This window comes from Geodermatophilus sp. SYSU D00698 (assembly GCF_054050335.1).
Genome location: NZ_JBJGZD010000007.1, coordinates 1 through 55,968 on the forward strand (window position 1 = coordinate 1; position 55,968 = coordinate 55,968).

The 55,968-nt window shown below is 76.9% G+C and carries 56 protein-coding genes and 1 pseudogene (1 of these 57 only partly in view); 31 read left to right on the forward strand and 26 right to left on the reverse strand.

The features are described from left to right. Positions 1-191 precede the first annotated feature (191 nt). The 3 genes from ACI8AB_RS08285 to ACI8AB_RS08295 all read left to right on the forward strand — a co-directional run bounded on the left by ACI8AB_RS08285 (position 192) and on the right by ACI8AB_RS08295 (position 2,960). The gene (locus ACI8AB_RS08285) at positions 192-1,334 is read left to right on the forward strand and encodes a thiolase family protein (RefSeq protein WP_456949719.1); all 1,143 of its coding nucleotides are present in this window, start codon (positions 192-194) and stop codon (positions 1,332-1,334) included. Positions 1,335-1,458: 124 nt separating this feature from the next. Beyond that, complete coding sequence (locus tag ACI8AB_RS08290; RefSeq protein ID WP_456949720.1) at positions 1,459-2,268, forward strand: acyl-CoA thioesterase; 810 nt, start codon at positions 1,459-1,461, stop codon at positions 2,266-2,268. A gap of 92 nt (positions 2,269-2,360) precedes the next feature. Then, on the forward strand, positions 2,361-2,960 hold the full coding sequence (locus ACI8AB_RS08295) for a YceI family protein (protein ID WP_387993194.1): 600 nt from the start codon (positions 2,361-2,363) through the stop codon (positions 2,958-2,960). Positions 2,961-3,213: 253 nt separating this feature from the next. On the opposite strand, the gene ACI8AB_RS08300 is transcribed toward ACI8AB_RS08295, so the two are convergent. Genes ACI8AB_RS08300 through ACI8AB_RS08310 form a run of 3 tightly spaced genes read right to left on the reverse strand, consistent with a single transcriptional unit; the run spans position 3,214 to position 5,346 of the window. Continuing rightward, on the reverse strand, positions 3,214-3,762 hold the full coding sequence (locus tag ACI8AB_RS08300) for a dihydrofolate reductase family protein (protein WP_456949721.1): 549 nt from the start codon (positions 3,760-3,762) through the stop codon (positions 3,214-3,216). Next, on the reverse strand, positions 3,759-4,682 hold the full coding sequence (locus ACI8AB_RS08305) for a helix-turn-helix domain-containing protein (RefSeq protein ID WP_456949722.1): 924 nt from the start codon (positions 4,680-4,682) through the stop codon (positions 3,759-3,761). The genes ACI8AB_RS08300 and ACI8AB_RS08305 overlap by 4 nt, the downstream gene beginning before the upstream one ends. Before the next feature lie 52 nt (positions 4,683-4,734). Further along, positions 4,735-5,346: a TetR/AcrR family transcriptional regulator gene (locus ACI8AB_RS08310; protein ID WP_456949723.1), complete on the reverse strand. Its 612-nt coding sequence runs from the start codon at positions 5,344-5,346 to the stop codon at positions 4,735-4,737. Positions 5,347-5,405: 59 nt separating this feature from the next. On the opposite strand from ACI8AB_RS08310, the gene ACI8AB_RS08315 reads away from it, so the two are divergent. From ACI8AB_RS08315 to ACI8AB_RS08325, 3 genes are all read left to right on the forward strand, one after another. Next, positions 5,406-5,813 carry a RidA family protein gene (locus tag ACI8AB_RS08315; protein WP_456949724.1) on the forward strand — a complete coding sequence of 136 codons (408 nt, stop codon included), beginning with the start codon at positions 5,406-5,408 and terminating at the stop codon, positions 5,811-5,813. Between the two features lie 115 nt (positions 5,814-5,928). Beyond that, positions 5,929-7,485: an MFS transporter gene (locus tag ACI8AB_RS08320; protein WP_456949725.1), complete on the forward strand. Its 1,557-nt coding sequence runs from the start codon at positions 5,929-5,931 to the stop codon at positions 7,483-7,485. Positions 7,486-7,524: 39 nt separating this feature from the next. After that, on the forward strand, positions 7,525-8,550 hold the full coding sequence (locus tag ACI8AB_RS08325; protein ID WP_456949726.1) for an NAD(P)-dependent oxidoreductase: 1,026 nt from the start codon (positions 7,525-7,527) through the stop codon (positions 8,548-8,550). On the opposite strand, the gene ACI8AB_RS08330 is transcribed toward ACI8AB_RS08325, so the two are convergent. Then, on the reverse strand, positions 8,528-9,055 hold the full coding sequence (locus ACI8AB_RS08330; RefSeq protein WP_456949727.1) for an endonuclease V: 528 nt from the start codon (positions 9,053-9,055) through the stop codon (positions 8,528-8,530). The genes ACI8AB_RS08325 and ACI8AB_RS08330 overlap by 23 nt on opposite strands. Positions 9,056-9,177: 122 nt before the next feature. Beyond that, positions 9,178-10,626 (reverse strand): cation:dicarboxylate symporter family transporter, encoded by a 1,449-nt coding sequence (locus ACI8AB_RS08335; protein WP_456949728.1) that lies wholly within the window; start codon positions 10,624-10,626, stop codon positions 9,178-9,180. A 107-nt stretch (positions 10,627-10,733) separates the two neighbouring features. Here ACI8AB_RS08335 and ACI8AB_RS08340 point away from each other — a divergent pair. Then, positions 10,734-11,066 (forward strand): annotated as a pseudogene (locus tag ACI8AB_RS08340) (pyridoxamine 5'-phosphate oxidase family protein); the annotation flags it as partial. 81 nt (positions 11,067-11,147) lie between these two features. On the opposite strand, the gene ACI8AB_RS08345 reads toward ACI8AB_RS08340, so the two are convergent. Continuing rightward, entirely contained in the window at positions 11,148-11,987 is an 840-nt protein-coding gene (locus ACI8AB_RS08345) for a helix-turn-helix domain-containing protein (protein ID WP_456949729.1), read from the reverse strand. A 37-nt stretch (positions 11,988-12,024) separates the two neighbouring features. On the opposite strand from ACI8AB_RS08345, the gene ACI8AB_RS08350 reads away from it, so the two are divergent. From ACI8AB_RS08350 to ACI8AB_RS08370, 5 genes are read left to right on the forward strand one after another with little or no spacing between them, the layout of a single operon-like run. After that, the gene (locus ACI8AB_RS08350; protein ID WP_456949730.1) at positions 12,025-12,585 is read left to right on the forward strand and encodes a TIGR03086 family metal-binding protein; all 561 of its coding nucleotides are present in this window, start codon (positions 12,025-12,027) and stop codon (positions 12,583-12,585) included. 29 nt (positions 12,586-12,614) lie between these two features. Next, entirely contained in the window at positions 12,615-13,526 is a 912-nt protein-coding gene (locus ACI8AB_RS08355) for an alpha/beta fold hydrolase (RefSeq protein WP_456949731.1), read from the forward strand. After that, positions 13,523-14,152 carry a class I SAM-dependent methyltransferase gene (locus ACI8AB_RS08360; protein WP_456949732.1) on the forward strand — a complete coding sequence of 210 codons (630 nt, stop codon included), beginning with the start codon at positions 13,523-13,525 and terminating at the stop codon, positions 14,150-14,152. Before ACI8AB_RS08355 ends, ACI8AB_RS08360 begins: the two co-directional genes overlap by 4 nt. After that, positions 14,149-14,736, forward strand: a complete 588-nt coding sequence (locus ACI8AB_RS08365; protein WP_456949733.1) for a hypothetical protein — start codon at positions 14,149-14,151, stop codon at positions 14,734-14,736. The genes ACI8AB_RS08360 and ACI8AB_RS08365 overlap by 4 nt, the downstream gene beginning before the upstream one ends. Beyond that, the gene (locus tag ACI8AB_RS08370) at positions 14,733-15,113 is read left to right on the forward strand and encodes a DUF4267 domain-containing protein (protein ID WP_456949734.1); all 381 of its coding nucleotides are present in this window, start codon (positions 14,733-14,735) and stop codon (positions 15,111-15,113) included. Before ACI8AB_RS08365 ends, ACI8AB_RS08370 begins: the two co-directional genes overlap by 4 nt. Positions 15,114-15,131: 18 nt before the next feature. Here ACI8AB_RS08370 and ACI8AB_RS08375 read toward each other — a convergent pair whose 3' ends face one another. Together ACI8AB_RS08375 and ACI8AB_RS08380 are read right to left on the reverse strand one after the other, a co-directional pair. Beyond that, complete coding sequence (locus ACI8AB_RS08375) at positions 15,132-15,752, reverse strand: NUDIX hydrolase (RefSeq protein WP_456949913.1); 621 nt, start codon at positions 15,750-15,752, stop codon at positions 15,132-15,134. Further along, on the reverse strand, positions 15,743-16,522 hold the full coding sequence (locus ACI8AB_RS08380; RefSeq protein WP_456949735.1) for a sporulation protein: 780 nt from the start codon (positions 16,520-16,522) through the stop codon (positions 15,743-15,745). The genes ACI8AB_RS08375 and ACI8AB_RS08380 overlap by 10 nt, the downstream gene beginning before the upstream one ends. Positions 16,523-16,710: 188 nt before the next feature. Here ACI8AB_RS08380 and icmF point away from each other — a divergent pair, with 188 nt between their 5' ends. The 3 genes from icmF (at position 16,711) to ACI8AB_RS08395 (ending at position 21,908) form a co-directional block, all read left to right on the forward strand. Beyond that, the gene (gene icmF, locus ACI8AB_RS08385; protein WP_456949736.1) at positions 16,711-19,947 is read left to right on the forward strand and encodes a fused isobutyryl-CoA mutase/GTPase IcmF; all 3,237 of its coding nucleotides are present in this window, start codon (positions 16,711-16,713) and stop codon (positions 19,945-19,947) included. Next, entirely contained in the window at positions 19,940-20,695 is a 756-nt protein-coding gene (locus ACI8AB_RS08390; protein ID WP_456949737.1) for a helical backbone metal receptor, read from the forward strand. Before icmF ends, ACI8AB_RS08390 begins: the two co-directional genes overlap by 8 nt. 88 nt (positions 20,696-20,783) lie before the next feature. After that, positions 20,784-21,908 (forward strand): NDMA-dependent alcohol dehydrogenase, encoded by a 1,125-nt coding sequence (locus ACI8AB_RS08395; protein WP_456949738.1) that lies wholly within the window; start codon positions 20,784-20,786, stop codon positions 21,906-21,908. A 33-nt stretch (positions 21,909-21,941) separates the two neighbouring features. Here the strand turns inward: ACI8AB_RS08395 and ACI8AB_RS08400 are convergent, their stop codons facing one another. The 6 genes from ACI8AB_RS08400 to ACI8AB_RS08425 form a co-directional block, all read right to left on the reverse strand. After that, positions 21,942-22,613, reverse strand: coding sequence for an enoyl-CoA hydratase-related protein (locus ACI8AB_RS08400; protein WP_456949739.1), 672 nt, complete (start codon positions 22,611-22,613; stop codon positions 21,942-21,944). A 42-nt stretch (positions 22,614-22,655) separates the two neighbouring features. Next, positions 22,656-23,258, reverse strand: coding sequence for a helix-turn-helix domain-containing protein (locus ACI8AB_RS08405; RefSeq protein WP_456949740.1), 603 nt, complete (start codon positions 23,256-23,258; stop codon positions 22,656-22,658). Between the two features lie 69 nt (positions 23,259-23,327). After that, entirely contained in the window at positions 23,328-24,224 is an 897-nt protein-coding gene (locus tag ACI8AB_RS08410; protein WP_456949741.1) for an SDR family NAD(P)-dependent oxidoreductase, read from the reverse strand. A gap of 165 nt (positions 24,225-24,389) precedes the next feature. Further along, positions 24,390-24,968, reverse strand: coding sequence for a GNAT family N-acetyltransferase (locus tag ACI8AB_RS08415; RefSeq protein WP_456949742.1), 579 nt, complete (start codon positions 24,966-24,968; stop codon positions 24,390-24,392). A gap of 59 nt (positions 24,969-25,027) precedes the next feature. Beyond that, positions 25,028-25,597 (reverse strand): hypothetical protein, encoded by a 570-nt coding sequence (locus ACI8AB_RS08420; RefSeq protein ID WP_456949743.1) that lies wholly within the window; start codon positions 25,595-25,597, stop codon positions 25,028-25,030. Positions 25,598-26,027: 430 nt separating this feature from the next. After that, positions 26,028-26,684, reverse strand: a complete 657-nt coding sequence (locus ACI8AB_RS08425; protein WP_456949744.1) for a GNAT family N-acetyltransferase — start codon at positions 26,682-26,684, stop codon at positions 26,028-26,030. A 330-nt stretch (positions 26,685-27,014) separates the two neighbouring features. On the opposite strand from ACI8AB_RS08425, the gene ACI8AB_RS08430 reads away from it, so the two are divergent. Both ACI8AB_RS08430 and ACI8AB_RS08435 read left to right on the forward strand, forming a co-directional pair. Next, the gene (locus ACI8AB_RS08430) at positions 27,015-27,464 is read left to right on the forward strand and encodes a flavodoxin family protein (RefSeq protein WP_456949745.1); all 450 of its coding nucleotides are present in this window, start codon (positions 27,015-27,017) and stop codon (positions 27,462-27,464) included. 16 nt (positions 27,465-27,480) lie between these two features. Continuing rightward, on the forward strand, positions 27,481-28,857 hold the full coding sequence (locus ACI8AB_RS08435) for an FAD-dependent oxidoreductase (protein WP_456949746.1): 1,377 nt from the start codon (positions 27,481-27,483) through the stop codon (positions 28,855-28,857). A gap of 4 nt (positions 28,858-28,861) precedes the next feature. On the opposite strand, the gene ACI8AB_RS08440 is transcribed toward ACI8AB_RS08435, so the two are convergent. Then, positions 28,862-30,004 carry a MalY/PatB family protein gene (locus ACI8AB_RS08440; RefSeq protein WP_456949747.1) on the reverse strand — a complete coding sequence of 381 codons (1,143 nt, stop codon included), beginning with the start codon at positions 30,002-30,004 and terminating at the stop codon, positions 28,862-28,864. A 57-nt stretch (positions 30,005-30,061) separates the two neighbouring features. Between ACI8AB_RS08440 and ACI8AB_RS08445 the strand changes: the two genes are divergently transcribed. After that, positions 30,062-30,961 carry a diacylglycerol/lipid kinase family protein gene (locus ACI8AB_RS08445; RefSeq protein WP_456949748.1) on the forward strand — a complete coding sequence of 300 codons (900 nt, stop codon included), beginning with the start codon at positions 30,062-30,064 and terminating at the stop codon, positions 30,959-30,961. 4 nt (positions 30,962-30,965) lie between these two features. Here ACI8AB_RS08445 and ACI8AB_RS08450 read toward each other — a convergent pair whose 3' ends face one another. The 6 genes from ACI8AB_RS08450 to ACI8AB_RS08475 form a co-directional block, all read right to left on the reverse strand. Beyond that, on the reverse strand, positions 30,966-31,982 hold the full coding sequence (locus ACI8AB_RS08450; RefSeq protein WP_456949749.1) for an LLM class flavin-dependent oxidoreductase: 1,017 nt from the start codon (positions 31,980-31,982) through the stop codon (positions 30,966-30,968). Between the two features lie 100 nt (positions 31,983-32,082). Next, positions 32,083-33,795: a GAF domain-containing SpoIIE family protein phosphatase gene (locus ACI8AB_RS08455; protein WP_456949750.1), complete on the reverse strand. Its 1,713-nt coding sequence runs from the start codon at positions 33,793-33,795 to the stop codon at positions 32,083-32,085. 28 nt (positions 33,796-33,823) lie between these two features. Beyond that, positions 33,824-34,411, reverse strand: coding sequence for a peroxidase-related enzyme (locus ACI8AB_RS08460; protein WP_456949751.1), 588 nt, complete (start codon positions 34,409-34,411; stop codon positions 33,824-33,826). Positions 34,412-34,522: 111 nt separating this feature from the next. Continuing rightward, complete coding sequence (locus ACI8AB_RS08465) at positions 34,523-36,121, reverse strand: GGDEF domain-containing protein (protein ID WP_456949752.1); 1,599 nt, start codon at positions 36,119-36,121, stop codon at positions 34,523-34,525. A gap of 199 nt (positions 36,122-36,320) precedes the next feature. Continuing rightward, the gene (locus ACI8AB_RS08470; protein ID WP_456949753.1) at positions 36,321-37,208 is read right to left on the reverse strand and encodes an acyl-CoA thioesterase; all 888 of its coding nucleotides are present in this window, start codon (positions 37,206-37,208) and stop codon (positions 36,321-36,323) included. 59 nt (positions 37,209-37,267) lie between these two features. Continuing rightward, positions 37,268-38,812 (reverse strand): ATP-dependent DNA ligase, encoded by a 1,545-nt coding sequence (locus tag ACI8AB_RS08475; RefSeq protein ID WP_456949754.1) that lies wholly within the window; start codon positions 38,810-38,812, stop codon positions 37,268-37,270. Between the two features lie 92 nt (positions 38,813-38,904). Here ACI8AB_RS08475 and ACI8AB_RS08480 point away from each other — a divergent pair, with 92 nt between their 5' ends. From ACI8AB_RS08480 to ACI8AB_RS08505, 6 genes are all read left to right on the forward strand, one after another. After that, positions 38,905-39,291, forward strand: a complete 387-nt coding sequence (locus ACI8AB_RS08480; RefSeq protein ID WP_387993095.1) for a DUF6394 family protein — start codon at positions 38,905-38,907, stop codon at positions 39,289-39,291. Positions 39,292-39,302: 11 nt separating this feature from the next. Next, a complete protein-coding gene (locus ACI8AB_RS08485; RefSeq protein ID WP_456949755.1) occupies positions 39,303-41,087 on the forward strand; it encodes an NAD-binding protein in 1,785 nt (594 codons plus the stop codon). A gap of 17 nt (positions 41,088-41,104) precedes the next feature. Further along, positions 41,105-42,316, forward strand: coding sequence for a low temperature requirement protein A (locus ACI8AB_RS08490; protein ID WP_456949756.1), 1,212 nt, complete (start codon positions 41,105-41,107; stop codon positions 42,314-42,316). A 131-nt stretch (positions 42,317-42,447) separates the two neighbouring features. Further along, positions 42,448-42,945 carry a universal stress protein gene (locus ACI8AB_RS08495; protein WP_387993086.1) on the forward strand — a complete coding sequence of 166 codons (498 nt, stop codon included), beginning with the start codon at positions 42,448-42,450 and terminating at the stop codon, positions 42,943-42,945. Positions 42,946-42,991: 46 nt separating this feature from the next. After that, positions 42,992-43,294, forward strand: a complete 303-nt coding sequence (locus ACI8AB_RS08500) for a hypothetical protein (protein WP_387993083.1) — start codon at positions 42,992-42,994, stop codon at positions 43,292-43,294. Positions 43,295-43,438: 144 nt separating this feature from the next. Then, entirely contained in the window at positions 43,439-44,125 is a 687-nt protein-coding gene (locus ACI8AB_RS08505) for a hemerythrin domain-containing protein (RefSeq protein ID WP_456902167.1), read from the forward strand. Here the strand turns inward: ACI8AB_RS08505 and ACI8AB_RS08510 are convergent. Next, positions 44,100-46,400 (reverse strand): ATP-binding protein, encoded by a 2,301-nt coding sequence (locus ACI8AB_RS08510; protein ID WP_456949757.1) that lies wholly within the window; start codon positions 46,398-46,400, stop codon positions 44,100-44,102. The genes ACI8AB_RS08505 and ACI8AB_RS08510 overlap by 26 nt on opposite strands. A gap of 93 nt (positions 46,401-46,493) precedes the next feature. Between ACI8AB_RS08510 and ACI8AB_RS08515 the strand changes: the two genes are divergently transcribed. The 5 genes from ACI8AB_RS08515 to ACI8AB_RS08535 all read left to right on the forward strand — a co-directional run bounded on the left by ACI8AB_RS08515 (position 46,494) and on the right by ACI8AB_RS08535 (position 50,502). Continuing rightward, a complete protein-coding gene (locus ACI8AB_RS08515; RefSeq protein WP_456949758.1) occupies positions 46,494-46,775 on the forward strand; it encodes a hypothetical protein in 282 nt (93 codons plus the stop codon). Positions 46,776-46,849: 74 nt separating this feature from the next. Further along, positions 46,850-47,845 (forward strand): Acg family FMN-binding oxidoreductase, encoded by a 996-nt coding sequence (locus ACI8AB_RS08520; protein ID WP_456949759.1) that lies wholly within the window; start codon positions 46,850-46,852, stop codon positions 47,843-47,845. A gap of 44 nt (positions 47,846-47,889) precedes the next feature. Continuing rightward, positions 47,890-48,261: an ArsR/SmtB family transcription factor gene (locus tag ACI8AB_RS08525; protein WP_456949760.1), complete on the forward strand. Its 372-nt coding sequence runs from the start codon at positions 47,890-47,892 to the stop codon at positions 48,259-48,261. Next, the gene (locus ACI8AB_RS08530) at positions 48,258-48,875 is read left to right on the forward strand and encodes an SRPBCC family protein (protein ID WP_456949761.1); all 618 of its coding nucleotides are present in this window, start codon (positions 48,258-48,260) and stop codon (positions 48,873-48,875) included. The genes ACI8AB_RS08525 and ACI8AB_RS08530 overlap by 4 nt, the downstream gene beginning before the upstream one ends. Before the next feature lie 85 nt (positions 48,876-48,960). Next, positions 48,961-50,502, forward strand: a complete 1,542-nt coding sequence (locus ACI8AB_RS08535; protein ID WP_456949762.1) for an APC family permease — start codon at positions 48,961-48,963, stop codon at positions 50,500-50,502. Here ACI8AB_RS08535 and ACI8AB_RS08540 read toward each other — a convergent pair. Next, a complete protein-coding gene (locus tag ACI8AB_RS08540; protein WP_456949763.1) occupies positions 50,468-51,676 on the reverse strand; it encodes a lycopene cyclase family protein in 1,209 nt (402 codons plus the stop codon). The genes ACI8AB_RS08535 and ACI8AB_RS08540 overlap by 35 nt on opposite strands. 110 nt (positions 51,677-51,786) lie before the next feature. Between ACI8AB_RS08540 and ACI8AB_RS08545 the strand changes: the two genes are divergently transcribed. Next, positions 51,787-52,473 carry a dienelactone hydrolase family protein gene (locus ACI8AB_RS08545; protein ID WP_456949764.1) on the forward strand — a complete coding sequence of 229 codons (687 nt, stop codon included), beginning with the start codon at positions 51,787-51,789 and terminating at the stop codon, positions 52,471-52,473. Here the strand turns inward: ACI8AB_RS08545 and ACI8AB_RS08550 are convergent. The 3 genes from ACI8AB_RS08550 to ACI8AB_RS08560 all read right to left on the reverse strand — a co-directional run bounded on the left by ACI8AB_RS08550 (position 52,449) and on the right by ACI8AB_RS08560 (position 55,177). Beyond that, a complete protein-coding gene (locus tag ACI8AB_RS08550; protein ID WP_456949765.1) occupies positions 52,449-52,832 on the reverse strand; it encodes a YchJ family protein in 384 nt (127 codons plus the stop codon). The genes ACI8AB_RS08545 and ACI8AB_RS08550 overlap by 25 nt on opposite strands. 4 nt (positions 52,833-52,836) lie before the next feature. After that, the gene (locus ACI8AB_RS08555) at positions 52,837-54,486 is read right to left on the reverse strand and encodes a glycoside hydrolase family 13 protein (RefSeq protein ID WP_456949766.1); all 1,650 of its coding nucleotides are present in this window, start codon (positions 54,484-54,486) and stop codon (positions 52,837-52,839) included. Between the two features lie 457 nt (positions 54,487-54,943). Then, positions 54,944-55,177 (reverse strand): hypothetical protein, encoded by a 234-nt coding sequence (locus ACI8AB_RS08560; RefSeq protein ID WP_387993057.1) that lies wholly within the window; start codon positions 55,175-55,177, stop codon positions 54,944-54,946. A gap of 164 nt (positions 55,178-55,341) precedes the next feature. On the opposite strand from ACI8AB_RS08560, the gene ACI8AB_RS08565 reads away from it, so the two are divergent. Next, positions 55,342-55,968: the 5' portion of an Atu2307/SP_0267 family LLM class monooxygenase gene (locus ACI8AB_RS08565; protein WP_456949767.1), read on the forward strand. 402 nt of this gene lie beyond the right edge of the window; the window shows 627 of its 1,029 coding nt (coding positions 1-627); it begins with the start codon at positions 55,342-55,344; its stop codon lies beyond the right edge, outside the window.

A 55,968-nucleotide genomic window follows, 5' to 3' on the forward strand; every position in this document is an offset into this window, starting at 1 on the left:
GGGTGGGCGGCGGGGGGGGGGCGGGCCGCCCGCGCGGCGCGGGGCCGCCGGGGGCGCCCCCCCCCCCCCCCCCCCCCCCCCCCCCCCCCCCCCCCCCCCCCCCCCCCCCCCCCCCCCCGGCCCGGGCGGCGGAGGTCGCGCGGAGCGCGGGTTAGTGTGCCGGGCACCACACCCGGTCGGAGGGAGCAGACATGCGTGACGCGGTGATCGTCGAGGCGGTGCGCACGCCCGTGGGCAAGCGCAACGGCGGGCTGTCCGGGGTGCACCCGGTCGACCTGTCCGCGCACGTCCTCACCTCGCTGGCCGAGCGGGCCGGCGTCGACCCGGCCGAGATCGAGGACGTCATCTGGGGCTGCGTGTCCCAGGTCGGCGAGCAGACCTTCGACATCGCCCGGACGGCGGCGCTGGCCGCGGGCTGGCCGGAGACGGTCACCGGCGTGACCGTCGACCGGCAGTGCGGCTCCTCGCAGCAGTCGGTGCACTTCGCCGCCGCGGGCCTGGTGTCGGGTCAGTACGACGTCGTCGTGGCCGGCGGCGTCGAGTCGATGTCGCGGGTGCCGATGGGCAGCGCGCGGCAGGACGCCAACCCGTTCGGGACGAGGTTCTCCGAGCGCTACGGCGGCGCGAAGATCAACCAGGGCCTGGGTGCGGAGACGATCGCCGAGCGGTGGGGCCTGTCGCGCCAGCGCTGCGACGAGTTCTCCGTCGCCTCCCACGAGAAGGCCGCCGCCGCCCGCGCCGAGGGCCGCTTCGACGCCCAGATCGCCCCGGTGACCACCCCCGACGGCACCGTCGTCGGCCAGGACGAGGGCATCCGCGAGTCGACGGTGGAGAAGCTCGCCGGCCTGAAGACGGCGTTCAGGGAGGACGGCGTCATCACCGCCGGCAACTCCTCGCAGATCTCCGACGGCTCGGCCGCGCTGCTCATGACCACCAGCGAGAAGGCCGCCGAGCTGGGCCTGCGGCCGATCGCCCGGGTGCACACCGCGGTGCTGGCCGGCGCCGACCCGGTGGTCATGCTCACCGCGCCGATCCCGGCCACGCAGAAGGCGCTGGCGCGGTCGGGGCTGTCGATCGACGAGATCGGCGTGTTCGAGGTCAACGAGGCCTTCGCGCCGGTGCCGCTGGCGTGGCTGGCCGACCTCGGCGCCGACGAGAAGTCGCTCAACCCCAACGGCGGCGCCATCGCCCTGGGCCACCCGCTCGGCGGCTCGGGCGCGCGGATCATGACGACGCTGGTGCACCACATGCGCGACAACGGCATCCGCTACGGCCTGCAGACGATGTGCGAGGGCGGCGGCCAGGCCAACGCCACCGTCCTCGAGCTGCTGTAACCGCCCTCCGGATCGGCCCCCGTGCAGGGGCCCGCCCCGAGCGTGCGAGGGGTGGGGGGCACGGGGGTCCTTCCTCCGGGGCCGCCTCGCACGGCGGCTCCGGGCCCGGTTAGTTTCGCCGGTCGTGACCACGACCGCGGGAGAGCCGACCCTGCTCGACGTCCTGACGCTCGAGGAGATCGACCGGGACCTCTACCGCAGCACGCTGGTGTTCACCGACCCCTTCCCGCTCTACGGCGGGCAGGTCGCGGCGCAGGCGCTGCTCGCCGCCGGCCGCACGGTGGCGTCCGACCGGCTGCCGCACTCGCTGCACGGCTACTTCCTCCGCAGCGGCGACGCCGCCCGGCCGACCGTCTTCCGCGTCGACCGCGACCGCGACGGCGGGTCGTTCTCCGCGCGCCGGGTGGTCGCGGTGCAGGGCGGCGAGGTGGTGCTGTCGATGTCGGCGTCGTTCCAGGCGCCCACCGGCGGGCCCGACGTCCAGGTGGCCGCGGCGCCGGCGGCCGAGGACCCCGCGGAGTGCGAGCCGTTCGCGCTGCCCCGGCTGTTCACCATGGACGGCCGCCGGCCCTCCCAGCCGCACCCGGCCGCCTCCTGGCCGACCCGGTTCTGGTCGCGGTCCACCGTGGCGCTGCCCGACGACCCGCTGGTGCACGCCTGCGCGCTCACCTACCTGTCCGACATCGGCACCGGGCTGTCGGCGCTGCCCGAGGACGAGGCGGCGCCCGGCCCGACGCTGGACCACGCGGTGTGGTTCCACCGGACGGCCCGGCTCGACGACTGGGTGCTCGTGGACCTGGTCCCGCACACGGTGTCCGGCGGGCGCGGCTGGTACACCGGCTCGGTGACCACCCGCGACGGCGTCCTGGCCGCGAGCCTGACCCAGGAGACGCTGTTCCGGCCGGGCCGCAACCCGTTCCGCCCGGGTCGCTGAGGCCGTCCGCCGCCCGTTCCCGGAGCCCGGCGGTGGCACCGTCGGCGGGATCGGCGAGGATGGTGTGTCAGCGAGGGGGAAGGACGGGACACGTGGCGAAGCACCGGGCAGCAGAGAGCGACCCCACCGACTTCGACGCGGCGACGGCCGCGCTGGCCGACGTCACGGGCGACTACACCATCGACGTGGCGCACACCCGGATCGGCATCCGGGCACGGCACGCGATGGTGACGACCGTCCGCGGCGCGTTCACCGACTTCGCCGGCGAGGCGCACCTCGACGTGCAGAAGCCCGGGGCCAGCAGCGTGACGATCCGGATCAGGACCGCGAGCATCGACACCGGCCAGGCCGACCGGGACGCGCACCTGCGCTCGCCGGACTTCCTCGACGTCGAGCGGTTCCCGGAGATGGTGTTCACCTCCACCGACGTCGAGCAGACCGACGACGACACCTACCAGGTGACCGGCGACCTCACCATCCGCGACGTCACCCGCCCGGTGACCGTGGAGTTCGCGATGACCGGCTCGGCGAAGGACCCGTTCGGCAACACCCGGGTCGGCTTCGAGGGTGCGCTGGCGATCAAGCGCAGCGAGTGGGGCCTGACCTGGAACACCGCACTGGAGACGGGCGGGTGGCTCGTCAGCGACCGCATCCAGGTCGAGTTCGACGTCTCGGTGATCCGCGCCGCCTGACCCTCCTGTCGACCCGTCGGCAGGTCGCCACGTCGCCGGATCGGCACGGAGGCTTGTCGGCACGGAGGCTTGTCGGCACGGAGGCTTGTCGGCACGGAGGCTTGTCGGCACGGAGGCTTGTCGGCACGGAGGCTTGTCGGCACGGAGGCATGTCGCCGCGTCGAGGTGTCGACACGGGATCGCGGTCCTGGCCGGAGCGGCGTCCCCCGGCGGCCCGTTCCGCCCCCTCGGACGGGCCGCCCGGGTGCGGCGCTCAGCCGGGACGGACGACGTCGTACCGCACGACGACGAACTCGCCGTTCTGCGCGACCTCCCGGGTGACCAGCTCGACGTGCGCCGGCAGCAGCGGCATCCCGGCGCCCAGCGTGACCGGCGCGATCGAGACGACCACCTCGTCCAGCAGTCCCGCCCGGGCGAACTGCGCGGCCACCGGGCCGCCGCCGACGATCCACACGTCCAGGTCGCCGGCCGCCGCGGTCATCTCCGCGTGCAGCGCGCGCAGGTCGTCGGGGGTGTCCGCGCTGGTGAAGCGGACGTCCGCGCCCTCGTACGGCGTCAGCTGCCGGTGGGTGAGCACCCAGGCGGGCTGGTCGTAGCTCCAGGTGTCCGGGTCGCCGTGCTCGCGCACCCACTCGTACGTGGAGGCGCCCATGACCAGCGAGCCGACGGTCTTCTCGAACGCCTGGTAGCCCATCGCCCCCTCGGCGTCGGCCTCGCGGGTGAGCAGCCAGTCCAGCGAGTGGCCGGGGCCGGCGATGAAGCCGTCGAGGGTCGTGGCGGTGTAGTAGACGGTGCGGGTCATCGGTCCCTCCGGGAGAGCCACTCGATGGGGTCGCCGGCGTCGACCGCGACGCCGGCGTCGCGCAGCCAGTGCCGGGCGAGCAGCCGGCGGTGCGCGGAGAAGGTGAGGACGTGCGCGACGACGCTGCCGAGGACGAAGCTCTCCGGCGGCTCGCACAGCGCGTCGACCAGCCGGTCGCCCCAGGCGCCGCGGCGGGCGATCTCGCGGACGGCGGCCAGCCAGCGCGGCGCGACGGCGTCGTGCCGGTCGATCAGCGCGGCCGGGTCGTCGGCGCCGCGGACGGGGTGCTCCCCGCCCTCGACCGAGGCGACCCACACCTCGAGTGACCAGACGAGGGCGTCGAGGACGGCGGCGAGCGTCTCCTCGGCGCCGTCCCAGGCGAGGACCGTCAGGCCCGGCGCCCGCACCCGCCGGTACTCCTCCTCGGGCAGGCCCTTGGCCAGCTCCAGCAGGGCGCGGGTGTCCTCGACGCCGTGGTGCACCAGCAGCGCGGTCACCTCGTCGCCGCCGCGGCGCGCGGGCTCGTCGGCGACCCACAGCGACGCCGGCGGGTGGAAGTGGATGCCGTTGGGCGCGGGCAGCCAGTGCCCGTCCCGCGCGGCGCTGCCGGTGTCGGCCGAGCCCGGGCTGCGGCCGTAGGCCCGCGCGAACGCCCGGCTGAAGCCCTCGACCGACTCGTAGCCCGCGGCGAACGCGGTGTCGGTGACGCTCGCGCCCTGCCGCAGCTGCCAGGCCGCCCGCTCGAGCACCACCCGGCGGCGCAGCGCGACCGGTGACTCCCCGGCGCCGCCGGACACCTGCCGGCTGAAGTGGAACGGCGAGGCGTAGGCGTCGCCGGCCATGTCCGAGAGCGTGCGGTTGTCCTCGTCGAGCACGGCGTCGAGCAGTTCGCGGAGGCGGTCGCGGCCGGGCGGGGTCACGCGTCGAGTCTGGCGACCCGGGCGGCCGTGTGGCCCGACCGTTCTTGCGCTGTCAGCCGGCGGACCAGGCGCGCCGCACCGAGGCCCGGCAGCGGGCGGGGTCGTCGCCGGCGGCGGTGAGCAGGGCGACGGCGGTCTCGACGGCCTGCGGCTCCAGGACCCCGGCGGGCAGTACGCCCTGCACGACCAGCGACACCAGGCCGTGCCCGGCGGCCCAGTACCGCGTGGCCAGCGCGAGCGGGTCGGTGCCCGGGGCCAGCCGGCCGTCGTCGCGGGCGCGGGCGGCGGCGTCCACCAGGCGCTGGAAGGTCGCGTCGGCGGCCCGTGCGTCGGCGAGGTCGGCGCGGGCGTCGAACATCGCCCGGTACAGCTCCGGGGCGTCCAGCGCGTTCCCCGCGTAGGCGACGCCGAGCGCGGCGAGGTCGTGCACCGGGTCGGCGGTGCGGGCGACAGCGTCCAGCCGGGCCGCGAGCCGGGTGAAGCCCTCCTGCCGCACCGCCCTCCACAGCCCCGGCATGCCGCCGAAGTGCGTGTAGACGGCCATCGTCGAGGCGCCGGTGCCCTCGACCAGCGCGCGCAGGGTCACCGGCTCCCGGCCGGCGAGCATCCGCGCCGCCTGCTCGACCAGCAGCCGGCGGACGGCGGGGTCGGGACGTCTCGGCATCCCGGAACTGTCGCATAGCGCCTTTATGTTCTGGCCCTCACCACCCCCGAGGAGGAGCCGTGACCGTCCAGCTGATCGACCCGCCCGGCCTGCCCGTCCCCGGCGTCTACCGCCAGGTGGCGGTCGCCACCGGAAGCCGCACCGTGTACCTGGCCGGCCAGGTCGCCCGCACCGCCGAGGGGGAGCCCGTCGGCCCCGGCGACCTCGCCGCGCAGACCGAGCAGGCGTTCCTCAACGTGGCCACCGCGCTGGAGGCCGCCGGCGCCACCTTCGACGACGTCGCCAAGCTCGTCCTCTACGTCGTCGGCTGGTCGCCGGAGGCGCTGCCGGCGCTGGGCGAGGGCGTGGCCCGGGCGTCGGCCCGGCTCGGCCGCGACCTGACCCGGCCGGTCACCCTGCTCCCCGTGGCCGCGCTCGCCGAGCCGGACCTGCTGGTCGAGGTGGACGCCACCGCCGTCCTCGACTGACCGTGCCCCACCGGCACCCCCGGGTGTCGGTGGGGCACGACCGGGTAGGGCAGCACGGCGCGGCCGGCCGGACGGCGGCCGCGCCTCCCGCTGCACCACCGGAAGAGGCCTCCCCGTGCCGCCACGCGCATCCACCGACGCCCCGTCGCAGGCCGCCGCCGGGGAGGAGGGGTACCGCCCGGACCCGAAGCGGTGGACCGCGCTGTCGGTGACCCTCGTCGTCGGGTTCATGAGCCTGCTCGACGTCAGCATCGTGTCGGTGGCGCTGCCCTCGCTGCAGTCCGACCTCGGGGCGACGCCCGCGACCGTGCAGTGGGTGGTGTCGGGCTACGCGCTGACCTTCGGGCTGATGCTGGTCCCCGCCGGCCGGCTGGGCGACGCGTTCGGCCGCCGGCGGCTGTTCCTGCTCGGGCTGGCCGGGTTCGTGCTCTCCAGCGCCGCGGCCGGGGCGGCGCCGTCGGTGGGCTGGCTGGTCGCCGCCCGGCTGGTGCAGGGGCTGGCGGCCGGGTGCCTGGCGCCGCAGAACTCCGCGCTCATCCAGCAGCTGTTCCGCGGCGCCGAGCGCGGGCGGGCCTTCGGCCTGTTCGGCGCCACGGTCGGGATCTCGACCGCCGTCGGCCCGGTCGTCGGCGGCGCGATCCTCGGCCTGGCCGACGGGCCCGGCGGCTGGCGCTGGCTGTTCTACGTCAACGTGCCGATCGGCGTCGTCGCGTTCGCGCTCGCCCTGCGGCTGCTGCCCCGCGGCGGCGGCGGCGGGCGCGGGCGGATCGACGTCGTCGGGGTGCTGCTGCTCGGCGCCGGGGCGCTGGCCGTGCTGTTCCCGCTGGTGCAGGCCGAGTCCGGCGGGCTCGCGCGGCTGTGGTGGCTGTTCCTCGTCGGGGCGGCGCTGCTCGCGGTCTTCGTCGCGTGGGAGCGGCGGGTGGTGGCCCGCGACGGGCAGCCGGTGTTCGACCCCCGCCTGGTCACCCGGAACCGCGGCTACGGCATCGGCGCGGCGCTGGGCACCGTCTACTTCGTCGGGTTCAGCGGCATCTGGCTGGTGTTCGCGCTCTTCTTCCAGACCGGGCTGGACTACACGCCGCTGCAGTCGGGGCTCGCGGTGACGCCGTTCGCGCTCGGGTCGGCGTCGGCGGCGGTCGTGGCCGGGCGGCTGGTGGAGCGGCACGGCCGGAGGCTGACGGTGTTCGGGCTGTCGGGCGTCATGGTCGGCCTCGCGGCGGCCGCGGTGGTCCTGCTGCTGGTCCCGCCGTCGGCGGCCGGGTGGGCGATCGCGCCGGCACTGCTGGTCGGCGGCATCGGCGGCGGGTTCGTCATCTCGCCCAACATCACGATGACGCTGCGCGACGTGCCGGTGTCCATGGCCGGGTCGGCCGGCGGGGGTCTGCAGACCGCGCAGCGCTTCGGCGCGGCCGTCGGCACCGCGGCGCTGCCGGGCCTGTTCTACCTCGTGCTGTCGGCGTCCGGGGACTACCCGACGGCGGCCGCGGCCGGGCTGGCCGTGTCCGTTCTCGGCGCCGCCGCCGCGCTCGCGCTCGGCGTGGTCGACCTGCGGCGCAACCGCGGCCGCGACGACGACGGGGCCGGCCAGGCCGCGGACGACGGCGGCCCGGTGCCCGACGAGCGGCACGGTCCCGACGGCGTGCACAGCCACGGCCACGCCTGGCACGGGTAGGGCACGTCCACGCCCGGCGAGGAGGACCGCACGACGGACGTGGAGCGGGTGCCGATCCCGGTCACCGACGGCGACCGGGCGGAGGAGGTCCGCGTCGTGTGCACGCAGCGCGGGCGGGGGCGGGTCGAGGCGCGCTGCGTGCACACGGCGCCGGTGCTGCGGGGCCGGGCCGCCGGCCGCAGGATCGGCTGCATGGTGCGACCGACGGTGGCGGTGCTCGGCACCGGGACGATGGGCGCGGGGATGGTCACCTCGATGCGGCGGGCCGGGCTGCCCGTCCGCACCTGGAACCGGGACCCCGCCAAGGCGCAGGCGCTCACCGGCACCGGCGCGGAGGCGTTCGGCTCCCCGGCGGAGGCGGCCCACGGCGCCGACGTCGTCCTGACGATGCTGCTGGACGCCGACGCGGTGCTCGACGTCGTCCGGCGGGCCGCCCCCGCCGCCGGGACCACGTGGCTGCAGTGCTCCACGGTCGGTGTCGAGGGCGCCGACCGCACCGTCGAGGCGGCCCGGGAACTCGACCTCGTGCTCGTCGACTGCCCGGTGCTCGGCACGAAGGAGCCGGCCGCGAAGGGCGCGCTGACCCTGCTGGCCAGCGGCCCGGAGGAGGCGCGCGAGCGGCTGGCGCCGGTGTTCGACGCGCTGGGCTCGAAGACGGTGTGGCTGGGGGAGGCGGGCGCGGGCAGCCGGCTCAAGCTGGCGTGCAACTCGTGGCTGTTCATGCTCACCGCCGGCACCGCGCAGGCGGTCGCGCTGGCCCGCGCCCTCGGCCAGGACCCGCAGCGGTTCCTCGACGCCATCGAAGGCGGGCCGGTCGACTCCGCCTACGCCCACGTCAAGGGCGCGCTGATGATGGCCGGCGACTACCCGCCGAGCTTCGGCCTGACCGGCGCGGCCAAGGACGCCCGGCTCATCCGCGCGGCGCTGCGGGCCGGCGGGGTCTCCGACCGGCTCACCGCCGCGGTGCTCGAGACGATGGAGGCCGCCGCCGGCCGGCTCCGCGACCCGGGCGCGGTGGACATGGCCGCGGTCGTCGAGGGCCTCACCCCGGCCGACCGCGGCTGAGCCGGGCCACCCGGCGGGCCGCGCGCAGCGGCCCGGGCGTGCGGACGCCGGCCGTCGTCGCCAGGACGACGGCGGCCGCGGTCGCCGGGCCGGTGCGCCAGCCGGCCGAGGCCACCACCGGGCGCGCGCCGGGCACCACGCGCACCGCCCGCGCCACCTCCTCGCCGCCGAGCAGCAGGGGAGCGGTGTCCCCGCGCGCCGGCCCGGGTGGGTCGCCGAGGGCGGCCAGCGGCCGGTCGGTGACGCCGACGCTCGGCAGGTCCAGCACGGCGCCGAGGTGCAGCGCGAGCCCGGCCCGCCGCGGGTGGTCCCGTCCGGCCGCCGCGACCAGCAGGACGTCCGGCCGGGCGGGCAGCGCGGCCACCGCGGCGGCCAGCAGCGGCCCCTCGCGCAGCGCCAGCAGCGCCGGTGCGTAGGGGCCCGCCGCCGGTCCCCGCACGACGGCGGCCGCGTTCCCCAGCACCGCGGCCGCGACCAGCCCTCCGGCGTCCTCGACCGCGGCCACCGCGCCGGCGAGCGGCCGCGCGGCCGGCCCGGCGGGCGGGGACCACGGCGGCGGGCGCAGTGCGGCCAGCCGGTCCTGCTCGGCGGCCAGCGCCGCGGCGTCGCCCGGCCAGGCCGCCGCGGCTACCGCTTCGAGCTCTCGGCCAGCCGGCGCAGCCCGGCGTCGGCGTCCCGGTCGCCGGGGCCGGCGCTGGTGGCGTCGTCGGGCAGCTCGGACCCGCCGTGGTCGTCGAGCATGCGGGCCTCGTCGAAGGGCGAGGCACCCGACAGCGCCGCCTCGAGCCGCTCGCGGTCCAGCTGCCGGGTCCAGGTGGCCACCAGCACGGTGGCGACCGCGTTGCCGGCGAAGTTGGTCAGCGCGCGGGCCTCGGACATGAACCGGTCGATGCCGACGATCAGCCCCACGCCGTCGAGCAGCTCGGGCCGGTGCGCCGACAGGCCGCCGGCGAGGGTGGCCAGCCCGGCCCCGGTGACCCCGGCGGCGCCCTTCGACGCGATGATCATGAACAGCAGCAGGCCGATCTGCTCGCCGATCGACAGCGGGTCGCCGAGCGCCTCGGCGATGAACAGCGAGGCCATCGTCAGGTAGATGGCGGTGCCGTCGAGGTTGAACGAGTAGCCGGTCGGCACGACGATGCCGGCCACCGGCTGGCTGACCCCGGCGTGCTCCATCTTCGCGATCAGCCGCGGCAGCGCCGTCTCCGACGACGACGTCGACAGGATGAGCAGGAACTCCCGGCCCAGGTACCTCAGCAGCCGGAACACGTTGAGCCCCGCCACCAGCCGCAGGAGCAGCCCGAGGACGACGAAGACGAACACCGCGCAGGTGGCGTAGAAGCCCAGCATGATCACGGCGAGGCTCTTGAGCGCGTCGACGCCGGTCTCGCCGACCACCGCCGCGATCGCGCCGAACGCGCCGACCGGGGCCAGCCACATGACCATCGCCAGGATCCGGAAGACCAGCTTCTGCAGGTGCCCGATGCCGCGCAGCAGCGGCTCCCCGGACGCGCCCATCGCCTGGATGGCGAACCCGACGAGCAGCGCGACCAGCAGCGCCTGCAGCACCGACCCGTCGGTGAGCGAGGAGAGCAGCGTCGTCGGGATCAGGCCGAGCAGGAAGTCGACGGTGCCGCCGCTCTCCTCGGCGGTCTCGGCGAGCTCCGAGCCGCGGCCGCGCAGCTCCTCGGACAGCGCGAGCCCGTCGCCGGGGTGCAGCAGGTTGCCGACGACGAGCCCGATCGCCAGCGCGACCGTGGACATCAGCAGGAAGTAGCCCAGCGCCAGGCCGCCGATCCGGCCCACCGCGGCGGCCTTCCGGATCGCGCCGATGCCCAGCACGATCGTGCAGAAGATGACCGGCGCGATGAGCATCTTGATCAGCCCGACGAACGCCGTCCCCAGCCACTCCAGCGAGGTGGCGAAGCCGGGGAGGACCAGCCCGACGACGATCCCGAGGACCACCGCCGCGATCACCGCGATGTAGAGCCAGTGCGTGCGGTCGCGTCGCTGTCGAGGGGTCGGGCGGTCGCCGTCGGCCGGGGCGGCACCCGGGTCCTTCGACAGGGAGGCCATGGCAGCTCCTGGGCTGGGGAGTGGGCGGTCGACCCACGGTGGGCTGCCGGGTCGGGGCCCGCAACACGGACGGCGTGCACCGGAACCGGAGGGGGTGGGCACCCGCGGTGGCAGACACCCAGGACGGCCCCTCGCTCCACCCGGTCACCCGTGAGCCCGCGGAGGGCCCCAACTACGCGGCGATCAGCACGCTGCTGCCGAGCGGGCGCCTCCAGACGCAGTACACCTGGGTCGGCACCGACGGGGAGCGGCTGTTCGTCAACACCGAGACCGGACGGCGCAAGTTCGAGAACCTGCAGCGCGACGCCCGGGTGACGCTGGCCATCCGCGACGAGTCGGACCCCTACCGCTTCGCCGAGGTGCGCGGGCGGGTGGTCGGGACGACGACCGGTCCGGAGGCGCGGGCGCACATCGACGAGCTCTCGCAGGAGTACGACGGCCGGCCCCGCCCGCCGGAGAACATCACGACCGAGCGGGTCACCGTCTGGATCGAGCCGGAGCGGCAGGTCGTCTCCGGCTGGTCAGGTCGCGTACCGCGCGGCGAACTCGCCCGGCGTCATCCCGGTGACCCGGGCGAAGTCGCGGGTCAGGTGCGGCTGGTCGGCGTAGCCCAGGTCGGCGGCGACCCCGGCGAGCGTCGCCGTCCGGTCGCGCAGCCGGCCGGCGGCCTCCTGCAGCCGCCGCCGCTGCACCAGCCACTTGGGCGTCAGCCCCAGCCGGCGGGACACCAGCCGTTGCAGCGCCCGCTCGGACAGCCCCGTCTCGGCACACAGCTGGTCGACGCGGGTGAGGTCCGGCCGCGACTCGACCAGAGCCACCAGCCGGTCGACCAGCGCGCCCTCCTCGTCGACCGGCAGGAACCGGCGCAGCGCGTCGTCGTAGGCGGCCCGCGCCTCCGCGTGCGCCGCGGGGGAGTGCGGGTCGGCCGCCATCGCCGCGCGCACCCGCGCGGCCAGCCGGGCGCCGTCGTCGCCGAGGACCCCGCCGACGTCGACGTGCCGGTCGGTGTACGCCGCCACCGGCCCGCCGGCCACCAGCGCGCCGGCGGCCGGGGTGAGCATGACGCCGACCGCCCAGCCGTCACCGGTGAGCGTCGTCGTCGACAGCCCCGACACGACGCCGTAGAAGCGGGCGTAGCCGGGCGCGACGACGACCAGGCAGACCGGGTACTGCAGCACCCGCTGCACCGCCTCCTCGCCGGGCGGCACCGACCACACCGGGATCCAGAACCGCTGCACCAGCGCGGCCAGGGGGCCGGTGACCTCGTAGCGGTACATGACGTGCGAGGCGTCGCGCGGGTCGCGCAGGTGCGCCCGCTCGACGGCGTCGCGAGGGTGGACGGCGGCGCTGTCGGGTTCCATCAAGACGCAGGCTGCCGCACGCGGCCAGGCTCGGGCCATGGACACGACGACCACCACCCCGATCGCCGCCGACTACGCCGCCGTCCTCGAGCCGCTGCTCGCCGTCGCCGTCGCCGTGCCCGCCGCCGGGTGGGACGCCGCCTCGCCGTGCGAGGACTGGACCGCCCGCGACCTGGTGGCGCACCTCGTCGACACCCAGCGCGAGTTCCTCACCGGCCGAGGGGTCGACCTCGGTCCCGCGCCCGACGTCGCCGCCGACCCCGCCGCGGCGCTGCGCGAGCACGCCGCCCGGGTGCTCGCCGTCGTGGCCGACCCGGCCGTCGCCGACGCCGGCTACGACGGCTTCTTCGGCCCGACGACGGTGGGGGAGACCCTGGCGCAGTTCTACGTGTGGGACATGGTCGTCCACCGCTGGGACCTCGCCCGGGCCAGCGGCCAGGACGCGACGCTGACCGCCGCCGAGCTCGACCGGGTCCAGTCCGGCGCCCGCAGCTGGGGCGACGCCCTCTACACGGACGGCATCTGCCGGCGGGTGGACGCACCGGAGGGCGCCGACCGGCAGGCGCGGGTCCTGGCGCTGCTCGGCCGCCGCGCCTGACCCGCCCGCCGGCCGGGTAGCCCCCGGGCATGCACCCCGGGAGCACCGACCTCGCCGACGGGCCCCGCGAGGGCCGGCTGCAGCTGCGCGACGGCCGCACGATGGCCTACGCCGAGTGGGGCGACCCCGACGGCCGGCCGGTGCTCGGCTGCCACGGCTCGCCCAGCTCCCGTCTCGAGCGGCACGTCGAGGACCCCGCCGCCTACCGCCGGTGGGGCGTGCGGTTCGTCGTCCCCGACCGGCCCGGCTTCGGCGCCTCCGACCCGCAGCCGGGCCGGCGGGTGACCGACTGGCCGGGCGACGTCGTCCAGCTGCTCGACGCCCTCGGCATCGACCGGTTCGCCGCCCTCTCGCTGTCCGGCGGCGCCGCGTACGCGCTGGCCTGCGCGCACGCCCTGCCCGACCGGGTGGACGCCGTCGGGATCCTCGGCGGCGCCCCGCCGCCGGACGTCCCGTGGCCGTGGCCGGGCTGGCTGCCGACGTCGGTCCGCGCGGCCGCGCACCGCCCGTCCCCGGCGACGGCGGCGCTGCTGCGGCCGGTGTTCGCGCCGCTGACCGTCCGCCCGCAGCTGCTGCCCCGCTACCTGCAGCTGCGGCTCAACCCGGCCGACCGGCGGGTGATCGGCCGGCCGGCGGTGCGGCGGGTGCTGGCGCGCACGTTCACCGAGGGGCTGCGCCAGGGCGCCGGGGTGCTGGCCGAGGACCGGGCGCTGCTGTTCCGGCCCTGGGGCTTCCCGATGGGGGAGGTCCGCCAGCACGTCCACCTCTGGCACGGCACCCAGGACTGGCAGGTGCCGGTCGCGCTCGGCCGGGTGCTGGCCGGGATGCTGCCGTCGGTCACCGCGCACTGGCACGCCGGCGAGGGGCACTTCCTCGTCTTCGACCACGCCCGTGACGTCTACGGTGCGCTCGCCCGCGAAGTGGGTAGCCGCCCGGCATGACCGCCCCGCACGGGAGCCGCACCGTGCCTCCCACCTACGTCGACGCCAACCGCCTGTGGGTCGACTCCCGCCTCCGCTACGAGATCGGCCTGCGGGTCGAGGGGCGCATCCTGCGCCGCCTGGGCGCCCGCGGCGAGCGCGTCGTCGAGATCGGCACCGGCCGCCGCGGCCTGGGCGCGCGGGTCGCCGTCGAGCGGCTCGGCGCCACGCAGGTGACCGCGTTCGACCTCCACCCGGCCACCGTCGGGCGCGCCCGGATCGCCTGCGCCGACCTCGCCGACCGGGTCACCTTCCGCGTCGGGGACGCCACCGCGCTGCCGGTCGACGACGCGAGCACCGACCTCGTCGTCGACTTCCACGCCCTGCACCACATCGCCGACTGGCGGGCCGCCGTCGCGGAGGTCGCGCGGGTGCTGCGCCCGGGCGGCCAGCTGGCGCTGACCGAGATGACCGCGCGCTTCGTCGACGCGCCGTGGCTGCGCGCGGTCTCCCGCCACCCGGCCGACCGGTTCTCTCCCGAGCAGCTGCTGGCGGAGCTCCGCGCGCACGGGCTGGAGGTGCCGCCGGGGCGGCTGCGGCGGGCGGCCGGCGACCGCTGGGTCCAGGCCGTCGCGACGAGGGCATGACGACACCGGGCATGACGACGGCGGGCGTGAGCGCGGCCGCGGTCGTCCGGGAGGCCCTGGCGCTGCTGCGCCGGCACGCCGGGCGGGTCTACGCCCTCTCGCTCGCCGTCACGCTGGTCAACACCGTCCCCGACGTGCTGCGCCAGCTGCTCGTGTACCGGGACCCGAGCGTCGGGCACGCGCTGCTGGTCGACGTCGTCGGCTTCACCACCGGCCTGCTCGCCCAGCTGTGGCTGACCGGCGCGCTCACCGGCCTACCCGGTGACGACCGGCTGCGGCCCGGCGGCGCGCTCGGGCGGGGGACGGCGACCGCGCTGCGGGCGGTGCGCACCTCGCCGGCCGCGGTGCTCGCCGGGGTGGTGCTCGGCGGCGCGGTGTCGGCGCTGCTGACCGTGCCCGCGTCGGTGGCCGCGCTCGGCCTCGAGCGCGTGGTCGGCCCGCTGGACGCCCCGCCGGCGGCGGCGTTCACCGTGGCGACGGTCAGCGACGTGGTGGCCAGCTGGGCGACGCTGCCGTTCCTCGCCGTCGTGCTCGTGCTCACCGCCGGTTCGAGCAGGTCCTCCGCGGGCAAAGGCCGCTCGTGAGCAGCCACGACTGGGACGTCACCCGCAGGGCCGTCGGGTCGCTGTCGGTGTGGATCGGGACGGTGGCGCTCTTCGCGCCCCGGTGGATCGCCCGGACGCTCGGGGTGCGGACCGACGCCGCGCAGGGCGACGTCGCGCTGCCGCTGCTGGTGCGCCTGGGCGCGGCCCGCAACATCGCGATGGGCGCCGCGCTGCTGGTCACCCCGGCGCCGCAGGCGCGGCGCACCACCGAGGTGACGCTGCTGCTCACCGCGCTGGACGCCGCCGCGGTGTGGACCTCCCGCGCCGAGGGCGACGTGGCGAGGCGCAGCGCCGTCCTGTCGGGGGTCGTGCTGGGGCTCGCCTCCTACGGCGCCGCCCGCTGGCACCGCCGCTGACGCCGGGCCCGTGCACGGCTAGCGCCAGGCGAAGACCGGCTGCTCGAGGTGCGCGACGCGGGTGTGCAGCCCGCGGCACACCACCTGGCAGAACTGGTACACGACCGCGGCGGTCGGGGCGTGCACCCAGCCGCCGAGCAGCGGCAGCCGGATGACCGGCGCGTCGGACTCGGGGATCGACAGCAGCACCGGCTCGACGTCGAGGTCGGCCAGCGGCACCTGGTACGCCGCGGCCACCTCGGCCTCGGCCGGGCGCAGCTCCCCGGCGTCGCCGGCCCACACGACCACCGGCGTCATGACGTAGCCCGAGCGGGTCACGTAGTCGTCGAGCAGTCCGAGCACGGCGTCCTCCCCGCGGACCAGCCCGACCTCCTCCTCCAGCTCGCGCAGCGCGGCCCGCACCGGGGTCTCACCCGGGTCCAGCCGGCCGCCGGGCAGCGCCCACTGGCCGGCGTGCGCCCGCAGCCCGGCCGCGCGGCGGGTGACCAGCAGGGCGGGGACGTCGCCGGTGCAGGTGACGCAGACGGCGACGGCGGCCTGGCGCAGGTCGGGGCGGCCGGCCGCGCGCCGCGGGAGGTCCCGCAGGCGCGCGGCCGCCCCGTCCCGTGTCAGGGCCCGGTCCGGGGTGCTCAGAGCCAGCCGCGCCGGGCGCCGAGCTGCCGGACGGCGGCGTCGAGCTGCGCGGCCACCGCGGAGACGTCGGTGTCGGAGTGGCCGAACCGCAGCCGGCCGCCGACGTCGCGGCCCTCGGTGAGCAGCCCGCCGCGCCGGTCCACCTCGAGCACGACCTCGACGCCGTGCGGGCCGGCGAGGAAGGTCACCTCGAGCTCGTTGACGCGCCCGCGCAGCGACGACGGCGGCGCGAACTCGACCTCCTGGTAGAAGGGCAGGTCGCTGCCGGCCAGCCGGCCCTTCTCGACGTCGGCGCCGCGGAAGCGGAAGCCGAGGCCATCGAGCGCCCGGACGACGGTGCGCTGGATCGGCAGCGGCTCGACCGTCACCGCGTCGAGGTCGCCGGGGTCGACGGCGCCGGGGATGTCGACCTTGGTGCGCAGGCCGATCCTCACGCCGCGCAGCGTCCAGCCGTCGAGCGTCGTGAAGGGGCACTGCCAGGGCACCGGGAAGCTGAACGGGATCGCCGCCTTCCCGCCCGCCTCGATCCGGCCGGCGCCGGCGATCGGCGCGGTGCCGAAGGTGACGTTCTCCTTCCACTCGTTGTCGCCGCTCTCGACCTCGACGGTGGCCTGCAGGGACACCCGGATCTCGTTGATCTCCTGGGCGACCTGCCCGCCGGTGAGGTGCACCGTGCCGGTCACGGTGCCGCCGGGGGTGGTCACCGGGCGGTCGAGGACGGCGTCGACGCTCGCGTTGCCGGCGCCGAGCTTCGCCATCAGGTTGCGGAAGGCCATGGGGGTGCTGCTCCGTTCGGTTCGGGGACGGCGGGCACCCTGACACGACGGCCGGGACCTGACGAGGGGTTCCCGCGCGTGCCGGTCAGCCTCCCACCGGGGCACCGCCGCCGGGCCGGTCCGCGACGCCCCGTGCGGACACGCCGAGATGGTTGGACGTCCTACTAAATCGGGCCTACCGTGCAGCCATGGCGTCCGCGGAGCTGCACGTGCCCGTCCACCCCGTCCGCTTCGTCACCGCGGCCAGCCTCTTCGACGGGCACGACGCGGCGATCAACGTGATGCGGCGGCTGCTGCAGAGCCAGGGCGCGGAGGTGGTGCACCTCGGCCACGACCGCGGCGTCGACGAGGTGGTGCGCGCCGCCGTCGAGGAGGACGTGCAGGGCGTCGCGATCTCCAGCTACCAGGGCGGGCACGTCGAGTACTTCAGCTACCTCAAGGAGCGGCTGGCCGCCGCCGGGGCGGGACACGTGCAGGTGTTCGGCGGCGGCGGGGGCGTGATCGTGCCGCACGAGATCGCGCTGCTCGCCGAGCGCGGGGTGCGGGTGTTCAGCCCCGAGGACGGCGCCCGCCTGGGCCTGCCCGGGATGGTCAACGAGCTGGTCCGCGCCTGCGACGTCGACCTCACCGCCGAGGGCCCCGACGTCGACGCGCTGCTGACCGGCGACCCGCGGGCGCTGGCGCGGGCGATCAGCGTGCTGGAGGCCGGCGCCGACGAGGCGCTCGCCGCCCGCGTGCGCGAGGCCGCCGCGGCCCGCACCGTGCCGGTGCTGGGCATCACCGGCACCGGTGGGTCGGGCAAGTCCTCGCTCACCGACGAGCTGCTGCGCCGGCTGCGCCGCGACCAGGAGGACAAGCTGCGGGTCGCCGTCGTCGCGGTCGACCCGACCCGCCGCCGCGGCGGCGGCGCGCTGCTCGGCGACCGGATCCGGATGAACGCCCTGGAGTCCGGCGACGGGTCGCACACCTTCTTCCGCTCGATGGCCACCCGCGCCGCCGGTGCGCAGCTGCCCGAGCACCTCGACGACGTCCTCGCGGCGGTGAAGGCCGCCGGGTTCGACCTGGTGATCGTGGAGACGCCGGGCATCGGGCAGGGCGACGCGGCGATCGTGCCGTTCAGCGACGTCTCGCTCTACGTCATGACGCCGGAGTTCGGCGCCGCGTCGCAGCTCGAGAAGATCGACATGCTCGACCTCGCCGACGTCGTCGCGATCAACAAGTTCGAGCGCCGCGGCGCCGAGGACGCCCGCCGCGACGTCGCCCGGCAGATGGTGCGCAACCGCGAGGCGTTCGGCGTCCCGTGGGAGCAGATGCCGGTGTTCGGCACCAGCGCCGCCCGCTTCGACGACGACGGCGTCACCGCGCTCTACCAGCACCTGCTCGGCCTGCTGGTGGAGAAGGGCCTGCCCGCGGGCGCCGGCGTGCTGCCGCGGGTCGACGTGCGCGCCTCGACGGGGCTGGCCAGCGTGGTGCCGTCGTCGCGGTCGCGGTACCTGGCCGAGGTGGCCGAGGCGGTGCGGGCGCACCACCGGGTGACCGAGGAGCAGGCCGCGGTCGTCCGGCGGCGCGAGCACCTGACCACCGCGGCCGAGGTGCTGGGCGGCACCGCGGCGCAGGCCGCGCGCGAGGCCGCGGAGGCCGCCGACCGGGAGCTGCTGCCCGAGGTGCGCACGCTGCTGGAGGAGTGGCCGGCGCGGGTGGAGCAGTACTCCGGCGACGAGTTCGTCTACACGGTGCGCGGCAGGGAGGTCCGCACGCCGCTGGCCCGGGAGACGCTGTCCGGGACGAGGGTGCCGCGGGTGGCGCTGCCCCGGACCTCCGACGCCGCCGGCCTGCTGCGCTTCCTGCGGCGGGAGAACCTGCCCGGCTCCTTCCCGTACACGGCCGGCGTCTTCCCGTTCAAGCGCTCCGGGGAGGCCCCGGCGCGGATGTTCGCCGGCGAGGGCGACGCGTTCCGCACCAACCGGCGGTTCCGGGTGCTGTCGGCCGGCAACGAGGCCACCCGGCTGTCCACGGCGTTCGACTCGGTGACCCTCTACGGCCGCGACCCGCAGCCGCGGCCCGACGTCTACGGCAAGGTCGGCACCTCCGGCGTCTCGATCGCCACGCTCGACGACATGCGCGTGCTCTACGACGGGTTCGACCTGTGCGCGCCCACGACGTCGGTGTCGATGACGATCAACGGTCCCGCGCCGGCGATCCTCGCGATGTTCATGAACACCGCGATCGAGCAGCGGCTGGACCGGTTCCGCGAGGAGGAGGGCCGCGAGCCCGACGCCGCCGAGACCGAGGAGATCCGCGCCTGGGTGCTGGCGAACGTCCGCGGCACGGTGCAGGCCGACATCCTCAAGGAGGACCAGGGCCAGAACACCTGCATCTTCTCGACCGAGTTCGCGCTGCGCTGCATGGCCGACATCCAGGAGTGGTTCATCCGGCACCGGGTGCGCAACTTCTACTCGGTCTCGATCTCCGGCTACCACATCGCCGAGGCCGGGGCGAACCCCATCAGCCAGCTCGCCTTCACCCTCGCCAACGGCTTCACCTACGTCGAGGCCTACCTCGCCCGCGGCATGGCGATCGACGACTTCGCGCCCAACCTGAGCTTCTTCTTCTCCAACGGGATGGACGCCGAGTACACGGTGATCGGCCGGGTGGCGCGGCGGATCTGGGCGGTCGCGATGCGGGACCGCTACGGCGCCGGCGCGCGGTCCCAGCAGCTCAAGTACCACGTGCAGACGTCGGGCCGGTCGCTGCACGCGCAGGAGATGGACTTCAACGACATCCGCACGACCCTGCAGGCGCTGTGCGCGATCTACGACAACGCCAACTCGCTGCACACCAACGCCTACGACGAGGCGGTCACGACGCCGTCGGAGCACTCGGTCCGCCGGGCGCTGGCCATCCAGATGATCATCGACAGGGAGTGGGGACTGGCCGGCAACGAGAACCCGCTGCAGGGGTCGGCGATCGTCGAGGAGCTCACCGACCTCGTCGAGGAGGCGGTGCTGGCCGAGTTCGACCGGATCGCCGAGCGCGGCGGCGTGCTGGGCGCGATGGAGACCGGCTACCAGCGCGGCAGGATCCAGGACGAGTCGATGCTCTACGAGCACCGCAAGCACGACGGCTCGCTGCCGATCGTCGGCGTCAACACCTTCCTCGACCCGCACCGGGACGAGGCCCCGCCGGAGGAGCTGGAGCTGGCCCGGGCCACCGAGGCGGAGAAGCGGTCGCAGCTGGACCGGCTGGCCGACTTCCACGCCCGGCACGCCGAGGAGGCGCCGGCCGCGCTCGCCCGGCTGCAGGAGGCGGCGACGTCGGGCGGCAACGTCTTCGACGCGCTGATGGACGCCGTCCGGGTGTGCTCGCTCGGCCAGATCTCCGACGCGTTCTTCGAGGTGGGCGGACAGTACCGGCGCAGTGTCTGAGGACGACCTCGGTGCGCCGGTCCCGCTGGCGGGGCCGGCGCGCCGGGTCGTGTCGCTGGTGCCCTCGCTGACCGAGGCGCTGGCGGTCACCGTCCCCGACCGGCTGGTGGGCGCCACCGACTGGTGCACCCACCCGGCCGGCCTCGACGTCGCGCGGGTGCGGGGCACGAAGAACCCCGACCGGGCCGCGATCGCGGCGCTGGCGCCCGACCTCGTCGTCTGCAACCGGGAGGAGAACCGGCGCCTGGACGTCGACCGGCTGCGGGCGGCGGGCATCGCGGTGTGGGTGACCGTGATCGAGTCGGTGGACGAGGCGCTGACCTCGATGCGGCGGCTGTTCGCCGAGGCGCTGGAGGTCCCCGAGCCGCCGTGGCTGACGGACGCCGCGCGCGCGTGGGCGGATCCGGCGCCGGAGCCGCCGCTGCGCTGCGCCGTCCCGGTCTGGCGGGACCCGTGGATGGTGGTCGGCCCGCGCACCTTCACCGGCGACGTGCTGGCCCGCCTCGGCCTGGTCAACGTCTTCGGGGAGGAGGAGGACCGCTACCCGCACGTGTCGGTCGACGACGTCCTCGCCGCGCGGCCCGACGTCGTCCTGCTGCCCGACGAGCCGTACCCGTTCACCGCCGGCGACGGCCCCGAGGCGTTCCCGCAGGTCCGGTCGGTGCTGGTGTCCGGGCGGGCGCTGACGTGGTACGGCCCGTCGCTGGCCGGCGCCCGCGCCGGCCTGCGGACCGCGATCCGGCGCTGACGGACTCCCGCTCCCGGGCGTCCTCCGATACGGTCCGGTACCTCGGTGTGACCCCCGTCACCTGCCCGGATGCCCGCAAGGAGCCGTCGTGAAGACCCGTAGTGCCGTCCTCCACACCCAGCCCGGCCGGTACGAGGTCACCGAGGTCGACCTCGACGAGCCGCGCGAGGGCGAGTTGCTCGTGCGGATGGCCGCCGTCGGGCTGTGCCACACCGACGACCACGACGTCCCGCCCGGGAGCGCCCCACCCCTGCGGCTGCCCCTCGCCGGTGGCCACGAGGGCGCCGGCGTCGTCGTGGGTGTCGGCCCCCACACCCCGGGGTGGGCCGAGGGGGACCACGTGGTGCTCAGCTTCGTCGCGGTCTGCGGACGGTGCCGGATGTGCTCGACCGGCCGGCAGAACCTCTGCGACCTCGGCGCCCGGCTGTTCAGCGGCGCCCGGATCGAGGACCCCACCAGCTTCCGGATGTCCTACCAGGGCAAGCCGGTGGGTCAGGCCTACGGCCTCGCCGCGCTGAGCGAGCACACCGTCGTCGACGCCCGGTCGGCGGTGAAGATCGACCCCGACGTGCCGCTGGACAAGGCCGCGCTCGTCGGCTGCGGCGTCCCCACCGGATGGGGGTCGGTCACCAACCTGTCCGACGCCCGGGACGGCGACGTGGTCATCGTCATGGGCGTCGGCGGGATCGGGATCAACAGCGTGCAGGCCGCCCGGGCCATCGGCGCCCGGGCGGTCATCGCCGTCGACCCGGTCGAGTTCAAGCGCGAGACCGCCAAGCAGCTCGGCGCGACGCACACGGCCGAGACCATGGCCGAGGCCACCGAGCTCGCCCGGTCCATGACGAACGGCCAGGGCGCCGACGCGACCGTCGTGGCGGTCGGTGTCGTCACCGGCGACCACATCGCCGAGGCGGTGGCCTCCATCCGCAAGGCCGGCACGGTCGTCCTCACCGGCACCGGGAGCATGCGCCAGGCGGGCGGCATCCCGATCAACCACACGATGTTCACGGTGTTCCAGAAGCGGCTGCAGGGCGCGCTCTTCGGCGGCTGCAACCCCCGGTGGGACATCCCCGGCCTGCTGGCCCAGTACGTGGCCGGGACGCTCAAGCTCGACGAGCTCGTCACGCGGACCTACTCGCTGGAGCAGGTCGCCGAGGGGTTCGACGACATGAAGGCCGGCAAGAACATCCGCGGACTCGTGCTCTTCGACTGAGCGGCCGGCCGCCCTCGGCCGGGCCGACGGTGCTCAGCCGCGGGGGGCCACCGCGTCCCGCAACAGCGCCAGGACCGGGGCGTACAGGCGGGACTTGATGGTCCCCAGGGTCGGGCCGGCCTTCCCGGTGTGCGCGGCGGCGATCTCGACGGCGGCCGGGCGGACGTCCTCCTCGGCGACGGCGCGGTCGACGATCGCCGCGGCGAGGGCGTCGGTGCCGCCGTAGCGGCGGCCGGTGGTCATCGCCACGTGCGCCGTCTGCGGGGTCAGCCGCGCCTGGACCAGGGCGGACATGCCGGGGCTGAACGGGAGGTCGATGTCGATCTCCGGCAGGCACCAGAAGCCGCGGTCGGCGCGCATGACCCGCTGGTCGTGCGCGAGGGCGAGCATCGCCCCCGCGGCGAAGGCGTGACCCTGCACCGCCGCCACGGTCACGACCGGCAGCGCGAGCACACGGGCGAACAGCCGCTGGACCCTGGCGACGTAGGCGTCGCGCTGGTCGGCGTGGTCGGCCAGCCACGCGAGGTCCAGGCCGTTGGAGAAGAACCTGCCCGTGGCCGTGGTGACCAGGGCGCGGGGCCCGGGGGCGTCCTCGACCTCGTCCAGGGCGGCGTCGACGGCGGTGAGCCAGTCGGGGGAGAAGCGGTTCTCGTCGGCGCCGAGGTCGAGCACGAGGACGTCGTCGTGGCGGTCGAGCGTGGGCACGGGAGGCTCCTGGTCCGTGGTCGGGAGGTGGGGGTGGGCGGCTCAGGCCGGCGGGCCGCAGTCGACGACCGCGCCGACGGCGGCGGCGAGCTGCGTGCGGGTGTGCGGGTGCACCCGTCCGGCGCGCATGCCGGGGAACAGCAGCGCGGCGGGCAGGCGCACGACGCAGGTGGTGACGACCCCGACGGCGGCCGCGTCGTCGCGGTCCCAGAGCGAGCGGGCGAGCCGGCGCAGCGTGTCGAGCAGCGCGGCGTCCAGGGCGCGCAGGTCGTCGGCGACGTCCGGGGCGACGGCGTCGGTGAGCACGTCGTCGCGCTGCAGCCCGACCAGCAGCCGCGCCGCCCGCAGGTCCTGCTCGGCGAGCCGGGCCGGGGCGTCGGCGGCGGCCTGCACCGCCCGGCGGGCGTCCCCGCCGGCCTCCGCGACGACGGCCCGCTGCAGGTCGAGGAACTGCCGCGCGCGGCGCAGCCAGGCGGCCCCGACGACGGTCTCCAGCGAGCCGAAGGCGTGGTAGATGCTGCCGTTCGAGGCCCCCGACCGGGCGGCCAGCGCGCGGACGGTCAGCCGTGCGCGGCCGCGGTCGACGAGCAGCTCCTCGGCGGCGTCGAGGACCGCGTCGGGCGCGTGGACCCGGGGCCGGGGCATCGGTGCCTCCTCCGTGGACGGACGAGGCCACCCTAGTGGAGCACCCGCTCCAGTATCAGCCCGGGCGCGTCAGCCCGAGGTACGAGCCTGCTCAGCGGGCTCCGTCCTCGGTGTGGGTACCGCCGTGTCGACGGCCGGAGCGCCCATCTCGCGGGCCATCATCCCCTGCTCGAGGCGCATGACCAGCGAGGGAGACAGGCGCATCAGGCGCCACATGACCCGCGCCCACCGCGGCGCGACGATGAGCGCCCGGTTGCGGTCCACTCCGCGCAGCACGTCCGCGGCCAGCGCGTCGGCGCTGGAGACGTGACCCCCACTGGCCCTGGTGAGCACCCCGCGGACGTCGGTGGCCTCCGCGGTGGGGACACGCGGGAGGTCCGGCGGCATCCCCTTGTCCAGCAGCGGCGTGTCGACGACGCCGGGACACACCACGCTGACCCGCACCCCTCGGGGCGCGGCCTCGACGCGCAGCGCCAGCGACAGCCCCACCACCGCCCACTTCGTCGTGCCGTACGGAGCGGCCCCCGGGTTCGGCAGCAAGCCGGCGAGCGACGCGGTGTTGACGATGTGCCCGGACCCCTGGCGCAACATCAGGGGATAGGCGGCGTGGACGCCGTGGACCACCCCGCGCAGGTTGACGTCGATCGCCCGGTCCCAGTGAGCCGGGGACAGTTCCTCGACGGGCCCGTGGATGCCCAGGCCGGCGTTGTTGAACAGCAGGTCCAGCCGGCCGTGCCGCGACGCCGTGTCGGTCACCACCGCGTCGACCGCCGACGCGTCCCGCACGTCCACGGCCGCTGCCGAGGCCGCTCCCGGGCCGAGGGTGGTGAGCCGCTCCGCGACCTCGGCCGCGGCGGGCCCGTCGACGTCCGCGAGGACCACCCGGTCCCCGCGGCGCACCAGCGCCGCACCGAGCGCCCGTCCGATCCCCGAGGCGCCTCCGGTCACGATCGCCACCCTGGTCATGGCCACTCCCGACAGCCGGTCCGCGGACGTCGCTCCTGGGGACCAGCCTCGTGCGCCGGACCACGTCTCCGGCCGCGAGACGCCCGCCCCGCGCGCGGCACGGGGCCGCCGTCGGCGTGGGCCGCCCGCTCGTCGACGGGCCGTGACGACCGGTGACGTCCCGGCTCAGGGGAGGGCGCGGCGCACGAGGACGCGGGGGAAGCCGCCGGCGACGGCGTCGGTGTCGGCGGCCTTGGTGAACCCCGCCTCCTCGAACATCCGCCGCGTGCCGACGTAGGCCATCGTCGTGTCGACCCGCTCGTCCCCGCTGTCGGCGGGATAGCCCTCGACGGCGGGGGCGCCGTTCGCCGCCGCGTACGCGACCGCTCCCTCGATGAGCGCGAGCGCGATGCCCTTCCCGCGGTGGCCCGGGCGCACGCGCACGCACCACAGCGACCACACGGGCAGGTCGTCGACGTGCGGGATCCGCCGCGACCGTTCGAAGGGCAGCTCCGCCCGGGGCGCGACCGCGGCCCAGCCGGCGACCTCGCCGTCGTCGTAGGCGAGCACCCCCGGCGCGACCGGGCGGCCGGTGAGCTCGCGGACGTACTCGCGTCGCGCGGGCCCGACGAGCTCGCGGTTGGTCCGCGAGTCGAGCCGGTGGCTCAGGCACCAGCAGACGTTCGCGTCCGGGTTCCGCGGGCCGAGCACCGTCGCGACGTCGTCGAACCGCGCCCGCGTCGCCGGGTGGACCTCGATGGCCATCGCGCCACGCTAGTGACGGCGGCGGCGTCCGGCCACGCCCCGGATGCCGCCTCCTCGGGTCAGCGTCCCCGCTGCGCACCCGTCAGGAACCGCTCGGTGATCCCCGTCCACCGCGCGCGGGCCGCCTCGTTGGCCTCAGGGGTGGGCAGTCCCATCTGCGTCGCCACCAGCGACGCCGTCCCGTTCCCCTTCGGCTCGCTGGTGACGACGACGGAGGTGCCGTCGGCCGCCCTCGTCCGCCAGGTGATGCGCCGGTCGGTGCCGCTGACCCGCACGTCGGACCCGGCGACGAGCTCCTGCACGGCCGCGTCGCCGTCGGCGAACGCCCGCCAGCGCTCCATCAGCTCGGTCATGCCGAGTGGCGTGGCCCGGCTGACGCTGGTCTGGAAGGTGCCGTCGGAGCGCTGGCCCGGGACGCGGCGGCCGATGTGGTGCTCGTAGGCGACCGTCACCGACTGGGTCCACCAGCCGCGCTGCTCGAAGCCGTCGCCGAGCTCCTCGTAGACGTGCAGCGCGATCGCCTGGTGGTCCAGGTCCTTCGCGCCGACGGAGTCCAGGAAGCGGAGCCACTCGTCCCACGACCGCTTCGTGGTCCGCTCGATCGGCCCGATCCGGGGGTTGTCCGCCATGGCCGCGATCCTGCCGGACCGGCGTCGGCCGCGGGGCGGCCCGCCCGCGCAGCGGCGGTGTGGCCGACGCCGGCACGGCCGCGGGTCCGCGCCGACCCCCCGGTCACGGACGCACCGGATGTCGACCTGTGGCGGTCTCGGGCCGCCGGAGACCGCACCAGGTCGAGATCCGGCGGGGCGGTCGTGCGGGCTGCAGGAACCTCAGCCGGTCGCGTGGACCAGCCGGAAGCCGGGAGGCCGCCCGGGCGTCGGGCATGGTGACGCCGAGGACGAGCCCCCCGGCACGCCCTGGCGAGCACCGCGCATCCCCCTCCCACCGGCGCAGACCGTGGAGCAGGCGGACGCGGCGCGCGCCTCGACGGCAGCAGGCGGCCCTGTCGGGTCCGGAGGTGCCGCCGGCCAGGGCGACCGCGTCACGAGGGTCGAGTTGTCACCCGCCGGCCGGACGGCGATCACGCACCCACGCCTCGGAGGTGATGGCCCACAGGTCGTGCGGCCGGCGCCGCCCCCCGACGTCGAGATAGCTCTCCATCGTGCCCTCCCGGCGCATGCCGAGACTCGACACGGCGAGCGCGGCCGCGACGTTGTCCACGCACACGGGAGCGGTGACCCGGCACAGGCCCATCCGGCCGAAGGCGTGCTCCGCCATCAGCTCGCCCACAGCACGGATCACGCAGTGGCCGGCCAGCGTCGAGTCGAGCCAGGCGCCGATCTCCGCGCTCTGCGCGCACCTGTCGATGCACTCGAGCTTGAACTGGCCGGCGAACCGTCCGTCCACCTCGATGACGAGCGACAGCCCTCGGCCCGTACGGGCGTTCCTCCGGGCGTGGAGGACCTCCTCGACCCAGGCCAGCTCGGTGTGGCGCTCCTCCCAGGACCGTGCGGACGACAGCCAGAAGGGCTCGATCCGGTCCCGGTCGCGCAGTCGCAGGGATCGCCACTCGGGCGCGTCCGCGAACCTCGGCGGACGGAGGAGCACCTGGTGCCTGCCCTGCGTCACCGGACCGAGGAACACGCCCCGGGTGCCGTGGGCACGGCGGTGACGGAAGCCGACCCGCCGGCGCAGCGGCCCGGCGTAGAACCTCACGGCAGCGAGGAGGACGGGGAGCGACGGGCGGAGGCCGATGGCGCTGCCGCGCTGCGCCGGGGCCGTCCCGGTGCCGGGGCGTCGTGGCCGCTGCGGTGGGAGTGCGGCGGGGCCACCGTCCGGCCCATCGGCGGTGTGGTCGAACGTCACCCCGCCCTCCGGCCGGCCGGGCATGCGCGTCCCGCCGCGGGGGACCGTGGGCCGCCCGTCATGGCCGGTCCACGGGACCGGCACTGAGACGTCCGACCATCGTCACCACGACGACCACCTCCGTCACGGCGGGATCCGGAGATTACAACGCACCGTGTGCACTGTGGGCACGATGGCGGCATGCCGCGGCTGCTCGTCGTCCACCACACGCCCTCGCCCAACCTGCAGGCGGTGCTCGAGGCGGCCCGCGAGGGCGTGGCGATGGTCGAGGAGGCCGAGCTGGTCGAGCGGCCGGCGCTGGCGGCCGGGCCCGCGGACCTGCTCGCCGCCGACGGCGTCCTGCTCGGCACCCCGGCCAACATCGGCTACATGAGCGGGGCGCTCAAGCACTTCTTCGACACCGTCTACTACCCGTGCCTGGACGCCACCGTCGGCCTGCCCTTCGGCGTCTGGGTGCACGGCGGCGACGACACCGCCGGCGCGCTCAGGGCCATCGGCACGATCACCGGCGCGCTCCGGTGGAAGCAGGTCGCGGCACCCCTGTCGCTCACCGGCGCCCCCACGAAGGACGACCTCGAGGCGGTCCGCGAACTCGCCGCCACCGTCGCGGTGAGCCTGGAGGGCCGCTGAGTCCTAGCCTGCCGGGGTGAGCACCCGTCGTCTCGTCGTCATCGGAGGGGACGCCGCCGGCGGCAGCGCGGCGTCCCAGGCCCGGAAGCGGCAACCCGACCTCGAGGTCGTGATGTTCGAGCGCGGCCGCGCGACCTCCTACTCCGCCTGCGGCATCCCGTACTGGATCTCCGGCACCGTCGACAGCGAGGCCCGGCTGGTCGCCCGCACGCCCGAGCAGCACCGGGCGGCCGGCATCGACGTCCGCATGCGCACGGAGGTCGTCGGCATCGACACCGACAAGGGCGTCGTCCACTGGCGCGACCTCGACGCCGGCACCGAGGGCACCGAGCCCTACGACGACCTCGTCTACGCCACCGGCAGCGTGCCGATGCGCCCGCCGGTCGAGGGCATCGACGCCGAGGGCGTCTACGGCGTCCAGGTCCTCGACGACGGGGTCGCGCTGCGCGCCGAGCTCGACAGCGGCCGCGTGCGGGAGGTGGTCGTCGTCGGCGGCGGCTACATCGGCCTGGAGATCGCCGAGGCGTGCCGGATGCGCGGGCTCGAGGTCACCGTCGTCGACAAGTCGGCCACCCCGGTGGGTACCTTCGACCCCGACGTCGGCCGGTTCATCGCCGACGGCATCCGCAGCGAGGGCGTCGAGCTGGTCCTGTGCGACGGCGTCGCGGGCATCGACGTCGACCGCGGCGGGCGGGCGCGCGCGGTGGTCACCGAGAGCGGCCGCGAGCTGCCCGCCGACCTCGTCGTCCTCGGCCTCGGGGTGCGGCCGAACGTGCGGCTGGCGAAGGAGGCCGGCATCCCGCTCGGCACCTCCGGCGGCGTCGCCGTCGACCAGCGGATGCGGACCCAGGTGCCCGGCGTGTGGGCGGCCGGCGACTGCGTGGAGTCGGTGCACCGGCTGTCGAAACAGCGGGTCGTCGTCGCGCTCGGCACGCACGCCAACAAGCAGGGCCGGGTGGCCGGGATCAACGTCGGCGGCGGCTACGCCACCTTCCCCGGCGTCATCGGGACGGCGATCACCAAGATCTGCACGGTGGAGGCCGCGCGCACCGGGCTGTCGGAGAGGGAGGCCGAGGACGCCGGCTACTCCTTCGTCACCGCCGCCGTCGACTCCACCACCACCGCCGGCTACATGCCCAACGCGTCCCCGATCCGGGTCAAGATGATCGCCGAGCGGCGCAGCGGCCGGCTGCTCGGCGCCCAGGTGGTCGGCGAGGAGGGCGCGGCCAAGCGGGTCGACGCGCTGGCCATCTGCATCTGGAACGAGATGACCGTCGACGAGGTCCTGTCGCTGGACCTGTCCTACGCGCCGCCGTTCGCGCCGGTGTGGGACCCGGTGCTCATCGCCGCCCGCAAGGCGTTCGAGGCCGTGGAGGCCGACACCCGCGGCTGACCGGTCAGCGCAGCACGCCCGCCATCCGCTCGACGATCGTGGTGAGCACCGGCTCGGGCGTGGCCAGGTTCAGCCGCACCGCGCCACGGCCGGCCTCGCCGCAGCGGGCGCCGTCGACCACCGCCACCCCGGCCCGCTCGAGCAGCAGGTCGCCCGGGGCGTCGGCCGGGAGGCCCTCCAGCCAGGCCAGGTAGGTGCCCTCCGGCGGGCGGTACCGGACCCCGGGCAGGTGCGAGGCGACCAGGTCGGCGAGCAGCCGGCGGTGCCGGTCGAGGACGGCGATCGTCTCCTCCAGCCAGCCGACGCCGTCCCGGTAGGCGGCGGTGTTGGCGACCGCGCCGAGCGTCGAGCAGCCGTGCTCCACCCCGTGCCCGACCCGCGCCCACAGCTCGGCGTCGGCGTCGTTCGAGAGCAGCAGCTGCGCGCACTTCAGGCCGGCGAGGTCCCACGCCTTGGACGCGCTGGTGGCGGTGAGCGCGTGCGCGGCGGTGGTGTCCGACAGCGACGCGTAGGGCACGTGCCGGGAGCCGGGGAAGACCAGCGGCGCGTGCACCTCGTCGGAGAACACGCGGCCGCCGTGCCGGTCGACCACCTCGGCGACGGCGAGCATCTCCGCGGGCTCGAGCACCCGGCCGATCGGGTTGTGCGGGTTGCACAGCACCAGCAGGTGCCCGCCGGCGCGGAAGGCGGCGTCGAGCGCGTCGAGGTCGTAGACGAACCGGTCGCCGTCGCGGGCCATCGGCACCTCGAGCACCTCCCGGCCCAGCGCCGGCGGCACCTCCAGGAAGGGCATGTAGGCCGGGGTAGGCAGGACCACCGGCGAGCCGGGCCGGGACAGGTGGGTGATGGCCGCGGACAGCCCGGCCAGGACGTCGGCCATCGGCCGGACCCGCTCCGGCGGCACCTCCCAGCCGTGCCGGTCGCGCAGGAAGCCGGCGGTCGCCCGCGCCACGTCGTCGGCGAGCCAGTCGGGCAGGTAGCCGAACAGGCCGCGGGCGACGGCGTCCTGCAGCGCGGCGGTCACCGCGGGCGCGGTGCCCAGGTCGGACTCGGCCACCCAGGCGCCGAGCGCGTCGGGGTAGCGGGTCCACTTCAGGCTGCCGCGCGAGCGCAGGTCCGCGACCACGGCGTCGGCGTCACTCGTCACGGTGCCGATCCTGCCCGCGGGCGGCCGGGGCGCGCGCGGGCTGGGAGGGTGCTCCCCGTGCGGCTGCTGCTGGTGGTGAACGGATCGGCCGGGAGCGCCGACGCGCTGGACCCGGCGCTGGGGGTGCTGCGCGCCGGCGCCGACGTGGAGGTCGCGGCGACCGCGGACGCGGGCGACCTCGACCGGGTGCTCGCCGGGCGGGACGGGCGCCGGCTGGTCGTCGCCGGCGGCGACGGCTCGGTGCACGCGGTCGTCGCCGCGCTGGACCGCGCCGGCGCCCTCGATCCCGCCGACCCGCTCGGCGTCGTGCCGCTGGGCACCGGCAACGACCTGGCCGGCGCGCTCGGGCTGCCCGACGACCCGGCCGCCGCCGCCCACTGCGTCCTCGACGGCGCCCCGCGCCCGCTGGACCTGCTGCGCGACGACGCCGGGGGCGTGGTCGTCAACGCGGTGCACGCCGGGATCGGCGTCCGCGCCGCGGACGAGGCCGCGGGGCTCAAGGACCGGCTCGGCGCGCTCGCCTACCCGGTCGGCGCGGCCGTGGCCGGGATCGCCGGCGCGGACCACCGGCTGCGGGTGACCGTCGACGGCGCCGTCGTCACCGCGCCCGCCGGCTGGGCGGCCGACGGGGGGACGCCGCTGCTGATGATCGGCGTGTGCAACGGGCCCACCATCGGCGGCGGGACGGCGCTCGCGCCGGGCGCCGACCCCGGCGACGGCCTGGCCGACGTCGTGGTCAGCGCGGCCACCGGTCCCGCCGCGCGGGCCGCGTTCGCCGTCGCGCTGCTCGCCGGGCGCCACCCCGCCCGCGACGACGTCGTCCTCGTCCGCGGGCGGGAGGTCACCGTGACCGGCGGGCCGGCCGGCCTCGACGCCGACGGCGACCTGCTGCCGCCGGTGGGCGCGCGCACCTGGCGGGTGGTCCCGGCCGCGTGGTCGGTGTCCGTGCCGCGCTGACCGCTCAGGCCGCCGGGGACCAGCCGAGCAGCGGGCCGAGGCGCTCGGCGGTGTCGGTGAGGATCTGCTCGTGGTCGGCCTCGGCGAAGCTGAACGGCAGCGCGAACACCACCTCGGTGACCTCGCGGAAGCCGGCGTGCGCGTACAGGGCCTCGGCGATCTGCTCCGAGGTGCCGAGCAGGTCGCGGGCGAACAGCAGCCTCCCCGGGCCCTGGGGGACCCCCACCCGCGGGCTGCGGGCCTCGACGTAGGCGGCGTACCGCTCCCGCTGGTCGGCCGTGGCACCGTCGGTCGGGATGACGACCAGCCCCTGCGACACCCGCCCGGTGGGGCTCGCCTCGCGGAAGGCCCGCACCTGGTCCGCCTGGATCTGCGCGAAGTCGGTGGAGCCGCCCTCGGCGCGGACCACGCTGCTGGTCAGGAAGTGCACGCCCGCCTGCCCGGCCCACTGCGCCGAGCGGGTGCTCGCCCCGCCGTACCAGAGCCGGTCGCGCAGGCCGGGGGAGTGCGGCTGCACCCGGTCCGACCACTCCTCGACGACGCCCTCGCGGCCCGCGAACGACGCCGCGGGCTCCCCGGCGACCAGCCGCAGCAGCCGCTCCACCCGGGTGTAGGAGAAGTCCTCGACGTCGGCGGTGTCCGGGTAGAGCGCAGCCCTGACGTCGTCCCAGTGCATCGGCGGGCCGACGCTGACCCCGGGGTTGAGCCGGCCGCCGGAGAGGACGTCGACGGTGGCGAGGTCCTCGGCCAGCCGCAGCGGGTTCTCCCAGCCGAGCGGGGTGACCGCGGTGCCGAGCTCGATCCGCGACGTGCGCTGCGTGGCCGCGGCGAGGACGGCGACCGGCGAGGAGATGCCGTACTGCAGGTGCCGGTGGCGCAGCCAGGCGCTGTCGAAGCCCAGCCGCTCGCCGAGCTCGACCGTCCGCAGCGTCGTCTCGTGACCCGCGGCCGGGTCGGCGGGGTCGAACAGGCCGATGGTGAGGAAGCCGAGCCGTGCGAGGGGGGTACCGGGAGCGGGCACGGCGTCGATCCTGCCCGCCCCGGTCGGGTCGGTCCGGCGCGGGCCCGTCGGCGTTCCGGTCACCCGGCGGCGCGGCGGGGTCGCGGACGCCCGTCCGCGGTCACCGCACGCGGACGGCGAGCAGCGCGACGTCGTCGTCGGTGGAGCCCCCGACGCCCTCCAGCAGCCGGTCGAGCAGGTCGTCCAGCGAGCCGGCGCCGTCCGCCGCGACGGCGGCGGTGAGCTCGGCGATGCCGTCGTCGAGGTCGGTGCGGCGGCGCTCGACCAGGCCGTCGGTGTAGAGCAGCACCGTGCTGCCCGGCTCCAGGGCGATGCGGTGGGTGCCCCGCGCCCGGGTGGCGTCCAGGCCCACGAGCAGGTCGGGGGGAGAGGCGAGCACCTCGACGCGGCCGTCGGCGTGCCGCAGCAGCGGCGGCGGGTGCCCGGCGTTGCTCCAGGACAGCACCCGGCCGCCGTCGTCGCCGAGGTCGACCCGGCTGACCAGCGCGGTGGCCAGGGCGCCGGTGCGCAGGCCGGCGACGGCGGCGTCGAGCCGGTCCAGCGCCCGGGCCGGCGGCTCGCCGCCCTCGAAGGCGAAGCCGCGCAGCATCGCCCGCAGCTGGCCCATGGTGGCCGCGGCGGCGACGTCGTGGCCGTTGACGTCGCCGATGACCAGCACCGTGGCGCCGTCGGAGTCGTCGAAGGCGTCCCACCAGTCCCCGCCGACCTGCGCGCCGGCGCTGCTGGGCAGGTAGCGGGCGGCCAGCTCCAGCCCGTCCGGGGCGGGCAGCTCACCGAGCAGCGCGCGCTGCAGCGTGGTGGCCACCGACTCCTGCCGGGCGAGCAGCACCGCGCGGCCGACGGCCTGGGCGGTGTACTGGGCGAGGGCGAGGACCAGGCCCTGCTCGACCGGGCCGAACGCGTGCGGCTCGTCCCAGGCCAGGCTCAGCGTGCCGGACAGCGCGCCGGCGACCGGCAGCGGCAGGTGCGCCGACGCCCCGGCCGGCCGCGGGGGCCGCGCGTGCGGGAAGCGCTCGGCGGTGGTGGCGGGGTCGGGGAGGAACACCGCGCGCCCGGTGGCCAGCGCGACCGCCGGCGGGACCTCGGCGCCCGGCGCGGCGGAGGCGGAGTCGTCCCCGGGGGAGCCGTCCGCGGAGCCGGGCACCGGCCGCAGCCGGCGGGTCGCGGGGTCGACGAGCGCCAGGCAGGTCCACGAGGTGCCCAGCGCCTCGGCGGCGGCGCCGGTCACGGCCGCGGCGACGTCGTCGAGGGTGACCGCGTCGGCCAGCGTCTCGGCGAACCGCAGCAGCAGCCGGGTCTGCTCGCTGACCCGCTCCGCGGCGCGCCGGGCGGTCTCGGCGTGGCGGGTCAGCGCGCGCAGCCGCAGCTCGGAGGCGGCCAGCCCCGCGACCTGGGTGAGCACCGCGACGTCGGTGTCGGTCCAGTCGCGGGGGCGGGAGTCGATGGCGCAGACCGCGCCCACCACGTCGCCGTCCGGGCCGACCAGCGGCACCCCGCAGTAGGCGACCACCCCCAGGTCGTCGATCGCCCGGTTGCCGGCCAGGACCTCCACCTCGCGGGCGTCGCGGACCACCAGCGGCTGCGCGGTGACCCGCACGTACTGGCAGAACGAGTGGCTCAACGGGGTGCTGCGGCGGGCCTGCCACTCGGGCGGGAGGCCGACCGCGCCGGGGAACACCTGGCGGTCGGGCTCCACGAGGGTCACCAGCGCGGTGGGGACGTCGAGCAGCGTGCGGACCAGCACGACCAGCCGGTCGAAGTCGGCGTCGGCGATGCCCGACGGGTCGTCGGTCCCGCTGTCCGCGCTGGTCACGGGCCCACGGTAGTCGGCCCGCGCGCGGTCACCGGGGGAGCCGGCCCATGAGGTGGAACTCGGGGTTGGGCGGGATCGCGGCGAAGTGCGCGAGCCGGTTGGACAGCGCGAAGAAGGCGGTGATCGCGCCCACGTCCCAGACGTCGTCCTCGGTCAGGCCGTGCGCGCGCAGCCGGTCGAGGTCGGCGGCGGTGACGGTGGCGGGGTCGGTGGCCAGCCGGACGGCGACGTCGAGGACGGCGCGCACCCGGTCGTCGAGCGGGGCCTTGCGCCAGTCGACGGCGACCAGGTCGGCCAGGTAGGGGTCGCGGGTGCGGATGCGCGCGATCGCGCCGTGCGCCACCACGCAGTACGCGCAGTCGTTGGCCGCGCTGGTGGCGACCACGATCAGCTCGCGCTCGCCGGTCGACAGGCCCGGGGTGTCCTTGTCCATCAGCGCGTCGTGCATGGCGAGGAACGCCCGCTCCTCGGCCGGCCGCCAGGCCAGCGCCGCGAAGACGTTGGGCAGGAACCCCGACTTCTCCTCCACCTCCGCGTGGCGCCCGGCCAGGTCCGGCGGCAGGTCGGCGGGGTCGGCGACGGGGAAGCGGCTGATCGGCGTCGGGTCGGTCGTCACCCGGTCAGCGTGCCCCGCGGCCGGTCCGGCGTCGACCGTGTGCGCCGGCGCCGCGACACGGGCGCCGGAGTGCAGCGCGGGCGCACACCGTCCCGCGGATCCGCCCGGGCGTCAGTCGCCGACGACGACGCGGTCGCGGCCCTCGCGCTTGGCGCGGTAGAGGCGGGCGTCGGCGCGGCCGAGCAGCTGCGCGGGCGTGCGGTCGGGCACCTCGCTGGTGCTGGCGGCGCCGATGCTCACGGTCACCGGCAGGTCCCCGGTGAGCGGGCCCCACGCGTGGGCGGCCACGGCGCTGCGGACGTCCTCCAGGTACCGGGCCGCGGCCGCGGCGTCGGCGCCCGCGAGGACGACGAGGAACTCCTCGCCGCCCAGGCGGGCGACCAGCGAGGCGGTGCCCGGGGCCGGGAGGTCCTGCACGATGCCCGCGACGGTGCGCAGCACCTCGTCGCCGACGGCGTGCGAGCAGGTGTCGTTGACCCGCTTGAAGTGGTCCAGGTCCAGCAGCGCCACCCACAGCAGCGCGCCGTCGGCCAGCATCCGCGGCAGCTCGTCGTCGACGTGCCGCCGGTTGTGCAGGCCGGTGAGCGGGTCGCGCAGGGACAGCTCGCGCCAGCGGCGGCTCTGCCGGCGGGCCTCGGTGGTCTCGTACATGGCCTGCAGCGCGCGGGCGCGGGACTCGCGCTGGGCGGACTGCTGCTCCATCAGCTCGGCGCAGTAGCGCTTGTGCTCCTCGAAGGCGGCGCGGTGGTCGCCGGCGGCCGCGTGCAGCTCGGCCTGCTCGGCCCGGGCGCGCACCCGGATGGAGGTCAGCCCGTGCTGCCGGCAGCGGCGCACGCACTCGTCGAGGGTGCGCTGGGCGGCGTCGACGGCGCCGCGACGGCGCTGCACCTCGGCGAGGGTGAGCAGGAAGTCGGCCCCGGCGTCGCCGTCGTGGGAGCTGTCGAGCACCTCCGGTGCCAGGCCCGGCAGCAGCGCCTCCTCGGCCTCGTCCAGCCGGTCCAGGCCCATGAGGGCGCGGGCGACGGTGTCCAGCCGGCCGACGTCGAGCGGGACGCCGTGCGCGGCGGCCAGCTCCTGCAGCCGGCTGCTGAACCGCAGCGCGTCGGCGAACCGGCCGGCGAGGGTGTCGGTGTAGGCGCGGTTGTTGAGGATGCGCAGCTGGCGGTCGACGTCGCCGAGGTCCTCGGCCAGCCGGAGGACGGTGGCGTAGCGCTCGGGCGCGGCGGGGTCGCGGGACAGGCCCAGGACGTCGGCCAGCCGGACCAGGTGGTCGATGCGCAGGGCCGGGAGCGCGTCGTCGTCGAGCAGGTCGACGCCCTGCACGGCGTGCTCGAGCGCGCCGGCGAGGTCGCCGAGCTCCTGGAACACCGCGGTCAGGACGAAGGAGCTGCGGGCGAGCAGGTGCCGGGACCGGGCCTCGGTGGCCCAGCGGTGCACCTCCTGCGCGATCCGCCCGCCCTCGGCCACCGAGCCGCGCCGCCGCAGCAGGTCGGCGGCCACCAGCCGCGCCCGCTGCTCGAGGTCGGGGCGGCCGAGCTCGCGGGCGGTCCCCGCGGCGGCGCCGGCGCGCTCCGCGGCGGCCTCGGAGTCGAAGCGGGCGAGGGTCTCCAGCTCGTCGAGCGTCGTGAGCAGGACCGCGAGCGGGTCCGGCGGCCGCGGGGAGCCCCCGGGCACGGCGCCGGCGTCCGGACGGACGGCGAGACTGGTCACGACTCCCCATCGGCAGCGGGGCCCCGCCGAGACAGGGCGGACACGGGATCCCCACCCGGTCGGGTGAGCCCGGGGGCGCTCGCCGGGCAGCCGGCCATCGGCACCTCCGCGGGGCGTGCGAACCGCTGTGCCACCCATCACAGCAGATGCCACCCCGGGACGGGGGGACGCGCGCCCGGGCGCCTGCCGCTGGGGCCGCTCAGGCCCGGCGGCGGCGGAGCACGCCCTCCTGGACGACGGTGAGCACCAGCCGCCCCTCGCGGTCGAACACCCGCCCGGAGCAGAGCGCCCGGCCGCCCGCGGACCAGGCGCTCTCCTGCTCGAAGCACAGCCAGGTGTCGGCGCGGGCCGGGCCGTGGAACCAGACGGCGTGGTCGAGGCTCGCCGTCACGAGGCCGGGGTCGCCGATGACCGCCGCGTGCGGGGCGACCGCGACGGCGAGCAGCAGCATGTCGGTGGCGTAGGCGAGCGCGCAGGCGTGCAGCCGCGGGTCGTCCGGGAGCGCCTCGCGGGAGCGGAACCAGAAGCGCTGCCGCGGCGGCGCGGGCTCGCCCCGGCCGGCGGCGATCCGGGGCGGCCCGCCGTCGAACCGGAAGTCGAACGGGTGCCGCGCGTCCAGCCAGGCCAGCCAGGCGAGGACGGAGGCGGGGGCGCCGGCCGCCGCGTCGGCGGGCACGGCCAGCGACTCCGGCGGCGGGGCGTCCAGGGTGGGCACCTGGTGCTCGGGGCCGGTCTCGGGCCGGGCGAAGGACGCCGTCAGCACCAGGACCGTCTCCCCGTGCTGGACGGCGGCGACCTCCCGGGTGGTGTAGCTGCCGCCGTCGCGCACCCGGGTGACCTGCAGGTCGGTGGGCGCGGCCGGGTCGCCGGCGCGGACGAAGTAGGCGTGCAGCGAGTGCACCGCCCGGTCGTCCGGGACGGTCGCCGTGGCCGCGAGCAGCGCCTGGGCGACCACCGCGCCGCCGAACGCCCGGTCGGCCGGCACGCCGCGCGCCGCGCCGCGGAACCGGCCGGGCGCGGCCTCCGCGACGTCGAGCAGGGCGACCAGCCCACCGGGGACCGGACCCAAGCCGACCGGCTGTGCCACGCCCCGCCCCCGTCCGTCCGCCTGACCGCGAGCAGTGAACCACCCGGGCGCGAGCGGGCTCAGCCGCCGGTGAGCAGAGCGCGCACCGCGTCGAGGTCGTCGGCCTGGCCCGGGGTCTTGTCCGGCCGGTAGCGGACCACCCGGGCGAAGCGCAGCGCCAGGCCGCCGGGGTAGCGCGGGCTGCGCTGGGCGCCGTCGAGCGCGACCTCGACGACGAGCTCGGGCCGCAGCTCCACGCCCCACGGGTGCTCGGCGCGGGCGAGCGCGGGGAAGTTGCGGGTCTGCCAGTCCAGCAGCTCGTCGGTCATGCCCTTGAACGTCTTGCCGACCATCACCGGCTCGCCGCCGTCGGGGTCGCGGGCGCCGAGCCAGATGTTGGACAGCGTGCCGGTGCGCCGGCCGTACCCCCACTCGGCGGCGAGGACGACGAGGTCGAGGGTGTGCACCGGCTTGACCTTCTGCCACGCGCGGCCGCGCCGGCCGGCGGCGTACGGGGCGTCCAGCGCCTTGACCACCACGCCCTCGTGCCCGGCGGACAGCGCGTCGTCGAGCACCGCGGCCGCCTGCTCCGGCGTCGGCCGGCGGACCCCGGGCATGCGCAGCGGGGCGTGCGCGTCGTCGGCGAGCAGGCCGGCCAGCGCGTCGAGGCGGACGTCGAGCGGCTCGTCGAGCAGGTCGCGGCCGTCGAGGTGCAGCACGTCGAACAGGAACGGGCTCAGCAGCACGGCTGCGTCCTCGGAGGTGTCGACGCCGTCGCTGCCGAAGCGGCTCATCGTGTCCTGGAAGGCGCGCGGGCGGCCGTCGTCGTCGAGGGCGAGGGTCTCGCCGTCGAGGACGGCGGTGCGGCAGGGCAGCGCGCGGACCCGCTCGACCAGCTCCGGCACGCCGCCGGTGACCTCGCGCAGCGTGCGGGTCCACACCCGGACGTCGTCGCCGTCGCGGTGCACCTGGATGCGGGCGCCGTCGAGCTTGTGCTCCACGGTGACCGCGGGGCCGAGGTCGGCGAGCGCGGCGTCGAGGGAGGAGCCGGGGCTGGCCAGCATCGGCCGCACCGGGCGGCCCACCCGCAGCCCGACCGCGGCGAGGGCGTCCTCCCCGCCGCCGAGGGCGAGGACGGCGGTCTCGTCGAGCCGGCCGGCCAGCATCATCGCCCGCCGGACCGCCGGTGCCGGGACGCCGGCCGCGGCGGCGATCGCGTCCAGCACCACGCCCTCCAGCGCGCCCTGCCGCAGCTCGCCGCCCAGCAGCCGGACGAGGAGGTGCTGCTCGTCGGCGGTGGCGGCGGTGAGCAGCTCGGTCAGCAGCGCCTCGCGGCGGGCGGCCGAGCCGCTGCCGGCCGTGCCGGCCAGCGCGGTGAGCGCGCGGTCGACCGCCGCGACGGTCAGCGACGGCGCGGCCGCGACCGGCGGGGCGGTCCGCGCCAGCGTGCGCCAGCCGACGCCGACCCGGCCCTGCGGCAGCTCGCCGGCCAGCCACGCGGCCACCGGCCCGGCCTCGGCCGGCCCGGCGGCGCGCAGCGCCCCGGCGATGGCCTGCGCCTTGGCGGTGCGCGAGCGGGTGGCGGCCACGGCCGCGGAGGCGGCGACGACGTCGGCGAGCAGCACGCGGCGATGGTGACAGTGCGGTACGACTCCGGGAGGTGCGCGTGCCGTGATCCCGTTAGCGTCGTCCGCGCGCCGAGAGGAGGTGCTCCCGCGTGAACCTCGAGAAGGTCGTCTTCGGGTTCTTCGTGCTGCTCGCCGCCACGCTCAACTTCGGGTTCTTCCTGGGCGACATCGACGACCCGGCGGTGCACAACGTCTACGAGCTGTTCGCCGCGCTCGTGGTCAGCCTCGTCGCCACGGTGCTCAAGTTCGGCGACCGCACCCAGATCGGCGCGGTGCACCTGGCCACCAGCCTGGTCGCCGACCTGCAGCTGGTCGCGGCGACGATCACCTGGGCCTGGGCGGTGCACGTCTCCGCCGAGGGGCTGACCGACGTGACGACGGCGAGCATGGTGTCGCTGTCGGGCGGGGCGCTGCTGGCCAACGTGGTGTCGGTGGTGCTGCTCGTCGTCGAGACCGTGTCCTTCCAGCGGCACTGAGGCGGGTCGCCGTGGAGACCGCGCCGCCGCCCCCCGTCACCACCCGCGGACGGCGCATCCGCCGCCGGGCGCCGGTGGTGCCGCGCGCGGAGGGCTCGGCGACGGTGTTCACCGTCCTCCGGCGGATGCGCGCGCCGCTGATCACGCTGATCGTCATCTTCGCCGTCAGCGTGCTCGGGCTGTCGCTGGTCCCGGGCGTGGACGCGAACGGGGAGCCGGCACGGCTGAGCCCGTTCGACGCGTTCTACGTCATGAGCTACACCGCGACCACGATCGGCTTCGGGGAGATCCCGTACGCGTTCAGCTACGCGCAGCGCATGTGGGTGACCGGCGCGATCTACCTGACCGTGGTCGGCTGGGCGTACGCGATCGGCTCGCTGCTGGCGCTGCTGCAGGACCGCGCGTTCCGCCAGGCGATGGCGCTGCGGCACGTGTCGCGCAAGGTGACCCGGCTGCGCGAGCCGTTCCTGCTCATCTGCGGCTACGGGCAGGCCGGGGAGACGCTCGGGCTGTCGCTGGACGCGCTCGGCCGCCGGTTCACCGTCGTCGACATCGCCGAGAGCCGCATCGACGCCCTGGAGATCGCGCCGCACCGGGGCGACGTCCCCGGCGTGGTGGGCGACGCGCGCGACCCGCACGTGCTCGGCGTCGCCGGCCTCGGCCACCCGTGGTGCGAGGGGGTGCTGGCCGTGACCGGCGACGACGAGGCCAACCTCGCCGTCGCCATGGCCGCCGCGCTGCTGCGCCCGGAGCTCACGGTGGTCACCCGCACGACGTCGGCCGCGGTCGCCGAGCGGATGAGCCGGTTCGGCTCGCCGACGGTCATCAACCCCTTCGACCGGTTCGGTGACCACCTGCGGCTGGCGCTGCGGACGCCGGCGTCCTACCAGCTGACGACCTGGCTGGAGAGCGGGCCGGGCGCCGAGCTGCCGCCGCGGGGCACGGCGCCCGCGCCGGGCCGGTGGGTGGTGTGCGGCTACGGCCGGTTCGGCCGGCACTTCGCCGCCGACCTGGGCGCCGAGGGCCTGGAGGTCACCGTCGTCGACACGACGCCGGGCGACGGCGTCGTGGAGGGCGACGCCGCCGATCCCGACGTCATCCGGCGGACGGACCTGGCCACGGCGGTCGGGCTGGTGGCCGGCACCGACAACGACACCACCAACCTCTCGCTGGTGGCCGAGGCGCGGCGGGTCAACCCCTCGCTGTTCGTCGCCGCCCGCCAGAACCAGCCCGCCGACGCCGCCCTGTTCGCCGCCATGGAGGTCGACGCGCTGCTCGTGCCCACCGAGGTGGTCGCGCACGACGCCTACGCCCGGCTGAGCACGCCGCTGCTGTGGCGGTTCCTGCGCGAGCTGCCGGGGCAGAGCGACGAGTGGTCGGCGGGCGTCGTCGAGCGGCTGCTGGACGCGTGCGGTGCGCACCTGGAGGCGCTGTGGAAGGTGCGCCTGACCCCGGAGGACGCGCCGGCGCTGCACCCGCGGCTGGCCGAGGGGTGCTTCCGGCTCGGCGACCTGCTGCGCGACCCGGCCGACCGGGACCAGACCCTGCTGGCCGTGCCGCTGCTCCTGCTGCGCGGCGAGGAGGCGGTGCTGACCCCCGACCCCGGGACGGTGCTCGAGCCCGGCGACGAGCTGCTGTTCGCCGGCCGGGCCGCGGTGCACCGGGAGGTGGAGGCGACCCTGTTCATCGACGGGGTCGCCGACTACCTGGTCACCGGCCAGCGGGTGCCGCAGAGCTGGATCTGGCGCAAGCTGAGCCGGTCGGCGCCGGTCGAGGACACGGCCCCCGCGCCCTGACCCCGTCGGGGGGACACGTGCCCGACCAGGCCCCGGCCCGGCGGCTGCTCGGCGCCCTCACCGGCCGGGACGCCGTCCGGCCGCCGTCACTGCGCACGGACGACGACCGGTCCGCCTCGCGGCTGGAGCTCTTCTTCGACCTGGCCTTCGTCCTGGTCGTCGCCGAGCTCGCGATCGCCCTGCGCGAGGACGTGACCCTGCACGGGTTCCTCGTCTTCGCCGGCCTGTTCACGACCGTCTGGTGGTCCTGGGTCAGCTCGACGCTCTACGCGAACCGCTTCGACCACGACGACGTCGTCTACCGCCTCTACAAGCTCGGGAGCATGGCCGCCGTCGTCGGGCTGGCGGCCTCGGCGTCGGAGGCGACCGGTGAGCGGTTCGCCGTCTTCGTCGTCTGCCAGCTCTTGCTGCGCGCGATGCTGCTCCTGCAGTACCACCGCGCCCACCGGCACGTGCCGGACGCGCGGCCGATCACCCGGCTCTACCTGGCCGGGACCGCCGCGGGCGCCGTGCTCTGGGCGGTGTCGCTCGCGGTGCCCCGCCCGGCCGCGTTCGCCCTGTGGGCCGCCGCGGTGCTGGCCGAGGCGCTGGTCCCGCTGCTGGCGACGCGGTCCTCGGCCGACCTGCCGCTGCACGTCGAGCACCTGCCCGAGCGGTTCGCGCTGTTCGTCATCCTGGTGCTCGGCGAGCCGGTCGCCGCGGTCGCGCACGGCCTGTACGACGCCGGCTGGTCGGGCTCGGCGCTGCCGGTGGCGGTGCTGGCGTTCGTCCTCGCCGCGGCGCTGTGGTGGAGCTACTTCGACCTCGCCGGCGCCCGCGCCAAGCGGCTGCTGGGCGAGGCGGGGGAGCACAACGGCGCCCACGCCCACGACGCGTACGTCTTCGGGCACCTGCCCCTGACGCTCGCGCTGGCCACGGTCGGCGCGGGCCTCGAGCTCGCGGTCGTGGAGGCCGCGGCCGGCGAGGTGCCGGCGGGGACCCGGTCGCTGGTGGCCGGCGGGGTGGCGGTCTACCTGGTCGCCGCGAGCGTCACCGCCTCGGCGATGACGGGGAACGCCCGGCGCGGCTGGTGGTGGCCGCTGCTCGCCGCGGCCGTGGCCCTGCTCGACGCGCTGCTGGAGCTGCCGGCGTCCGTGGTCGTCGGCGCCCTGGCCGCGCTGGTCGTGACGGTCGTCGTGGTGGGCTGGGCGCAGCGCGCGGCGGGGGACCTGGAGACCGAGGAGGTCTGACCTCGGGAGGTCCGGGCCGGCTGCCGAGCGGGACCTCCGGCCGGGACCTCCGACCCTGCCGCCCGGCCGCGGTGCGGCGTGTCATGGGTGCGCGCCGGTTCCCGGTGACCGGCGTGGAGGGGGTCTGTGCCGTGACCTCGGGAGCCGTGCCCGGCGGCGTCGTCGTCGGTGTGGACGGCTCGGCGTGCGCCCGGGCCGCCCTCGCCTGGGCGGGCCGGATGGCCGCCCGCACCGGCATGCCGCTGACCGCGGTGCGCGCGTGGAGCGTGCCGACCGCACCCCGCCCGGACACCTGGGAGCCGGCCTACGTGCCGCCGCTGGCCGACTGGGAGCGGGCGGTGGAGCAGGCGCTCGCCGACGACGTCGCCGCGGCCGGCGTGCCCTCCGCCGTCGCGGTGACCTGCCGCGCGGTGCACCGGGCGCCGGTCGACGCGCTGCTGGCCGCGGCCGAGGGAGCGGAGCTGGTGGTGCTCGGCGCGCGGGGGAGGGGCGGCGCCCGTGGGCGGCTGCTCGGCTCGGTGGCGTCCTCGGTGCTGCGCGCGGCGCCCTGCCCGGTGACCGTCGTGCGGCCCGACGCGGTGCGCCCCGGCCGGGCCGAGGCCGTGGGGTCCGCCGCCGCGCGGCCCTGACGACGTGCGTCCCCCGGGACGGCCCCGGGGGTGGAGAGGGGGAGCCATGGACCCGTCGGCGCCGGAGCGCCGCGAGATGTCGCTCGAGGAGAAGCTCATCGCGCAGTGGGAGGCGCAGCACGACGTCGCCGCGCGCGGCCACCGCTGCGACCCGCTCGGCCTGCAGCACCAGCTCAGCCGCGAGCGGCTGGCCGACAGCACCCGGCCGCCCACCCCGCGCCGGCCCTCCGCCGCCGGCGCGGCCGCGGAGCCCGCCGGTCCGCCGCCGGGCGCCGCGCCGCACCCCGAGCCCCCGACGGCCCGCCGGCACCCGTGGCGGCGGTTCCACCACCACGCCTCCGAGAGCTGACCCCGCGCCGGCCGGGGAGCGCCGGACCGCGGCGTCCCACCGGGGACGGGAACGGGCCGCCCGGGTACACCGGTCCGGACCGTGGGAGTGGTGTGGGGGCGCTGTGGGTGGGACGCGCGCGGCGGCGCCGACAGGCTCGCCGTCATGACGAACACCGCCTCCACCGCACCCGGCCGCACCGCCGTCCCGATGGCCGACGTCCGCGACATGTACGTCGTCCACCGCGCCTTCCGTCGCGAGTTCGGCCTGCTCCCCGGGCTCGTGCGCGCCGTGGAGCCGGGCGACACCGCCCGCGCCGCCGTCCTCGCCCGGCACGCCCGGATGGTGCTGCTCGGCCTCCACCTGCACCACACCGCCGAGGACGACCTGCTCTGGCCGAGGCTGCTCGAGCGCTGCCCGCCCGACGCCGCCGTCGTCCACCGCATGGAGGCCCAGCACTCCGAGGTGGAGCGGCTGATCGGCGCCCTCGGCCCGGCGCTGGACCGCTGGGAGGTGGAGGCCCGGCCGGCGGTGGCCGAGGAGGTGGCGTCCACCGTCGAGGCGCTGGGCGCCGTCCTGGCCGAGCACCTGGCCGAGGAGGAGCGCGAGATCCTGCCGCTGGCGCAGCGGCACGTCACGCAGGCGGAGTGGGCGCAGCTCGGCGAGCACGGCAAGGGCGAGATGTCGGTGCGGGACCTGCCGCTGTTGTTCGGCGCGCTGCTGGAGGAGTGCGACCCCGACGAGCGGGCGATGATGCTGCAGGTCGTCCCGTTCCCGGTCCGGGTGCTGCTGCGCACGGTCTTCGCGCGCCGGTACCGCCGCTACGTCAGCGCGGTCCGCGGGCCCGCCTGATCGCCCCCACCAGGGCCGGGACGTCCTCCGGGCGCAGCAGCCGGCCGGCGTCCCAGGCCCGGGCGAACGCCTCCTCGCCGAGCGCCGCCCGCACCGCCGGCAGCTCCTGGGCGGCGAGCGCGACGTCGGGCGGGAACGCCACCGCCACCGCCGCCGCCTCCGCCGTCGCCGACCCCGCCGCGAACAGCTGCGCCGCGAGCTCGGGCAGCCCGCGGGAGGCGGCGACGGCGGCCAGCCCGGGCAGCGTGTAGGCCAGCGTCCACGAGGTGCGGACCTCCGCGGCGAGGTCGGCCGCCTCCGCCCACCGATCGAGGGCGCCGTCCTCGTCGCCGGCGAGCGCGGCCAGGGAGGCCTGCACGTTGAGCAGCGTCGCCAGGCTGAACGGGCTGCCGAGCCCGCGGGCCAGCCGCTCGGCGTCGGCCAGCGTCGCCGTCCCGGCGGCGAGGTCGCCCGCCTGCAGCAGCAGCTGCCCCTGCGCCACGACGGCGTGCACCCGCGCCCACGCCTCCTCGGTCTCCCCGGCCAGCCGCAGCGCCTCGGCCAGGTCGCGCCCGGCGGCGGCGAGGTCGCCGCGGAACACCGCGGCCGAGCCGGTGAGCACCAGCGCCAGGGCGCGCAGGTCCCCGGCGCCGGCGTCCGCGGCGGCCGCCGCCGCCCCGGCCGCCGCCTCCGCCGTGCCGGGGACGTCACCGGCCGCGTGGCGCAGCGCGGCGAGGGCGAGCAGCAGCCGGGCGTCGTCGACCGGGTCCAGCCCGGTGCGGTCGACCCGGGCGACCCAGCCCAGGCCCTCGGCGACGTCGCCGCGCACCGCCCAGTACAGCCAGGTCGCCCGCAGGAGCCGGGCGGCGTCGGCGGACCGCCCGGCGGCCACCAGCCGGCCGAGCGCCGCGCTCAGGTTGCCGTGGTCGCGCTCCAGCCGGTCCAGCCAGGCGCCCTGCTCGGGCCCGGTCAGCCCGGCCTCCGCGCCGGCGGCGAGGTCGAGGACGGCGGCCGTCGCGCGGTCGGCGGCCCGCTCGGTCTCCCCGGCGTCGGCCAGCCGTGCGGCGGCGTACTGCCGCACCGGCTCCAGCAGCCGGTAGCGGGCCTCGGGCCCGTCCTCGGCGACGACGAGGGACTGCTCGACCAGGCCGCCCAGGGCGGGCAGCACGTCGGGGACGCCGGCCACCGCCTGCGCGGCGTCGAGGGAGAAACCGCCGGCGAGGACCGCCAGCCGGCGCAGGAGCTGCTGCTCGGCGGCGGTCAGCAGGTCGTGGCTCCAGTCCAGCGCGGCCCGCATCGTGCGCTGCCGCTCGGGCAGGTCCCGGGCGCCGCCGGACCCGAGTGCCTCGTCCAGCCGGCCGAGCAGCGCGGCCGGCGGCAGGTAGCGCGCGTGCGCGGCAGCCAGCTCCAGGGCCAGGGGCAGCCCGTCGAGGCGCCGGCAGATGGCGGCGACGTCGGCGGCCGTGGCGCCGGTGAGGACGACCGGGCGCCCGGCGGCCGCTGCCCGGTCGAGGAACACCTGGGCGGCGGGGGAGGCGGCCACGGCCGCCGCGCCGCTGCCCGCCGGCAGCGGGAGGGGGGCGAGCGGGCGCTCCCGCTCCGCCCGCACCCGCAGCGGCGCCCGGCTGGTGGCCAGCACCGCCAGGCCCGGGCAGCGCCCGAGCAGGGCGGCGACCTCCGGCGCGGCGTCGAGCACGTGCTCGACGTTGTCGAGGACGACGAGGTGGCGCCGGTCCCCGATCCGGGCGGCCACCGCGTCAGCGACCGGCCCGGCCAGCTGACGGCCGCCGAGCGCGCGGGCCAGCGTGGGCAGCACCAGCTGCGCCTCGCGCACCGGGGCGAGCTCGACGACCGTCACGCCGTCGGGGAACGCGGCCGCCAGCTCCCGGGCCACCGCCAGCGCCAGCGTCGTCTTGCCCACCCCGCCGGGCCCGGTGAGCGTGACCAGCCGGGCGGTGCCCGACCGCAGCAGCCCGGCGACCTCGGCGACGTCGTCCTCGCGGCCGAACACCGGCGCCGCGGGCGGCGGGAGGGAGTCCGCCGCGGGCCCGCCGCCGGCCGGGCGGGCGGCGGCGGTCAGAGCGGCGCGGCCGGCGTCGTCGAGGCCGAGGGCGTCGGCGAGCGCGCGCACGGTGTGCGGGTGGGGGCGGCGCCGCTCGCCCCGCTCCAGGGCGCTGACCGCCTTGGCGGTGAGCCCCGACCGGGCGGCGAGCTCCTCCTGGGTGAGGGCGGCCGCCGTCCGCCAGCGGCGCAGCAGCGCCGCCACGGGGCCGGGGTCGGACGGAGGGGCGCTCACCGGCCGGGAGGGTAGCGGCGGCCGGGACCTCCGGCCCTACGGAACACGCGCGTCCGCCCGGCACGCTGCCCCGGTGACCACCCCGACCGCGCTGTGGCGGCGCCGGCTGCTCGTCGTCACGCCGGCCGCTGGACCGCCTGCACCGCGCCGGCCCGGCTCGCCGGCCTGCTCGTGTCCACCGCGCCCACCACACCGCGGTGGCGGCCGGGGAAGGACCGGGTGCCGGTCGCCGCGATCGGCGTCCCCGGCGGCCTCGCGATGGCCCTGACGACGGCCCTGACGACGGCCCTGACGACGGCGGCGGTCACCGGCCGCGGCGTCGTCGTCCTCCTCACCGGGCGGCTGCGGTGGGCACCCGCGGTCGGCGCGGTGTGACCTGCGGGGACGGGACAGGCGGGTCCCGCACGGGACGCACGGACGCGGGACGCACGGACGACGGGAGGACGACGGTGGACCAGCAGGAGTGGACGCGTGTGGTGGAGGCCGCCACCCGGGCCCCGTCGATCCACAACACGCAGCCGTGGCGGTTCACCGCGTCCGGCGACCGGCTGGAGGTCCGCACCGATCCCGGGCGGGCGCTGCAGGCCCTCGACCCCAGCGGCCGGCAGCGGGTGGTCAGCTGCGGCGTCGCCGTCGAGTTCGCCGTCGTCGCGCTCGCGGCCGCGGGGCACGACACCGCCGTCGAGGAGCTGCCCGACCCGGCCGACCCCGACCTGCTGGCGGTCCTCACCGTCACCGGGGGCCGCACCCGGGACGACGCCGACCGGGCCCTGGCCGACGCCATCGGCGCCCGGCACACCGAGCGGGCGCCGTTCCTGCCGCAGGCCGTCCCGGCCGAGGTCGTCGACCGGCTGCAGACCACCGCCGGGGGGTTCCGGGTCTGGGTGAAGCGGATCAGCGGGGAGGACGAGGAGGTCACCACGACCTTCCTGCTGTCCCGCGCCGAGGAGGTCGAGCAGCGCGAGCCCGAGTACCTCGCCGAGCTGCAGCGGTGGATGCGCACCGACCCGGCCGCACCCGACGGCATCCCGGTCGGGGCGGTGCCGGGGGAGGACCCGGCGACCCGGCCGTCGAACTGGCTGGTCCGCGACTTCGTGGTGGGCTCGCGCACCGGTGAGCGGCCCCGCGACCTCGACCCCGACGCGCCGCCGCCGGACGTCGAGCGCCCCACCGTGCTGCTCCTGGGCACCGACGGCGACGACCGGCAGGCCTGGCTCACCGCCGGGCGGGCGCTCGGCCGGGTGCTGCTCGAGGTGACCGCCGCCGGGCTCGCGGCCTCTCCGCTGACCCAGGCGCTGGACTGGCCGGCCACCCGCGCGCAGCTGCGCTCGCGGCTGTCGCTGGTCGGCCACCCGCAGATGCTGATCCGGCTGGGGTACCCGTCCGGGGACCGCAGCCCGTCCACCAACCGCCGGCCGGTCGCGGAGGTGCTGTCGTTCCGCTGATCATCGGTCTTGACTGATATCAGCGGGGACTGAACAATTCTCCCGTGCACGCGTTCGACGTCCTGGGCGACCCGGTCCGGCGGCGGGTCCTCGAGCTCCTCGCCGACGGCGAGCTGTCGGCCGGGGAGGTCACCGCCGTCGTCCGCCGGGAGTTCGGGATCACCCAGCCGGCCGTGTCCGGGCACCTGCGGGTGCTGCGGGAGAACGGCTTCGCCCGAGTCCGCGCGGAGGGGGCGCGGCGGCTGTACGCCGTCGAGTCCGCACCGCTGCAGGACGTCGACCGGTGGCTCGAGCGGTTCCGCCGCACCTGGGACCGGCACCTCGACGCACTCGCCACCGAGCTCGCCCGGGGGGAGCGCGAGCGCCGCCTGCGCGAGACCCAGCCCCAGGACCGCCCACCCGAGGAGGAACCGTGAGAGACCTGCTGGCCGAGATCGCCGACACCGCCCGCGAGGTCGCCCGCCGGGGTGGGGGCGACGACGAGCTGGTCGCCGTCACCGTGCGCCGCGAGTACCCGGCCGCGCCCGAGGACGTGTGGGAGGCGGTCACCGACCCGGCCCGCCTGGCGCGCTGGTTCGCGCCGGTCGCCGGCGACCTCCGCGAGGGCGGCACCTTCGCCGTCGAGGGCAACGCCGACGGCGAGATCCGCGAGTGCACGCCGCCGTCGACGCTGGTCCTCACCTGGGGCGGGCCGGTCAGCGTCGTCACCGTCTCGCTGACGCCCGCCGGTGCGGGCACCGTCCTGGCGCTCGAGCACACCGTCCCCGTGGCGTTCGCGGGCAGCGGTGCCGGCGCGCTGTTCGTGGGCCCGGGCTGGGACGTCGCGCTGCTCGGCCTGGCGCTGCACCTGCGCGGCGAGGACGTCGGCGACCCGGTCGCGTGGGAGGCCGGCGAGGAGGTGCGCCGGTTCAACGCCGCGTCGGTCGACGCGTGGGTGGACACGGTCACCTCCTCGGGTACCGCGACACCCGAGGAGGTCGCCGGCGGCGAGGCCGCGGCCCGGGCCCAGTTCGCCCCCGCGGCCGGCTGATCGACGCGGCGCGGTCCCCGGCTGGCCGGGGACCGCGCCGTCGGCCACAGTGGGGCGCCCGCACCTCCCACCCGGAAGGCCCCCCGTGCGCCCCACCGACGACGGCGAACCCCAGCTCGCGGAGTTCGGCTACCGGCAGCACCTGGACCGCAGCATCGGCCGGTTCTCGAGCTTCGCCGCCGGCGTCAGCTACATCTCGATCCTCACCGGGACGTTCCAGCTCTTCTACTTCGGCTTCGGCGCCGGCGGCCCGGCCTACGTGTGGTCGTGGCCGATGGTGTTCGCCGGGCAGCTCATGGTGGCGCTGTGCTTCGCCGAGCTCGCCGCCCGCTACCCGGTGGCCGGGTCGCTCTACAACTGGACCAAGCGCCTCGGCAGCGCGACGACGTCGTGGCTGGCCGGCTGGGTGATGCTCACCGCCTCGGTCGTGACCCTCGCCGCGACCGCGCTGGCCTACCAGATCACGCTGCCCCAGCTGTGGTCGGGCTTCCAGCTGGTCGGCGACGGCACCGGCACCTACGACGTCGCGGTCAACGCCGTCGTGCTGGGCGGCCTGCTGATCACGTTCACCACGCTGGTCAACGCGTTCGGCGTGCGGCTGATGGCCCGCATCAACAGCGCCGGGGTGTTCATCGAGCTGGTGGCCGCGGTGCTGATCGTCGTCGTCCTGGCCGTCGCGCTCACCCGCGGGCCGCAGGACGTGCTGTTCGACACCGGCGGCCGGGGCGAGGGGCAGTCGCTGGGCTACCTCGGCGCGTTCCTCGTCGCGGCGCTCGCGTCGGGCTACGTCATGTACGGCTTCGACACCGCCAGCTCGCTCGGCGAGGAGACGGTCGACCCGGGCCGCACCGCGCCGCGGGCCATCCTGCGGGCGATCACCGCGTCCTTCGTGCTCGGCGGGCTGATCCTGCTGTTCGGGCTGATGGCCGCCCCCGACCTCACCGACCCGCAGCTGGCCTCCAGCAGCGGGGGGCTGCAGTACGTCCTGCTGTCGGTGGCCGGCACCGGCCTGGGGAAGGCGTTCCTCGTCTGCATCGTCGTCGCGGTCACCGTCTGCTGCCTCGCGGTGCACACCGCGGCCATCCGGATGACCTTCGCCATGGCCCGCGACAACGCGCTGCCGGCCTCCGCCCGGCTCGCGCACGTCGACCCGCGGCGGCGCACGCCCGTGGTGCCCGCGGTCCTGGTCGGCCTGCTCGCCGTCGGCGTGCTGCTGCTCAACGTGCGTCAGCCGCAGGTGTTCACCGCGCTCACCAGCATCGCCGTGGTGATGATCTACCTGGCCTACCTGCTGGTGACCGGCCCGATGCTGGTCGCCCGGCTGCGCGGGCGCTGGCCCCGGCCGGCGCCGGGCCGGTTCTCCCTGGGCCGCCTCGGCCTGCCGGTCAACGTGCTCGCGGTGCTGTGGGGCGCCGGCATGGCGGTCAACCTGGCCTGGCCGCGGCGGGCGGTCTACAACGCCACCGGCGAGCCGCACTGGTACCTGCAGTGGGCCGCGCCGGTGTTCATCGGCGCGATCGTCGCCGTCGGCCTGGCGTGGTACCTGCTGCGCCAGCGGCGGCGCACCGGCGTGCTGCCCGAGCACGCCGCCGTCATCGACCCGACGCCGCCACCCACCCCCGCCTGAGGCCGCGGGCCGACCCGGCGGCCACCCCGCGCAGCAGCCGCACCCGCTGCGGCCCGGGGAGCGCGGCGAACACCCGGGCCATCGCCGCGGCGACGGCGGCCGGCGGCGAGCCGACGTCCAGGTAGGCCGCCCAGGCCCGCTCGGGCAGCGCGAAGAACGCGGCGAAGAAGGCGTCGGTGGCGCGGGTGTCCAGCGGCAGCAGCACCTCCAGGCCCAGGCCCAGCAGCGCCGCCGTCGTCCGGGGCCGGGCCCGCCGCACCACCGAGCGCGCGTCCCCGCCGGCCGCGAGCGCGGCCGCCACCCGCGGGCCGAGCCGCAGCGAGGACGCGACGCTGTAGCCGGTGGCCGGGTGCACCAGCCCCGCGGACGCGCCGAGCGGGGTCCCCGGGCCGGCGGCCCGCGGCCGGGCGTCCAGGGGGATCGCCACCCGCTCGGGCCCGCCGGCCGGGCGCAGGCCGCGGGCGGCGAGGAACCGGTCCAGCCGCGCCCGCAGGTCCGGCAGCGGCACCGGCGGGCGGGCGGCCAGCGAGGTCGCCTCCAGCAGCACGGTGCCGTCGTCGAGGGTCAGGCCGTAGAGGAACGCAGGCGGCGCGGCGGGGTCGGCCAGGGCCGTCCAGTCCATGAGCAGCGCCCCGCCGGGCGGGACGACGTCGTCCACGGGGCCGCTCACCACCTCGCCCCAGGCGCGCTGCTGTGCCGTCCCCGGGCCGCCGCCGCGCGCGTCGAGGACGGTGCGGGCGGCCAGCCGGCGCCCGTCGGCGAGGACGGCGACCTCCCCGGCTCCGGCCTCCCCGGCTCCGGCCTCCCCGGCCTCCACGGCCGCCACCCGGCCGGTCACCACCTCGCCGCCGCCGGCGCGCAGCCGGTCGAGCAGGGCGGCGGTGACGACGTCGTTGCGCAGCCGCGCGTAGCCGCGGGCCAGCCGCTGCTCGCCGCCGGCCGCGGTGCGCACGACGGTGGGGGAGGACCCGGCCGCGACGGCGGCCGGGTCGAGCCCGAGCGGGGCGGCCGCGGTCGCCAGCTCGTCGGCCCACAGGCAGTAGGTGGCCGGCCACGGGCGGGGCGCCGGGGCCACCAGCACCGTCCGCAGCCCCGCGGCGGCGCAGGCGGCGGCCGCCGACAGCCCGGCCGGCCCGGCCCCGGCGACGACGACGTCGGCAGCGGGCGGGGGCACCGCGGCAGACCACCACACCGGCCCGCTCCCCGCCACACCCGGCCGGGACGCGCGCGTCGGCCCGGTCCCCGCCGGGTACCCGGGAGCCGAGCGTCCGGGGAGGGACTGCCATGCCTGCTGGGGTGCCCGGTGAGGGCCCCGTCGAGGTGCCGGCACCCGGGGCGGTGCTGGCCGGTGACCTCGCCGTGCCGCCCGCCTCTCGGGGCGTGGTGCTGTTCGCCCACGGCAGTGGCAGCAGCCGGCACAGCCCGCGCAACCGGCAGGTGGCCGCCGCGCTGCAGCGGGCGGGGTGGGCCACCCTGCTGCTGGACCTGCTCACGCCCGCCGAGGAGGAGGTCGACACCCGCACCCGCGAGCTGCGCTTCGACGTCGGGCTGCTGGCCGGCCGGCTGACCGCGGCCGCCGACCTGCTCGACCGCGCGGAGGCGACCGCCGGCCTGCCCCTGGCCCTGTTCGGCGCGAGCACGGGGGCGGCCGCGGCCCTCCTCACCGCCGCCGACCGGCCCGGCCGGGTGGGAGCGGCGGTGTCGCGCGGCGGCCGGCCGGACCTGGCCGGGGCGGCGCTGGCCCGGGTGCGGGCGCCGACGCTGCTCGTCGTCGGCGGTGCCGACGACCGGGTGCTCGCGCTCAACCGGGACGCCGCCGCCCGGCTGGGCGGGCCGTCCGAGCTGGCCGTCGTCCCCGGGGCGACCCACCTGTTCCCCGAGCCCGGCGCGCTGGAGACGGTCGTCGACCGCACCCTCGGCTGGCTGGACCGCTGGTTGCCGGGGCCTCAGGCGGGGTCGCCGTCCACGTAGAGCCAGCGGCCGCCGACGCGGCGGAACCGGCTGTGCTCGGCCTGCACGTGCTCCCGCCCGCCGGCGCGCGAGTGCGCGCGGAAGGTCACCGTGCCCTCGGCGTCGAACAGGCCGCCGCCGGTGGTGGCCAGCACCTCCAGGCCGGTCCAGCGCACCGCCGGGTCCAGGGTCAGCGACCGCGGCCGGGTGGCCGGGTCCCACGTCTCCTGCAGGTAGGCGACGTCCCCGACGGCGAAGGCGCTGTAGCGCGAGCGCATCAGCTGCTCGGCGGTGGCCGCGGCCGCCGTCCCGTCGTGGAGGCGGCCGCAGCACTCCGCGTGGGCCAGGCCGGTGCCGCAGGGGCAGCGCTCCGGGCTCACGCCCTCAGTCCTCAGCGATCCAGACGGCCGTGTCCGGCGGCAGCGCCACCGACCGGGCGGACGTGTGCACGCCCGGACCGGACTCGAGCAGCACCCGGCCGCGCGAGCGGACCAGCGCGGTGTCGGCGCCCATGTTGACCACGCAGCGGACGGTGCGCCCGCCGCCGGTGCAGCGCACGGTGAGGACGTCGCCGCGGGTGCCCACGGTGGCCTCGCCGGTGCCCAGCGCCGGGTGCTCGGCGCGGACGGCCAGCGCCTGCCGGTAGAGGTGCAGCACCGAGCCGGAGTCGCGGGTCTGCCGGGAGACGGCGTGCCGCTTCCACTCCGCGGGCACCGGCAGCCACGGCTTCGCGGAGCGGTCGCGGGAGAAGCCGACGCCGGTGGTGGCGTTCCACGGCATCGGGACGCGGCAGCCGTCGCGGCCGGCACGCTCGCCGCCGCTGCGGAAGAAGATCGGGTCCTGCTTGGCCTCGTCGGGGACGTGCGCCTGCGGCAGGCCGAGCTCGTCGCCGGCGTAGACGTAGGCCGAGCCGGGCAGGGACAGCAGCAGCAGCGCCGCGGCGCGCGCCCGGGCCAGGCCCGTCCCGCCGCCGCCGAAGCGGGTGACCATGCGGTCCTTGTCGTGGTTGCCGAGGACCCACGACACCGGCGCACCCACCCGCCCGAAGGCCTCGAGCGCGCTGCCGATCCCCTCGGCGAAGGCCGGGGTGTCCCACGCCGACTTCAGCAGCCGGAACGACAGCGACTGGTGCAGCTCGTCGGGCCGCGAGTAGAGGGCGACCTCGTCGAGGTCGGCCAGGCAGACCTCACCGACCAGCATGGTGTCCGGGTACTCGTCGCAGACCGCCCGCCAGCGGCGCCACACGTCGTGCACCTCGGGCTGGTTCCACGTCATGGCCTGCTCGGGGCCGTGGCCGAACAGGGTGGGGGAGTACTCGCCGGGGTTGTCGCGCAGGCCGGCGTCCTTGTAGAGCCCGTAGGCGACGTCGACGCGGAAGCCGCTCACCCCGCGGTCGAGCCAGAAGCGCAGGGTCCGCTCGAAGTCCTCGGCCACGACCGGGTCGCGCCAGTTGAGGTCGGGCTGCTCGGGGGCGAACAGGTGCAGGTACCAGCGGCCGTCCGGGGTGCGCGACCAGGCCGGCCCGCCGAACAGCGAGCGCCAGTTGTTCGGCGGCTCCTCCGACGGCGGCGCGAAGTGGTAGCGGGAGGCCTCGGGGCAGTCGGGGTCGGCCAGCGCCGCCTGGAACCAGGGGTGCCGGTCGGAGGTGTGGTTGGGGACGACGTCGAGCACGACGCGCAGGCCCAGCCGCCGCGCGTCGGCGACCAGCGCCTCGACGTCGGACACGTCGCCGTACTCGGGGTCCACCGCCCGGTAGTCGACGACGTCGTAGCCGCCGTCGGCGCCGCCCGAGGGGTAGTGCGGGTTGATCCACAGCGCGTCGACGCCGAGCCACGACAGGTAGGGCAGGCGGGCGCGCAGGCCGGCGAGGTCGCCGATGCCGTCCCCGTTGCCGTCGGCGAACGAGCGCAGGTAGACCTGGTAGACGACGGCCGAGCGCCACCAGGGCTGCTCCTGGGGCGCCGGCGGGGCAACGGGCCGGGACCACGGCTGCTGCGCGGCGGCGGTGCCGGCAGCGACGAGTCGAGCGGACATGCGCCCAGGATCGGCACTCCCCGTGGCCGGGTCACAGACGCTGGACACCAAAGAGTGCGGTCGTGATCGTCACGTTCCGCCGAACGCGCAGGTACGGGGCACGCAGGGTGTCCTCGCGCACAGCCCGGATGGGGGACCCCCTCCCGGGTGTTGCACCACCCGTCCCACGAGTCACGAGCCGCCGTCAGACCGGCGGCAGGGAGTACCCGCACCATGTCCAGCACCCCGGCTGACCGAGCCGCCTGCTTCCGCCACCCCCGGCACGTCTGGATCGCCAGCTGCCCCGACTGCACCGCCTGGCACCTCGCCGGCCTCCGCGCCGGCGCTGGGGACCGCCCTGCGGCGCCCCGCCCCCGCGCCACGCGCGACGGCCGGGCGACCACCGCCGCCTAGACCCGTGCACGACAGCGCCCCTCCGGCCACGAGGCCGGAGGGGCGCTGTCGTCCACGGGCTCCGCTAGACCTGCCCCTCGTTGTGCGGTTCGATGCTCGCCGACGGGTCCACGCCCTCGTCGGCCGCGGGCTGCACCGGGCCCTCGCCCGGCTCCGACCCGCTGCCCGCCGCGGTGTTGCGCGAGGCCCGGTCCGGGTCCTCCACGTCGGTCGCCGTCGGCGCCTGGCCGATCCGCTTGGCGGCGTCGCCGGTCCCGGTCTCCTCGAGGCCCTGACCCTGGGTGTCTGACTCCGACACGGTCCCTCCATCACTCGGGTGTGCGGTACGGGCCGTGCGGTACCCCCTGTGGCGGGCGGCACGCGCCGGGGGGCTGGTTCACTGCTCGTTGAGTGCTTGACGACCGAGCGCTCGACGACCGACCGCTCGACGAGAGGGGCGCCCGCCCCGGGAGGAGGACCGCCGTGCACCTCGGCGTCGACAGCTTCGTGGCGGCGGTGACCGACCCGCGGACGGGCCGGCTCATCGGTCCCGAGGAGCGGATGGCCCACCTGCTCGAGGAGATCGAACTGGCCGACCGGTCCGGGCTGTACTCCTTCGGCATCGGGGAGCACCACCGCCCCGAGTACTACGACTCCGCGCCGCCGGTCATCCTGGCCGCGGCCGCCGCCCGGACCGAGCGGATCCGGCTGGGCAGCGCCGTCGCGGTGCTGTCGGCCGCCGACCCGGTCCGGGTGTTCCAGCAGTTCGCCACCCTCGACCTCATCAGCCGCGGGCGGACCGACCTGGTCGTCGGCCGCGGGTCGTTCACCGAGGCGTTCCCGCTCTTCGGCCTGTCGCTGGCCGACTACGACGAGCTGTTCGACGAGAAGCTGGACCTGCTGCTGCGCATCCGCGAGTCCGAGCACGTCACCTGGTCCGGCCGGCACCGCCCGGCGCTCACCGGCCAGGGCGTCTACCCGCGCCCGCTGCAGGACCCGCTGCCGATCTGGGTGGGCGTGGGCGGCACCCCGACGTCGTTCGTCCGCGCCGGGCTCCTCGGCCTGCCGCTCATGGTCGCGGTCATCGGCGGCGAGCCCCGGCAGTTCGCG

Excerpts from the sequence above, each read along its gene's own strand:
- ACI8AB_RS08410 (WP_456949741.1), bottom strand. The coding sequence starts at position 24,224 with ATGACCAGGGTGGCGATCGTGACCGGAGGCGCCTCGGGGATCGGACGG.
- ACI8AB_RS08420 (WP_456949743.1), bottom strand. The coding sequence starts at position 25,597 with ATGGCGGACAACCCCCGGATCGGGCCGATCGAGCGGACCACGAAGCGG.
- ACI8AB_RS08345 (WP_456949729.1), bottom strand. The coding sequence starts at position 11,987 with ATGGAACCCGACAGCGCCGCCGTCCACCCTCGCGACGCCGTCGAGCGG.
- ACI8AB_RS08505 (WP_456902167.1), top strand. The coding sequence starts at position 43,439 with ATGACGAACACCGCCTCCACCGCACCCGGCCGCACCGCCGTCCCGATG.
- ACI8AB_RS08360 (WP_456949732.1), top strand. The coding sequence starts at position 13,523 with ATGACCGCCCCGCACGGGAGCCGCACCGTGCCTCCCACCTACGTCGAC.
- ACI8AB_RS08355 (WP_456949731.1), top strand. The coding sequence starts at position 12,615 with ATGCACCCCGGGAGCACCGACCTCGCCGACGGGCCCCGCGAGGGCCGG.
- ACI8AB_RS08310 (WP_456949723.1), bottom strand. The coding sequence starts at position 5,346 with ATGCCGAGACGTCCCGACCCCGCCGTCCGCCGGCTGCTGGTCGAGCAG.
- ACI8AB_RS08555 (WP_456949766.1), bottom strand. The coding sequence starts at position 54,486 with ATGTCCGCTCGACTCGTCGCTGCCGGCACCGCCGCCGCGCAGCAGCCG.
- ACI8AB_RS08285 (WP_456949719.1), top strand. The coding sequence starts at position 192 with ATGCGTGACGCGGTGATCGTCGAGGCGGTGCGCACGCCCGTGGGCAAG.
- ACI8AB_RS08545 (WP_456949764.1), top strand. The coding sequence starts at position 51,787 with ATGCCTGCTGGGGTGCCCGGTGAGGGCCCCGTCGAGGTGCCGGCACCC.
- ACI8AB_RS08430 (WP_456949745.1), top strand. The coding sequence starts at position 27,015 with ATGCCGCGGCTGCTCGTCGTCCACCACACGCCCTCGCCCAACCTGCAG.
- ACI8AB_RS08365 (WP_456949733.1), top strand. The coding sequence starts at position 14,149 with ATGACGACACCGGGCATGACGACGGCGGGCGTGAGCGCGGCCGCGGTC.
- ACI8AB_RS08350 (WP_456949730.1), top strand. The coding sequence starts at position 12,025 with ATGGACACGACGACCACCACCCCGATCGCCGCCGACTACGCCGCCGTC.
- ACI8AB_RS08335 (WP_456949728.1), bottom strand. The coding sequence starts at position 10,626 with ATGGCCTCCCTGTCGAAGGACCCGGGTGCCGCCCCGGCCGACGGCGAC.
- ACI8AB_RS08405 (WP_456949740.1), bottom strand. The coding sequence starts at position 23,258 with ATGCCCCGGCCCCGGGTCCACGCGCCCGACGCGGTCCTCGACGCCGCC.
- ACI8AB_RS08380 (WP_456949735.1), bottom strand. The coding sequence starts at position 16,522 with ATGGCCTTCCGCAACCTGATGGCGAAGCTCGGCGCCGGCAACGCGAGC.
- ACI8AB_RS08300 (WP_456949721.1), bottom strand. The coding sequence starts at position 3,762 with ATGACCCGCACCGTCTACTACACCGCCACGACCCTCGACGGCTTCATC.
- icmF (WP_456949736.1), top strand. The coding sequence starts at position 16,711 with ATGGCGTCCGCGGAGCTGCACGTGCCCGTCCACCCCGTCCGCTTCGTC.
- ACI8AB_RS08415 (WP_456949742.1), bottom strand. The coding sequence starts at position 24,968 with ATGGCCATCGAGGTCCACCCGGCGACGCGGGCGCGGTTCGACGACGTC.
- ACI8AB_RS08500 (WP_387993083.1), top strand. The coding sequence starts at position 42,992 with ATGGACCCGTCGGCGCCGGAGCGCCGCGAGATGTCGCTCGAGGAGAAG.